Origin of the sequence: Pararobbsia alpina, from assembly GCF_902859895.1 — a bacterium.
Classification (GTDB): domain Bacteria; phylum Pseudomonadota; class Gammaproteobacteria; order Burkholderiales; family Burkholderiaceae; genus Pararobbsia; species Pararobbsia alpina.
Genome location: NZ_CADIKM010000017.1, coordinates 57,672 through 102,592 on the forward strand (window position 1 = coordinate 57,672; position 44,921 = coordinate 102,592).

44 protein-coding genes and 1 pseudogene (1 of these 45 only partly in view) are annotated in these 44,921 nt (G+C 61.9%); 34 read left to right on the forward strand and 11 right to left on the reverse strand.

What is annotated here, in order from left to right:
* The 7 genes from iolB to HV670_RS17335 form a co-directional block, all read right to left on the reverse strand.
* Positions 1 to 527, reverse strand: the 5' portion of a protein-coding gene (iolB, locus tag HV670_RS17305) for a 5-deoxy-glucuronate isomerase (RefSeq protein ID WP_175106029.1). Its footprint begins 301 nt before the window's first position; only the first 527 of its 828 coding nucleotides appear in the window; the start codon lies at positions 525 to 527; the stop codon falls past the left edge of the window.
* Between the two features lie 9 nt (positions 528 to 536).
* Positions 537 to 1,529 carry a myo-inosose-2 dehydratase gene (iolE, locus tag HV670_RS17310; RefSeq protein WP_175106030.1) on the reverse strand — a complete coding sequence of 331 codons (993 nt, stop codon included), beginning with the start codon at positions 1,527 to 1,529 and terminating at the stop codon, positions 537 to 539.
* The gene (iolD, locus tag HV670_RS17315; protein WP_175106031.1) at positions 1,529 to 3,409 is read right to left on the reverse strand and encodes a 3D-(3,5/4)-trihydroxycyclohexane-1,2-dione acylhydrolase (decyclizing); all 1,881 of its coding nucleotides are present in this window, start codon (positions 3,407 to 3,409) and stop codon (positions 1,529 to 1,531) included. Before iolD ends, iolE begins: the two co-directional genes overlap by 1 nt.
* Positions 3,406 to 5,445: a bifunctional 5-dehydro-2-deoxygluconokinase/5-dehydro-2-deoxyphosphogluconate aldolase gene (locus HV670_RS17320; protein ID WP_175106032.1), complete on the reverse strand. Its 2,040-nt coding sequence runs from the start codon at positions 5,443 to 5,445 to the stop codon at positions 3,406 to 3,408. Before HV670_RS17320 ends, iolD begins: the two co-directional genes overlap by 4 nt.
* Positions 5,446 to 5,461: 16 nt before the next feature.
* Positions 5,462 to 6,265, reverse strand: coding sequence for an ATP-binding cassette domain-containing protein (locus tag HV670_RS17325; RefSeq protein WP_175106033.1), 804 nt, complete (start codon positions 6,263 to 6,265; stop codon positions 5,462 to 5,464).
* Between the two features lie 104 nt (positions 6,266 to 6,369).
* On the reverse strand, positions 6,370 to 7,461 hold the full coding sequence (locus HV670_RS17330) for an ABC transporter permease (protein ID WP_425511436.1): 1,092 nt from the start codon (positions 7,459 to 7,461) through the stop codon (positions 6,370 to 6,372).
* Positions 7,462 to 7,687: 226 nt separating this feature from the next.
* Positions 7,688 to 8,692, reverse strand: coding sequence for a sugar ABC transporter substrate-binding protein (locus tag HV670_RS17335; RefSeq protein WP_246257610.1), 1,005 nt, complete (start codon positions 8,690 to 8,692; stop codon positions 7,688 to 7,690).
* A 405-nt stretch (positions 8,693 to 9,097) separates the two neighbouring features.
* On the opposite strand from HV670_RS17335, the gene HV670_RS17340 reads away from it, so the two are divergent.
* The 18 genes from HV670_RS17340 to HV670_RS17425 all read left to right on the forward strand — a co-directional run bounded on the left by HV670_RS17340 (position 9,098) and on the right by HV670_RS17425 (position 26,291).
* The gene (locus HV670_RS17340) at positions 9,098 to 9,934 is read left to right on the forward strand and encodes a MurR/RpiR family transcriptional regulator (RefSeq protein ID WP_175106072.1); all 837 of its coding nucleotides are present in this window, start codon (positions 9,098 to 9,100) and stop codon (positions 9,932 to 9,934) included.
* A complete protein-coding gene (iolG, locus tag HV670_RS17345) occupies positions 9,927 to 10,973 on the forward strand; it encodes an inositol 2-dehydrogenase (protein WP_175106036.1) in 1,047 nt (348 codons plus the stop codon). The genes HV670_RS17340 and iolG overlap by 8 nt, the downstream gene beginning before the upstream one ends.
* A 174-nt stretch (positions 10,974 to 11,147) precedes the next feature.
* Complete coding sequence (locus tag HV670_RS17350; protein ID WP_175106037.1) at positions 11,148 to 12,203, forward strand: Gfo/Idh/MocA family oxidoreductase; 1,056 nt, start codon at positions 11,148 to 11,150, stop codon at positions 12,201 to 12,203.
* Positions 12,204 to 12,360: 157 nt separating this feature from the next.
* Complete coding sequence (locus tag HV670_RS17355) at positions 12,361 to 13,035, forward strand: DsbA family oxidoreductase (protein ID WP_175106038.1); 675 nt, start codon at positions 12,361 to 12,363, stop codon at positions 13,033 to 13,035.
* A 171-nt stretch (positions 13,036 to 13,206) separates the two neighbouring features.
* Positions 13,207 to 13,719 (forward strand): hypothetical protein, encoded by a 513-nt coding sequence (locus HV670_RS17360; protein WP_175106073.1) that lies wholly within the window; start codon positions 13,207 to 13,209, stop codon positions 13,717 to 13,719.
* 121 nt (positions 13,720 to 13,840) lie between these two features.
* On the forward strand, positions 13,841 to 14,095 hold the full coding sequence (locus tag HV670_RS17365; RefSeq protein ID WP_175106039.1) for an AbrB/MazE/SpoVT family DNA-binding domain-containing protein: 255 nt from the start codon (positions 13,841 to 13,843) through the stop codon (positions 14,093 to 14,095).
* Positions 14,095 to 14,457, forward strand: a complete 363-nt coding sequence (locus HV670_RS17370) for a type II toxin-antitoxin system PemK/MazF family toxin (RefSeq protein WP_175106040.1) — start codon at positions 14,095 to 14,097, stop codon at positions 14,455 to 14,457. The genes HV670_RS17365 and HV670_RS17370 overlap by 1 nt, the downstream gene beginning before the upstream one ends.
* 509 nt (positions 14,458 to 14,966) lie before the next feature.
* Entirely contained in the window at positions 14,967 to 16,157 is a 1,191-nt protein-coding gene (locus HV670_RS17375; protein ID WP_175106041.1) for a transporter substrate-binding protein, read from the forward strand.
* A 13-nt stretch (positions 16,158 to 16,170) separates the two neighbouring features.
* Positions 16,171 to 17,076, forward strand: a complete 906-nt coding sequence (gene urtB, locus HV670_RS17380; protein WP_217478452.1) for an urea ABC transporter permease subunit UrtB — start codon at positions 16,171 to 16,173, stop codon at positions 17,074 to 17,076.
* Positions 17,073 to 18,107 carry an urea ABC transporter permease subunit UrtC gene (gene urtC, locus HV670_RS17385; protein ID WP_246257605.1) on the forward strand — a complete coding sequence of 345 codons (1,035 nt, stop codon included), beginning with the start codon at positions 17,073 to 17,075 and terminating at the stop codon, positions 18,105 to 18,107. Before urtB ends, urtC begins: the two co-directional genes overlap by 4 nt.
* 74 nt (positions 18,108 to 18,181) lie before the next feature.
* Positions 18,182 to 18,904 (forward strand): urea ABC transporter ATP-binding protein UrtD, encoded by a 723-nt coding sequence (gene urtD / locus HV670_RS17390; protein ID WP_217478453.1) that lies wholly within the window; start codon positions 18,182 to 18,184, stop codon positions 18,902 to 18,904.
* 16 nt (positions 18,905 to 18,920) lie between these two features.
* Positions 18,921 to 19,610 (forward strand): urea ABC transporter ATP-binding subunit UrtE, encoded by a 690-nt coding sequence (gene urtE / locus HV670_RS17395; RefSeq protein WP_175106042.1) that lies wholly within the window; start codon positions 18,921 to 18,923, stop codon positions 19,608 to 19,610.
* Positions 19,611 to 19,638: 28 nt separating this feature from the next.
* Complete coding sequence (locus tag HV670_RS17400) at positions 19,639 to 20,676, forward strand: aliphatic amidase (RefSeq protein ID WP_175106043.1); 1,038 nt, start codon at positions 19,639 to 19,641, stop codon at positions 20,674 to 20,676.
* A gap of 134 nt (positions 20,677 to 20,810) precedes the next feature.
* The gene (locus HV670_RS17405) at positions 20,811 to 21,965 is read left to right on the forward strand and encodes a transporter substrate-binding domain-containing protein (protein WP_175106044.1); all 1,155 of its coding nucleotides are present in this window, start codon (positions 20,811 to 20,813) and stop codon (positions 21,963 to 21,965) included.
* On the forward strand, positions 21,966 to 22,619 hold the full coding sequence (locus tag HV670_RS17410) for an ANTAR domain-containing response regulator (protein WP_175106045.1): 654 nt from the start codon (positions 21,966 to 21,968) through the stop codon (positions 22,617 to 22,619).
* Positions 22,620 to 22,850: 231 nt separating this feature from the next.
* Complete coding sequence (locus HV670_RS17415; protein ID WP_175106077.1) at positions 22,851 to 23,588, forward strand: 5'-methylthioadenosine/adenosylhomocysteine nucleosidase; 738 nt, start codon at positions 22,851 to 22,853, stop codon at positions 23,586 to 23,588.
* Between the two features lie 699 nt (positions 23,589 to 24,287).
* Positions 24,288 to 25,415 carry a porin gene (locus HV670_RS17420; protein ID WP_175106046.1) on the forward strand — a complete coding sequence of 376 codons (1,128 nt, stop codon included), beginning with the start codon at positions 24,288 to 24,290 and terminating at the stop codon, positions 25,413 to 25,415.
* Positions 25,416 to 25,691: 276 nt separating this feature from the next.
* The gene (locus HV670_RS17425; protein ID WP_175106047.1) at positions 25,692 to 26,291 is read left to right on the forward strand and encodes a DUF3455 domain-containing protein; all 600 of its coding nucleotides are present in this window, start codon (positions 25,692 to 25,694) and stop codon (positions 26,289 to 26,291) included.
* A gap of 77 nt (positions 26,292 to 26,368) precedes the next feature.
* Here the strand turns inward: HV670_RS17425 and HV670_RS17430 are convergent, their stop codons facing one another.
* The gene (locus HV670_RS17430) at positions 26,369 to 26,725 is read right to left on the reverse strand and encodes a BON domain-containing protein (RefSeq protein WP_175106048.1); all 357 of its coding nucleotides are present in this window, start codon (positions 26,723 to 26,725) and stop codon (positions 26,369 to 26,371) included.
* Positions 26,726 to 27,430: 705 nt separating this feature from the next.
* Here HV670_RS17430 and HV670_RS17435 point away from each other — a divergent pair.
* The 3 genes from HV670_RS17435 to HV670_RS17445 all read left to right on the forward strand — a co-directional run bounded on the left by HV670_RS17435 (position 27,431) and on the right by HV670_RS17445 (position 29,229).
* Positions 27,431 to 28,132, forward strand: coding sequence for a dienelactone hydrolase family protein (locus HV670_RS17435; RefSeq protein ID WP_175106049.1), 702 nt, complete (start codon positions 27,431 to 27,433; stop codon positions 28,130 to 28,132).
* A gap of 230 nt (positions 28,133 to 28,362) precedes the next feature.
* Positions 28,363 to 28,566, forward strand: coding sequence for a cold-shock protein (locus HV670_RS17440; protein ID WP_175106050.1), 204 nt, complete (start codon positions 28,363 to 28,365; stop codon positions 28,564 to 28,566).
* 72 nt (positions 28,567 to 28,638) lie between these two features.
* Complete coding sequence (locus HV670_RS17445; RefSeq protein WP_175106051.1) at positions 28,639 to 29,229, forward strand: alpha-ketoglutarate-dependent dioxygenase AlkB family protein; 591 nt, start codon at positions 28,639 to 28,641, stop codon at positions 29,227 to 29,229.
* Between the two features lie 86 nt (positions 29,230 to 29,315).
* Here HV670_RS17445 and HV670_RS17450 read toward each other — a convergent pair whose 3' ends face one another.
* Positions 29,316 to 29,834, reverse strand: coding sequence for a Dps family protein (locus HV670_RS17450; protein ID WP_175106052.1), 519 nt, complete (start codon positions 29,832 to 29,834; stop codon positions 29,316 to 29,318).
* Positions 29,835 to 30,346: 512 nt separating this feature from the next.
* Between HV670_RS17450 and HV670_RS17455 the strand changes: the two genes are divergently transcribed.
* From HV670_RS17455 to HV670_RS17465, 4 genes and pseudogenes are all read left to right on the forward strand, one after another.
* Positions 30,347 to 30,544, forward strand: coding sequence for a DUF3562 domain-containing protein (locus HV670_RS17455; RefSeq protein ID WP_175106053.1), 198 nt, complete (start codon positions 30,347 to 30,349; stop codon positions 30,542 to 30,544).
* Between the two features lie 110 nt (positions 30,545 to 30,654).
* Positions 30,655 to 30,822: pseudogene (locus HV670_RS32240) on the forward strand (Dabb family protein); the annotation flags it as partial.
* A 14-nt stretch (positions 30,823 to 30,836) separates the two neighbouring features.
* Complete coding sequence (locus HV670_RS32030; RefSeq protein ID WP_343054462.1) at positions 30,837 to 30,974, forward strand: antibiotic biosynthesis monooxygenase family protein; 138 nt, start codon at positions 30,837 to 30,839, stop codon at positions 30,972 to 30,974.
* 447 nt (positions 30,975 to 31,421) lie between these two features.
* Positions 31,422 to 32,219 carry a GntR family transcriptional regulator gene (locus HV670_RS17465; RefSeq protein ID WP_175106054.1) on the forward strand — a complete coding sequence of 266 codons (798 nt, stop codon included), beginning with the start codon at positions 31,422 to 31,424 and terminating at the stop codon, positions 32,217 to 32,219.
* Positions 32,220 to 32,229: 10 nt separating this feature from the next.
* Here HV670_RS17465 and HV670_RS17470 read toward each other — a convergent pair whose 3' ends face one another.
* Both HV670_RS17470 and HV670_RS17475 read right to left on the reverse strand, forming a co-directional pair.
* Positions 32,230 to 33,567 carry an aspartate aminotransferase family protein gene (locus tag HV670_RS17470; protein WP_175106055.1) on the reverse strand — a complete coding sequence of 446 codons (1,338 nt, stop codon included), beginning with the start codon at positions 33,565 to 33,567 and terminating at the stop codon, positions 32,230 to 32,232.
* A 5-nt stretch (positions 33,568 to 33,572) separates the two neighbouring features.
* A complete protein-coding gene (locus HV670_RS17475) occupies positions 33,573 to 34,664 on the reverse strand; it encodes a phosphotransferase (protein ID WP_175106056.1) in 1,092 nt (363 codons plus the stop codon).
* 330 nt (positions 34,665 to 34,994) lie between these two features.
* Here HV670_RS17475 and HV670_RS17480 point away from each other — a divergent pair, with 330 nt between their 5' ends.
* From HV670_RS17480 to HV670_RS17520, 9 genes are all read left to right on the forward strand, one after another.
* Positions 34,995 to 35,720, forward strand: coding sequence for a 5-oxoprolinase subunit PxpA (locus HV670_RS17480; protein WP_175106057.1), 726 nt, complete (start codon positions 34,995 to 34,997; stop codon positions 35,718 to 35,720).
* A 17-nt stretch (positions 35,721 to 35,737) separates the two neighbouring features.
* Positions 35,738 to 37,237, forward strand: a complete 1,500-nt coding sequence (locus HV670_RS17485) for a TCP-1/cpn60 chaperonin family protein (RefSeq protein WP_175106058.1) — start codon at positions 35,738 to 35,740, stop codon at positions 37,235 to 37,237.
* Between the two features lie 76 nt (positions 37,238 to 37,313).
* Positions 37,314 to 38,501, forward strand: coding sequence for an ABC transporter ATP-binding protein (locus tag HV670_RS17490; protein WP_175106059.1), 1,188 nt, complete (start codon positions 37,314 to 37,316; stop codon positions 38,499 to 38,501).
* A 29-nt stretch (positions 38,502 to 38,530) separates the two neighbouring features.
* On the forward strand, positions 38,531 to 39,736 hold the full coding sequence (locus tag HV670_RS17495; protein WP_175106060.1) for an ABC transporter substrate-binding protein: 1,206 nt from the start codon (positions 38,531 to 38,533) through the stop codon (positions 39,734 to 39,736).
* 46 nt (positions 39,737 to 39,782) lie between these two features.
* Positions 39,783 to 40,706: an ABC transporter permease gene (locus HV670_RS17500; protein WP_175106061.1), complete on the forward strand. Its 924-nt coding sequence runs from the start codon at positions 39,783 to 39,785 to the stop codon at positions 40,704 to 40,706.
* Entirely contained in the window at positions 40,703 to 41,557 is an 855-nt protein-coding gene (locus tag HV670_RS17505) for an ABC transporter permease (RefSeq protein WP_175106062.1), read from the forward strand. The genes HV670_RS17500 and HV670_RS17505 overlap by 4 nt, the downstream gene beginning before the upstream one ends.
* A gap of 42 nt (positions 41,558 to 41,599) precedes the next feature.
* Positions 41,600 to 42,460: a 5-oxoprolinase subunit B family protein gene (locus tag HV670_RS17510; protein WP_175106063.1), complete on the forward strand. Its 861-nt coding sequence runs from the start codon at positions 41,600 to 41,602 to the stop codon at positions 42,458 to 42,460.
* Positions 42,461 to 42,463: 3 nt separating this feature from the next.
* Positions 42,464 to 43,438 (forward strand): 5-oxoprolinase subunit C family protein, encoded by a 975-nt coding sequence (locus HV670_RS17515; protein WP_175106064.1) that lies wholly within the window; start codon positions 42,464 to 42,466, stop codon positions 43,436 to 43,438.
* A gap of 367 nt (positions 43,439 to 43,805) precedes the next feature.
* A partial coding sequence (locus HV670_RS17520; RefSeq protein WP_175106065.1) for a multicopper oxidase domain-containing protein occupies positions 43,806 to 44,921 on the forward strand: 1,116 nt, incomplete at its 3' end.

Sequence of the window (44,921 nt, forward strand, 5' to 3'; positions counted from 1 at the left end):
TAGCTCGATGAGTGTCCGGCGGGCGTACGCACTTCGACCACGAGCAGCGACTCGGCTGTTTCGCTCTGCGGCAGGATATCGCGAACATAGCGTGTGTTGAGCCCCTGGCCGCGCACGCTGGCCTTGATCTGCCCGGGTTCGATCATTCGAAGCGGATAAAGGCCACTCGCCGGCGCATCGCAGACCGCGACTTCGGCACTCGCGTGAGCATCGGCATTCGCGACATGCACGCGAGTACCCGGCGGCGCGTAGAGCGCGTAGGGACCGACATCGTCGAAGACCGAGCGGCGCTCGCCGATCGAAGCCCATCGCTGCGTGCCGGCTTCGATCGACACTCTCCCGCTGAGCACGACCACACACATTTCGCGGTCCGCGAAATGCAGGTCGAGTGCATCCCCGGCGGCGCCCGGCGATACGACAGGCTCCAGCCGGTAGGCGCCGAACCCGACGAAGCGCCAGCCGGCCGATGCCGGCGTTACCCGGACGATCTCGCGTCCGGTTTCCTGTGACTTGACGAGCAGACTCATACTGGAACCTCAGCGTTGGGATGCATGGAGCGCGGGCGAGCCGGTAGCGCGCGGCGCGTCGGACGACAGGGCAGGCGTGGCACCGGCGTGGGATGCGGCGGCATGAGAAGCGACCAGGCGGTCCAGTGTTCGGAAACCCTTGTCCGCATAGCTATAGCTTGGCGCGACCGCGGGATCCTGTTCGGCCTCAACCACGAGCCAGCCACGGTAGCCGTGCTTCGCCAGACGCCCGATGACCGCGTCGAAATCGACTGCGCCGTCGCCAGGCACCGTAAACGCGCCATTGATGACCGACTGCAGGAAGGTCCAGTCGCCGTTGCGCGCGAGCCGCAGCACGTGTGGCCGCACATCTTTGCAATGCACGTGGCAGACGCGGCCGATATGCTTGTCGAGCATCGCAAGTGGGTCGCCGCCGCCGAAGGTGATATGGCCGGTGTCGAATAGCAGGCCGACATCGCCGCTCGTCATCGCCATGAGACGGTCGATATCGTCCGGCGCCTCGACATAGGCACCCATATGGTGATGGTAGGCCACGCGCACTCCCTGCGACAGCGTGTAGGCTGCAAAGGTGTCGAGCCGCCGCGCATACAGTTCCCACTGATCGTCGCGGATGAAGCGCGGCCGCTTCGAAAGCGAGACGGGTGAGCCCTGGATCGAATCGGCGACTTCCCCGTAAACCATCACCTTCGCACCACAGCGCGCGAGCAGTTCGAGGTGCGGTCCGACCGCATCGATCTCTTCCTGTGCCGAACGCCGCGCCAAGCGCCCCGAATACCAGCCCGAGACGAGTGCGAGATCGTATTCGCCGAGCAGTGCGCCGAGTGCCTGCGATTCGCGCGGAAACTTGTTGCCGAGCTCGAAACCCTGATAGCCGATCTGCCTGCCCTCGGTCAATGCGACCGACAGCGGCGTCTCGCCGCCGAGCGAGGGCAGGTCGTCGTTCATCCAGGACAGCGGGTTCACGCCGATGAGCATGTCGAAACTGTTTTGTGCGGCGGGCATCAGTGCGGCTCCTTCTGTTGCAACTTGCCTTGCTCGTATTGGGCGCGTGCGCTGCGCACGGCTTCGCGCGCGGAGACCTCGGGCACGGCCACTTCCCACCACCAGCCGCCTTCGCCAGTGGTGCGCGCGGGATCGGTATCGATGCTGATGACATAGGTACGAGTCGCGGCCCGTGCGCGTTCGAGCGCGGACGCGAGGCTTGCGAGCGCGTCGACATGCTCGCTGTGTGCGCCGAGCGCACGCGCATGCGCGGCAAAATCGACGCGCGGCGCGGCGTCTTCGAGCAGGTTGTTGAACGAGGGCGTACCGCAGGTCTGTTGCAGGCGGTTGATGCAGCCGTAACCGCGATTGTCGAGCACGACGATGATCAGCTTCGCGCCGAGCGCGACCGAGGTCGCGATCTCGCTGTTCATCATCAGATAGCTGCCGTCCCCGACCGTCACGATGACTTCGCGTTCGGGGCGCGCGAGCTTGACGCCAAGCGCTCCCGCGATCTCGTAGCCCATGCACGAGAAGCCGTATTCGACGTGATAGGCCCCCGGGACCCCGGCGCGCCAGAGCTTGTGCAGTTCGGCGGGCAGCGTGCCGGCCGCGCAGACGACGATGTCGCGTTCAGGGGAGTCGGGAATCGAGTGCTGGATCGCACCGATCACTTCGGCTTCATAGGGCAGGCGCTCGCGTGCCCCCGCCGTCAGCGTCTCGACCGTGAGGCACCACGCCCGAGCGCCTGCGCGGGCACGCCGGCTCCAGTCTTCTGCCGGCTGCCAGTCGGACAGTGCGCCGTCGAGAGCCTCGAGTGCGCATCGTGCATCGGCGCATAGCGGCAGGCCGCGGTGCTTGATCGCATCGAGCGCATGGGTATTGATGCCGAGTACCGTTGCCTGGCGAAACAGACTATTCGATCCTGTCGTGAAGTCTGACAGCCGCGTGCCGACCGCGATGACAAGGTCGGCCTCGTGTGCGAGTTCGTTCGCGGCGGACGAGCCGGTCACGCCGATCGCGCCGACGTTGAACGGGTCGTCCCAGCGTAGCGAGCCCTTGCCGCCCTGGGTTTCCGCGACGGGGATGCCGTGGTGGTTCGCGAAGTCCGCGAGCGCATCCGTCGCACGGCCATAGAGCACGCCACCGCCCGCGACGATCAGGGGACGCCGCGCCAGTCGGATCGCCTCGAGGGCCGCGCGTAGTTCGGCCTCGTCGGGTGGTGGCGCGCGGAACTCGACGACGCGTGGCTCGAAGAAACTCACCGGATACGCATAGGCGGTGGCCTGCACGTCTTGCGGCAAGGCGAGCGTGACCGGCCCGCACTGTGCGGGATCGGTCAGGACCGAGATCGCGCGCGGCAGTGCGCTCAGCAATTGCGCGGGGTGCACGATGCGGTCGAAATAACGCGAAACCGGCCGCAGGCAGTCGTTCGCGGAAACCCCGCCGTCCTGCATGTCTTCGACTTGCTGAAGCACGGGATCGGGCGCGCGCGAGACGAAGATATCGCCAGGCAGAAGCAGCACCGGCAGCCGGTTCACGTGCGCGAGTGCGGCAGCCGTCACGAGGTTCGTTGCGCCCGGACCGATCGAGGTCGTGACGGCCATCATGCGCCGCCGGAAGTGGGCTTTCGCATAGGCGACGGCCGCATGCGCCATCGCCTGCTCGTTGTGCGCGCGCAGGGTCGGCAATGCGTCGCGATGGTGATAGAGCGCCTCGCCGAGCGCGGCAACATTGCCGTGCCCGAAGATTGCGAAGACGCCCCCAAAGAGCGGCTCGAGCGTCTTGCCGTCCTCGCTCGCGACACGCAACGCGGCCAGATAGCGGATGAGCGCCTGTGCGGCCGTGAGTTCGACGGTCCGCGTTTCAGCGAGATGAGCAGGGTGTAGGGGATCGTTCATGCAACCCGCTCCGTGGCGGTGACGACCTGGGCACGCGTGCGCGGCGACTTGCGCGCGGCGCGCCAGAGATCGATGAGGGTTTCAAAAGTTGCGCGGACCTGGGCCTTGAGCGCCGCATCGTCGATCTCGCCGGCCATCCAGGCGCGGGTGGGCTCGCCGAAGATGGTGCGGCCGACCATGAAGCCTTTGCACTGGGTCGAAGCGGCCGCATCGCGGAATCCTTCGGCCAGGGCCGCGACGGGCGCGTTCAGGCCGAGCAGCACGACACCGCGGCAATACGGGTCGCGTTCGGCGATCAGCGCATCGATGGCCTGCCAGCGATCAGCGGGCATCGGCTCGAGCTTCCACCACTCGGGATAGATGCCCAGGTTGTAGATGCGCTTGAGCGAGCGCAACACGACGTCGGGCGCCTGCGACAGATGCTTGGGCGGAATCACCTCGAGCAGCAGTTCGTGGCCGCTGGCCTGCGCGGCGTCGTAGAGCGCGCGAAGCTGGGCCTCCTGTTCGAGACGCGTCTCGAAGGGCTCGTCCGGATGGTAGTGCACGAGACATTTGATCGTGTGTTCGCGCGGCCAGTCGATCAGGGTCGTGCCGATCGATCGCCCGCCCTCGAACAGCAAGGGCGACGAGCCTGGCAGTTCGACCGGCCGGCCGATCCACCAGCCGCGCCCGGTCGCTGCGGCGAGCGCGTGTGTCCCGTAGCGGCCGTCTATCAGCACGCCGACCTGGCCCTGTCTCACCTGTGCTTCCCGGTCGCCGCGATCGTGTGCCGGAGCCTGTCCGGATTGGCGCGTTTCGGCGGTCTGGGCGACGGCATCGACGAAAAGCCGTTTGAGCGTTTCGATGCGGTGCTCGTCGCAGCCGGTCTCGCGCGCGAGTTCGAACATCTGGCTGCGGTGGTCGAAGGCGAACACGAACAGTTCGTCCCATTGTGTACGTGGGACGGTTACACGGTGCAGGCGCGCAAGCGTCGCATCGCGATCGGGGTGACGCATCGAGGCCGCATCGGCTTGAGCGTGCGCGAGGAAATAGTCGAGCTCGGCGGGTGTCGGCATGGCGGGTGCGCATGCATGCCGCGAAACGACCAACGCGCCGCAGGCGTTCGCGAGACGCGCGCAAGTCTCGAACGGTTCGTCGCGCAGCCAGCCCGAGAGAAAACCGGCCGCGAAGGCATCGCCCGCGCCGAGCACGTTGAAGACTTCGACCGGCACGCCTTCGAAGGTGGGTGCATCGTCGATGGAAGCGGGCACCGCGCCTTCGATCACCGAGCAGCCGAGCGCGCCGCGCTTGACGACGAGCGTCGCGGGCGTCACCGCGCGCACGCCGCGCAGCGCTTCGATGAGGCCATTGCCGCCGCCCGCGATCCAAAACTCTTCCTCGGTGCCGATGACAAGATCGAACAGCGGCAGCACGCGTTGCAGATGCGCGGTGACGTCGTCGTTCGCGATAAACCGCGTTTCGCCATCCGCCTTGCCGGTCAGGCCCCAGAGCACAGGGCGGTAATCGATATCGAGCACCGTGCGCACATCGTGGCGGCGCGCGATCTCGAAGGCCTGGCGGCTGGCCGCGAGGACCTTCTCCGTGGACAGATGGGTGCCCGTCACGAGCAGCGCCTTGCTCGATGCGATGAATGCTTCGTCGACGTCAGCGACATCGAAGGCCATGTCGGCGCAGTTCTCGCGATAGAACACGAGTGGAAAGGTATCGCGGTCCTTGAGGCCAAGCATCGCGAGCGCGGTCAGGCGCTGACGGTCGGTCACGATATGAGCGGTGTCGCAGCCTTCGCGTGCAAGCGTCTCCAGCAGGAAGCGGCCCATATGGTCGTCGCCGACGCGCGTGAGCATCGCGGACTTGAGGCCGAGCCGCGCAGAACCGAAGGCGATGTTCGCCGACGAGCCGCCGAGATACTTCGCAAAGCTCGCGACGTCCTCGAGCCGCGCGCCGACCTGCTGAGCATAGAGATCGACCGCGAGCCGGCCGATGCAGATCACATCGAGCGAGCGGCCCGCGGCAAAGCGACTGTGTGCGTGTTGCATGGTGACTCCCTTCGTCTTACGCCGTCGTGTCTTCGAGTTCGCCGATCAGCTGCTGCATTTCGGCGCCTCCGGCCATCATGTCGAGGACTTCGTTCTTGCTGATGTCCTGCTTGAGGAAGCTGCCCATCGACTTGCCGCGGTTCAGCAGCGTGAAGGTGTCGCCGATCGGATAGGCATGGTGGACGTTATGCGTGATGAAGATCACCGAGATGCCCTTGGCGCGCGCGTGGTGGATCAGCTTGAGCACATTGAAGCTCTGCTTGACGCCAAGCGCGGCCGTCGGCTCGTCGAGAATCAGCACGCGCGCACCGAAGTGGATGGCGCGCGCGATCGCGAGGCACTGGCGTTCGCCGCCGCTCATCGTGCCGATCGCCTGGTGCGCGTCGCGCACATTGATGCCCATTTCGCCGAGCTTTTCACGCGCGGTCGACGCGCAGGTCTCGAGGTCCATCACGTTGATCATGCCGAACAGCTTGCGCTGCGGCTCACGGCCCATGAAGAAATTGCGCGCGACCGAAAGCAGCGGCACGAGCGCGAGATCCTGGTAGACCGTCGCAATGCCGAGGTCGAGCGCATCGCGCGGCGACTTGAAATGCACCGGCGTGCCGTCGACCAGGTAATGCCCTTCGTTCGGCGTCCAGACGCCCGCCAGGGTCTTGATCAGGGTCGACTTGCCCGCCCCGTTGTCGCCGAGCAGGCAATGCACCTCGCCGCGCCGCAGACGCAACGACACGTCCTTGAGTGCGATGACTTTGCCGAAATACTTGCTTACCTGGTCGAGCTCGAGAATGTAGTCCGGCTTCGATTGAACGTCGCTCATGGCAGTCCCTTGTTGACCTGAGTCATGTCGTCCTGCACGCGTGGCCGAGGTGGCCCGCGTGGGCCCCATCGGTCAGGTGGCGCGTGAGGATGGCGCCGGCTGGCTTACTTCGCCTCGGACACGCGGCGCCGGATGTAGTTGTTGAAGATCACGGCGATCAGCAGCATCACGCCGAGAAACACCCCGAACCAGTCGGAGTCGACATCCGTATAGCTGATGCCGATCTGCACGACGCCGAAAATCAGCGCACCGAAGCAGGCGCCGATCACCGAGCCGTAGCCGCCCGTGAGCAGGGCGCCACCGATTACGGCCGCGATGATCGCCTCGAATTCCTTGAGCAGACCGCGGTCGGCCGCGGCCGAACCGATATCGCAGACCTGCAGGACCGCGAACAGGCAGGCGCAGAACGCGGTCAGCACGAACAACGAGATCTTCACGCGCTTGACCGGCACACCGACGTTCTTGGCCGCGACCGGATCGCCGCCCGAGGCGAAGATCCAGTTGCCGAAGCGGGTGCGTGCCAGCATGAATGCGCCGAAAGCCGCGAGCACGACCCACCAGAGCAGGACCTTTGGAATGCCCGGCACGAGCGGCTCGCCCGAATCGAGCAGCCTGAGGAGCCCGAGTTGGCCGAGCCACTGGAAAAAGGAGTGGAACGCGACACCCTTGAACAGGAAGTTCGCGATCGGATCGGCCGCCGCGATATCGCCGACGCCCGAGATGATCGTGCGATCCGAGAACAGCACCGATAGCGCGAGCGTGAGGCCGCGCAGAATGAACAGGAAAGCCAGCGTGACGATGAACGAAGGTAGCCGCGTGCGTATCACGAGATAACCGTTCAGCGCGCCGAGTGCCATCGACCCGACGAAGGCGAACAGGATCGCCAGTGAGATCGGCCAGTGCCAGTAGACGGATGGAATCGCGACCATCATCCCGGCGAAACCGATCATCGAGCCGATCGACAGATCGAACTCGCCGGCGATCATGAGCAGACAGGCGCCCACCGCGAGCAGGCCGAGATAGGCGGCGACCTGCGACCAGTTCATCACGCCGTCGAGATTGAACATGCCCGAATTGCCGGCGGCCAGTCCGAAGACGATGAACACCATGACGGCGCCCGAGATCGCCGCGAATTCCGGCCGGCCGAGCAGCTTGCTGAACCATGTTTCCGAGCGCACGCGCTCGTCCTGTTTCACGGAGCGTGCGCCCTGGGCCGAACCGGGGGCCGACGGGTCTGCCTTGGCCGAAGGATCGGACGCGGCGGACGCAGTGGTCGAATCGGGCTGATGATGTGCGCGGTGCTGAAAGACGCCCATGACTTCTCCTCTACTTGATGCGGATGCGGTGCCGGCCTGACCGGGATCGGTGGCCCTCGAACCTCGAGGGCACCGTGTTCTCAAACCCGGCCGAGGCCAGCGAAACTCAGCGGTATTGCCCCGCGAACTTCACGACCTTGTCGATGTTGTCCTTCGTGATGAACCCCGGACCCGAGCTGATGTTCTTCGCACCATAGACGGGCTGCAGGCCGTAGGTCGCGAGCCGTGCCTTGAACTTCGGGTTGTTCTGGAGCTCCGTGCGGATCTTCGCGACGTCCGTCGTCTTGTCCTTCTTCATGATCGCGAGCACGGCCACCGGGATATAACCCTGGAGGTAGGGCTGCTGGTCAATCGCGAACTTGATCGTGCCGTCCTGGATCGCCTTGGCGATATCGTCGGAGAAGTCGAAGGTCGCGAACCAGAGCTTGCCGGCCTGGCCGGTCGCCAGGAGCACCTTGATGGTCGGCGCGGCGGAGGTCGGCCCGAGCGCGAGTACGCCCTTGGTGTCCGGATGATTGCGCAAGTAGGCGCTGACCTTGGTCTGGATGCCGGTCGGGTCGGCGCCCGCGTCGAGCGTCGAAGCCTTGAAGTCGGCACCGATCGCTTCGGCAAAACCGCGGCAGCGTTCGAAGGAAGCCGGATTGGTCGCGTAGTGGTTAACGCAAAGGAAGGACGTGACCCCGGCCTTCTTCGCTTCCATCCCGGCCGCCTTGCCGGCCTCATACTCGGGCTGGCCGACGTGCATCACGGCGCCGAGCTGGGCACTTTGTTCCTCGGTGCCGGAATTGATCGTGATGAGCGGGATGTGTTTTGCGGTGACCTTGCCGATCGAGCTCTTGAGCACGTCGAAGTCGGCGATCGTGACGATCACACCATCGTAGTTGCGTGCCGCGGCCTGTTCGATCAGGCGCGACATATCGGCGATGTCGCCATTGGGCGGATTCCGATAGTCGGTTTCGACGTTGAAATCCTCGTCGGCCTGCTTGATGGCGTTCTTGATCGTGTTCCACCACGAATCAGAATCGGGCGCATGGCTGATCAGCACGAAATGCGCATCGGCGGCCTGCGCCGTCTGCGCCGCGAGACCGCCCGCGAGGACCGCGAAACTCATGCACGCGGCGCCGATGCCCGAGCCCAGGACCGTGCGCCAGCGCTTACCGCCTGTCGAATGTCTCATGTCTCCACCTTTTGTTGTGATCGTCTGTGTGCGTCACCGAAGAGAAATGCACGCGCACGGCAGCAAGCGTCGTGAAGCCGCCAGCGAACCGGGCGAACCGAGCGAACCTTTCAGAGTGCCAAAGCAGCGTAGCTCACGCTTTTGGAAAATGCAAAAAAAATTGCATTGCACTGCAAAATGGAAAATCGTTTCCATTTTGGGTGACATTTCGATCCGGGCCTGCATATACTCGTCACACGAACAACACCACACCGGGAGAGCAGGATGGAGCAGCACACGGCGCAGGCGGTCGGCCAGCCGAACGAACAGGAGCGCACCTCGGCCGCCGTCGAGGCGCTGATGCGCCGGATCGCTGATGAGTTCGACACGCTGCCGCGCCAGCTCAAGAACATCGCGAAGTACGTCGAGCAGAATCGCGCCAGCGTGATGGTCGATCGCACGAGCGATATCGCGGGCGAGTGCGGCGTGCATCCTTCGGCGGTCGTGCGGTTTGCGCAGCGCTTCGGGTTTACCGGGTTCTCGGATTTCCAGTCGATGTTCCGTCAGGCCTATGCCGAACAATCGGCACCGGCGCAGAGCTACCAGCAGCGCATCCGCAAGCTCATCGACGGCAAGCCGGGCAAGGTGTCGGGGGGGATGCTCGCGCGCGAGTTCATCGCGGCGAGCCGTTCGGGTCTCGACGAGCTCGAGCAGGGTTTCGACGACGCGCAGTTCGAGGCCGCGGTCAACCTGCTCGTGAAGGCCGAGAATATCTACGTGATCGGCGTGCGGCGTTCGTTCAGCGTCGCCAGCTACATTTCGTATGCACTGCAACATACGGCCAAGCGCGTGCACCTGGTGTCCGGCTTCGGCGGCATGATTCACGAACAGATCCGCAGCGTGAAGAAGAACGATATCGTGATCGCGATCAGCTTCACGCCGTATGGCAAGGAAACGCAGGCCTGCCTGCGTGTCGCCCATCTGCATCAGGCCAAGGCGATCGTGATTACCGACAGCCAGCTCTCGCCACTCGCGCGTTATGCGAATGCGTTGCTGACCGTCAAGGAAGGCAGCGCGTTTGCATTCCGCTCGCTGACCAGCACCGTGTGCCTGTGCCAGGCTTTGTTTGTGGCGCTTGCATACCGGCTTGAACTCGCACCCGAAGAAATCAAGGACACTGGAGGCTACGATGATTGAAGTCGCGCTGTTCGGCGCAGGCCGGATCGGCAGGATTCACGCGGGAAACCTGGTGCGGCAGAAGGGTGCCTCGCTCAAGTACGTGGTTGACGTCAATGCGGCATTCGCGCAGGAGCTCGCTTCGCAACATGGCGCGCGGGTGGCCGATGCGCAGACTGTGTTCGACGATCCGGCGATCGGCGCCGTGATCATCGGTTCGAGCACCGACACGCATGCCGAGCTGATCATGCGTGCCGCGGCCGCAGGCAAGTCCATCTTCTGTGAGAAACCAGTCGACCTCACGATCGAACGTGCGCAGGCCTGCGCAAAGGCGGTCGAGCGCGCGGGCGTGGCCTGCCTGATCGGTTTCCAGCGTCGCTACGATCCGACCTTTGCGGCGCTCAAGTCACGCATCGATGCGGGTGAGATCGGCGAGCCCGAGGTCCTGGTCGTCACGAGCCGCGATCCGGGCGCGCCGCCGCTCGATTACATCAGGCATTCGGGCGGCATCTTCAAGGACATGCTGATCCATGACTTCGACATCTTTCGCTGGATCCTCGACGATGAAGCGCGCACGGTCTATGCGAGCGGCAGTTGCCTGAGCGATCAGGCGATCGCCGAGGCTGGCGATATCGACACGACGGTCGTGACGATCACCACGCGGCGCGGCCGCCTCTGCCAGATCAACGCCTCGCGCCGCGCAGCCTATGGCTATGACCAGCGCTTCGAGATTCTCGGCAGCGCGGGCATGCTGCAGGCCGGCAATGCCCGGCCGACCGAGGTGACGGCTTATGGCCGCCGCGCGGTCAGCCAGGACTTGCCGGAAGCGTTCTTTCTCGAGCGCTACCGCGCGGCCTATGCGGCCGAGATGGCGCATTTCTTCGAGGTGCTGCAAAAGGGGACCGCGCCGCGCACCAGCGTCAAGGACGGCCTTGAGGCGCTCCTGCTTGCCGAGGCCGCGGCGAAGTCGTTCCGCGAGGGCCGGCCGGTCGAGATCGGTGATGCCCGCGATGGCAGGCTCGCCGATGTCCTCGCGGCGGTCGCCGCGGCGGCGCAGTAAGTCCGGGCATTTAACGGCCGCCTTCGAGCTTTCGAGCAGAGTCGGCCAGTGGGTCTGTCGAGCGGGCACCGGGCGGGCAGCAAGTGAGCGCTATTGGGCGAAGTATCGAGTGGGCGATCAAGCGAACGGTCAAGCGGACGATCGAGCAGGGCCATCCAACGGGAGCGTCAGAGCATGAACAGCTTTTCGGCAGGAGACAGTGTGCGCATCGGTATCGTCGGCCTCGGCCGGCTCGGGCGCCGGCATGCGGACAATCTGGCGACACGCATTTCGGGTGCCTCGCTGGTGGCGGCCTGCTCGCCGGTTGCCGACGAGCTGCGCTCGGCGCGCGACGCGCTCGGTGTCGAGCGGCTCTATGACAGTTATGCGGCGCTCCTCGCTGACCCGCAAGTCGACGCGGTGTTCCTCGTGACGCCGACCTCTCTGCACCCGGCCCAGATCATCGACGCATTGCGCGCGGGCAAGCACGTGTTCTGCGAAAAACCGCTGTCGCTCGATCTCGACGCATGTGCGACGGTCATCGAGGAGGCCAGGCGTCATCCGCAACTGAAGACGCTGATCGGTTTTGTACGCCGCTTCGACGCGAGCTATCGCGATGCATTCGACAAGGTTCGCAGCGGACGCATCGGCCGGCCCTTCATGGTGCGCTCGCAGACCTGCGACAAGAACGATCCGGATGGTTTTTTCGTGCGCTTCGCCCCGACCTCGGGTGGCATCTTTCTCGATTGCAGCGTGCACGACATCGACCTCGCACGCTGGCTGCTCGGCAACCCGAAGCCGCACCGTGTATTCGCGACGGGTACGATTGCATTGCACCCGGGGCTTGCGGAATCGCAGGACGTCGACAACGGCGTCGCGGTCTGCGAGTTCGAGGGCGGCAAGCTTGCCGTCTTCTATGCGTCGCGAACCATGGCGCATGGACACGACACGACAACCGAGGTGATCGGCACGAGCGGCGCGCTGCATATCGGGCGCAACCCGCGTGCGAATCGCGTCGAGATCGCCGACGCGCATGGCATGTCGAATGAGTGCACGCTCACCTTCTATGAAAGGTTTGCCGACGCGTTCGTCAGTGAAGCGCAGGCCTTCGTCGATGCTGTGCGGGGCGACGAGGCCCTGCCGTTGAGCTTGCACGATGCCCTCGAAGCGACACGGATCGGCATCGCCATGCGCGAATCGCTGATCTCGGGACAGCCGGTCATGTTCGATGCGGTGCGCGAAACGGCCTGAACAAAGAGGGAACTGAGCCACAGAGACGGGAGCAGAGCCGGGGACAAGCCGGGGCGGTTGTCGAAGCGGTTCCTGCGAGGCCTGGCACTCGCGATACCATACGGACATTCTGTTCCGGCGCTCTTCATTGGCGCCGCTTTTACGTGAGTCCGTCGCCATGCCTGCTACCCCGTCGCTGTTTATCGATGTCTGGAGCGACTACGTCTGCCCATTCTGCTATCTCGAAGTACCCGTGCTCGACCAGTTTCGCGCCGCCTATGGCGATGCGGTCGAATTTCGCTGGCATGCATTTGAGCTGCGGCCCGACCCCGCGCCCTTGCTCGATCCGCAAGACGAGAGGCTGCATGAGAGCTGGACCCGGTCCGTCCACCCGATGGCCGAGGCACGCGGCCTGACCATGCGCCAACCGCCGGTCCAGCCGCGCAGCCGCAAGGCTTTCGAGACCATGCTGTTCGCGCGCGACGCGGGTCGGTTCGACGTCGTGCATCGCGCCATTTTCAAGGCGTATTTCGAAGACGGGCTCGACATTGGCGATGTCGATGTATTGCTCGATATCGCGGCGATCTGCGGGCTCGATCCCGAGACGCTCGAGGAAGCGCTGAACGAAGACCGCTACACCGCCGAAGTGGTCGAGGACGAGCGTCTCGCGACGCAGGTCGGCATCACCGGCGTGCCATTTGTCGTGGTATCCCGGTCACCGCTGCCCGGCGATGAGGAGGTTGGCGGCGGCGCGCCGTCGAAGGCGATTGCCTTGCGCGGTGCCGCGCCTGTCCAGCACTTCGAGGCGGCAGTCGAACGCCTGTTCCCGGACGGCTTTCCGCCGATGCAATAAGCATCGCGTCGAATGGATGCAGGCCCGCCGGCCTGCGATTGCCCGGTCGATCGATCGATCGACCGTGGCCGCGAACAATTCGACGGCGACCGGCGTAGCGTCACATCTGTCATGCAATCTTGCTAGTCCCACCCAAAAATAATATGAGGATTGACTGTGTCTGGTTTGATGATGACGTCCCGCTGCCTGCGGACGGGGGTACTCAAGGCTGGCCTCCTGCTGTCGCCGCTCGTCGCGGCCGGAAGCGCTCAAGCGGCTGATTGGTGTGGTGGCGGGCTCTGGCTCGACGGGATGGTGGCCTCGGCGCACATCAATCCGAAGAAGGACTTCAACGAATTCAACCCCGGCCTCGGCTTGGAGTGCTGGCCGAACCAGAATTGGGCCGTGACCGCCGGCGGCTTTCGCAATTCGCTTGACCGGCCTTCGTGGTATGCGGGCGGGCTCTGGTCGCCGGATCTCGTGACGTGGAGCCATGTACGGCTTGCCGTCATGGCCGGCGTCATCTCGGGCTACAACTATGGGGTCTGGGGTATCGGCGGCAACCATGCCGTGGGTCCCGTCATTGCACCGATCGTCATGACCAACATCGGCAAGTTCGGGCTCAACTTGATCCTGATCCCGCCGATTCCGTCCGACGAATTGCCGGCGACGATCGGGTTCATGCTTCGGTATCGGTTCGATTAAGTATAGACGGTCCTCAATGAGCGCGCCGTCGACGACCACGGCTCACGGTCACGTTTAAACACGTTGAAACCTTTTCGGCGATCGTCTACACTTGTTTAGACGTTACTAGGAGATGCAAATCATGGCGAAAACTGCGACGCTCACGATCCAGCAGTGGGGGAACAGCCTGGCTGTTCGGATTCCCGCCGCTGTCGCGCGTTCGGCTCATTTCGAGGTCGGCCAGGAGGTTGAGGTTACGACCGCCGAGATTGGCGTGACGGTGAAGCCGGTTGGCCCGCGCAAGCTCACGCTCGCGGAGAAACTGGCGAAGTTTGATCCCGAAAAGCACGGCGGAGAGGTGATGGCAACGGGTCGCGTTGGCGCGGAGGTGTTCTGATGGCGGGAGCTTTGTGGGTGCCGGATCGTCGCGACATTATCTGGATTGACTGCAACCCGCAGGTCGGTCGCGAGATGAAGGATTTGCACCCGATGCTGGTCCTGTCGCCCAAGCCGTTCAATGAGCGAACCGGCATCGTGATCGGGCTTCCGATGACGACAGCCGAATTCAACGACACGAACCCGTTCGCGATCAAGTTTCAGGGACCGAAGAAAGTCACAAGTTACGTCCTTGGGCATCAACCCAAATCATTTGACTGGCGGGCTCGGGGGGCAAAGGCCCATCGCTGGAAGCGCGTGCCGGATGACGTGTTCGCCGCCGCGTGCGAACAGTTGAACCAGATTATCGCGATTGGCGACTAGGAAAAGCAACGTGTCCCGAGACAGTTTTCGCGTTATATCGAACTACTGAATGTTGAAAATGCACGTTAAAACGACGATAGAGTCTCGTGCTGGTAATCACGGATCGTGAGATCGCGCCGTTTCCCGCTTCACGGCGTTGTCATGTTGCCGGGTTGTCATGCACGGTGGGGGCGATGAAGAATGCCTGCACGGAGTGCGAACGGCGAGGACTCACTACGTTTTCGAGACATTCGATTTTCTACGTATAAACGTTATGTTGACATCGGATATTTACAAATACTAAGCTAAAGACACAGCAATCCAGTTTTCGTGCCCGCCGCCAACATTGCCGGCCAGGCACAAGGCAAAAATGCCCTGCGAGACGTTAAATCGTCTTCGCAGGGCTTTTTTTTGTCGTTTCAAAACGTATCGATTTTCTTGTGCGTGTAGTTGCCGCGCGGATAGCGCTCGACCTGCTAACTCCCTCAGTCTTGAAAAGACCACCCTTAATTCGAAAAGCGAGAAAGTCCATGACCAAGATCCATCGCCGGCGATTCCTTCAACTGGGTGGCACAGCGATCGCCGCATCGGCACTGCCATCCGCGATGTCGTGGTCCGGCAATGCGATGGCAGCTGAGCCGGTAAAGCTGGGGCTCCTGCATTCGCTTACCGGAACCATTGCACTCGCTGAGGCCTCGCTTGTCGATGCGGAAAAACTGGCGATCGAGGAGATCAACGCAGCAGGTGGGGTGCTTGGACGTCCGATTCAACCCATCGTGGAGGACGGTGCGAGCGACTGGCCGACATTCGCGGAAAAGACCCGCAAGCTTCTGCAGCGAGACAAGGTCGCGGCAATCGTCGGCTGCTACACCTCCGCGTCGCGCAAAGCCGTGCTTCCGATCCTGAATCAGCAGCGTGGTCTGTTGTACTACCCGACCTACTACGAAGGCCAGGAACAGGACTCACAAGTCATCTACACCTCACAGGAAGCCACACAGTCGGTGATTGCGGCGATCCAATGGATGGCTACGCAGCAGGGCAAGACGTTTTTCCTGGTCGGGTCGGACTACATCTATCCCCGGACCTGCAACAAGATTGCGCGCCCGACGATCGCAAAGGCAGGCGGAACCGTGGTCGGCGAAGAGTACGCACCGCTCGGCAATACCGAATTTTCTTCGATTATCAACAAGATCAAGGCTGCAAACCCGGACTGGATCTATTCGACTGTGGTCGGTGGCAGCAATGTTGCGTTCTACAAGCAGCTCAAGGCAGCCGGTCTGGACGGACAGAAGCAAAAGCTGCTGTCCACCGTGGTTTCCGAAAACGAGATTGACGGTATCGGCAAGGAGAACGCCGCCGGATATTACGCCTGCATGGGTTATTTCCAGAGCCTGAAGAATCCACGCAACGACGCCTTTGTCAAAGCGCTGAAAGCGAAGTATGGCCAGAATCGTGTCGTCGGCGACCCCATGGAATGTGCATACAACTCGGTGTACTTCTGGAAGCTCGCGGCAGAGAAGGCGCAGTCGTTTGAGGTCGCCAAGGCAATTTCTGCGTCTGCTGGACTTCGCCTTGATGCGCCCGAGGGCGATATCCACATTAGTCAAACCAATCAGCACACTGCCAAACGCGTGCGAGTGGGCCGCGCTCGAGACGACGGCCAGTTCGATATTGTCTACGAGTCCGCTTTGATCGAGCCCAATCCGTTTCCGAAACTGTAAGCGCGAACTCGTGATGAACTTCGACATTTTCATCATGCAGCTCTTCAACGGGCTCAGCAGCTTCACCATTCTCCTGTTGATGGCGCTGGGTCTGGCAATCGTGTTCGGGCTGATGGGCGTCATCAACATGGCGCACGGGGAGCTCATGGCGCTTGGGGCCTACATGACGTACCTCACGGCACGGTTCTTCGAACTCTATCTGCCCGGCTTGATGGGCATCTATCTCTTCGTCGCCATTGCGGTTGCCTTTGCTTCGACCTTTGCGTTCGGCTATTTGCTGGAGCGCGTATTTATCCGGCACTTCTACGAACGCCCGCTCGACACCTTGCTGGCGACGTGGGGACTCAGTCTCATTTTGCAGCAGACCTACCGGTCGATCTTCGGAGCGCAGGAGGTCTCCAGTCCACTGACGTCGTGGTTGACTGGAGCGTGGGAACCCGTTGCGGGCATTCAACTTCCATTGAATCGGATTTTCATCATGGGCCTGACCGCCGTGGTAGCGCTGGCGGTCTGGATGATTCTGTATCGAACCCGTTGGGGGCTTCGAGCTCGCGCGGTGACCCAGAACCGCAAGATGAGTTCGGCTGTCGGCATCGACACGCATCGTGTCGACGCGCTGACCTTCGCGCTGGGTTCAGGCCTGGCAGGGATTGCGGGCGCGGTCTTCACCATGATCGGGTCCACCAATCCCGGCACGGGACAGCTGTATATCGTGGACTCGTTCATCGTCGTCGTATTCGGCGGAATCAGTAGTCTCCTCGGGACGGCCGCATCGGGTTTCCTGATTGCACAGTCCCAAACGACACTCGAATATCTGATGAGCGGCTCGATGGCGAAGGTGTTGATCATGGTGGCGTTGGTCGTGGTGCTCTATTTCCGACCGAACGGTTTGTTCGTGTCAAAGGTGCGGACATCGTGAACGTCTCTTCCCGGACCCTGACGTGGAGTGCGTACCTTGCGACGTCAATCGTGCTGCTCGCGTTCCCCCTGTTGCTCGAACCGTTCTGGATTGGCGAATTCGGCAAGTATCTGGCCTTCGGCCTGGTGGCGATCGGCATCGTGTTGTGCTGGGGCTACTGTGGAATCCTGAGCCTGGGTCAGGGCATTTTCTTTGGTCTCGGTGGGTACGCGCTGGCGATGTTTCTGAAGCTCGAGGCGTCTGCCCCGGCGCTTCCCGACTTCATGGTCTGGAGCAGTGTCGAGAAGCTGCCGTGGTGGTGGCACCCCTTCAGCAACTTTCCACTGACGGTGCTTGCAATCGTCGTGGTCCCAATCGTGATCGCGTTCCCCCTGTCGTACGCACTCTTCATGAAGCGGGTCAGCGGGGTGTACTTCGCGATTGTGACCTTGGTGCTCGCGTTGACTATGACCATTCTGATCGTCGGGCAGCAAGGGGACACTGGTGGTGCAAACGGCATCACGGACTTCAAGACGCTGTTGGGGATGGACATCACGAGTGATGCGTCGAAAGCCCGCATTTATCTGGTTGAAGCGGTGCTCGCCATGATTGCGATGGCGCTCGGCATCTGGATGATCAACACACGCTTCGGCAAGATTTTGATCGCGGTGCGCGACCGGGAAGACCGCGTACGTTTCTCCGGCTATGACACCGCGATGATCAAGGCATTTGTCTTCACGGTGTCGGCGGTTCTATCCTCGATTGGCGGCGCGCTCTTCACGCTTCAAGTGGGTTTGGTCAGTCCCGGCTCCGTCGGCGCAGTCGCCTCCGTCGAGATGGTCATCTACGCCGCGGTCGGCGGCCGACTGTCGATTCCGGGGGCCATTGCCGGTGCGCTCCTGGTCGGCTTCATGAAGTCGTACCTGTCCGAACAGTTTCCCGAAGGTTGGCTTTTCTTCCTCGGCGCGATGTTCATCATCGTGGTGGCATTTATGCCCCAAGGCGTCGCCGGCGTGGCGGACCGGCTCTTGAAAAGAGGGGGAGAGGCATGAGCCACTCATCCCAATCGTCTGTAGCGGGTGATGACTTTGCTGACACGGAAGCGCCGTCGCGTGTCGCGGAGAGCATGCTCAGCATTGACGACGTGACCGTTTCATTCGGTGGCTTCAAGGCGGTCAATGGACTGTCTCTCAAGATCGAGGAACGAGAGCTTCGTGTCGTAATCGGGCCCAACGGTGCGGGGAAGACAACCCTGCTTGATCTGATCTGCGGAAAAACCCGTCCGACTTCCGGTAGCGTGAAATTTCGAGGAATCGAACTGACGGAACTGCCGGAATTCAAGATTGTGCGCGCTGGCGTGGGACGAAAGTTCCAGAACCCGTCGATCTACGAGGATCTGAGCGTACGGGAAAACCTCGAAGTCTCGATTCCACAAGCACACAGCATTCGCCGCTCACTGTTCTTTCGCCGTACGCCCGAAATCCGTCAGCGAATCGACTCGGTAGCCGAGCAGATCAGGCTCTCGTCCCAACTGAAAGGGAAGGCGGGGCTGCTTTCGCACGGTCAAAAGCAATGGCTCGAAATCGGGATGCTGCTGGTGCAGGATCCGGAGCTTCTTTTGCTGGACGAGCCGGTCGCCGGCATGTCGCCGAAAGAGCGTGAGCAGACCGGCGAATTGCTGCGAACGATCGCGCTCGGTAAGTCGCTTGTGGTGATTGAACACGACATGGACTTCGTTCGGTCAATCGCTCAGCGTGTCACGGTCCTTCATCAGGGACGAGTCCTCGCGGAAGGAACGGTGGACCAAATTCAGAACGACCCGCGCGTGATTGAAGTGTATCTGGGCTAGTGAACCGGGAGCGGCGATGTTGACCATATCCAATATGAACGTGTTTTATGGCCAGAGCCACGTGATTCACGACGTGTCGCTTGAAGTCAGGAAAGGTGGCGCCGTCGCGCTCGTCGGACGTAACGGCATGGGCAAGAGCACATTGTTGAAGTCGATCATCGGCATGGTCGAGTCTCGCAACGGTTCTGTTGCGCTCGACGGCATCGAGTTGGGTCGTCAGCCCAGCTACAAGCGTGTCCGAGCCGGACTGGCTTTCGTTCCACAAGGGCGGATGATTTTTCCGCAATTGACTGTCGAAGAAAACCTGCTCACTGGCCTCGAAACCGGACGCTACGGCCGAATCCCCGACTTCATCTACGACTTTTTCCCGGGGCTTGCGGAGATGGGGCGACGCAAAGGCGGCAATCTGTCCGGTGGCCAGCAGCAACAGCTTGCGATTGCTCGCGCATTGGTTTCGAAGCCGAGTGTGCTGATCCTGGATGAGCCTACCGAGGGCATTCAGCCCTCGATCATCAAGGAACTTGCGAAGTCATTGGTGGCGTTGAGAAAGGAGTTGGGCATTGCGCTGCTGGTATCGGAACAGGTTTTAAGCTTCGCGCTCGATCTGGCGGACCGTCTGCTGGTAATAGACGGCGGTCGGTTGGTACGCGAAGCGGATCGTGAGGATGTGGATCTGGACGAGGTCCGCTCCTTCCTGACTGTTTAATGCCGAAATCCAACGTGGGAGAAAAAACATGCGACACGGTGATATTTCAAGCAGCAACGATTGCGTTGGCATTGCAGTGGTCAACTACAAGATGCCGCGCCTTCACACCAAGGCCGAGGTATTGGATAACGCTCGAAAGATCGGCGAAATGCTGGTCGGCATGAAGCGCGGCCTGCCGGGGATGGATCTCGTGGTTTTTCCGGAGTATTCGACACACGGCATCATGTACGACGCGAAGGAAATGTATGACACGGCGTCGACCATTCCCGGTGACGAGACGGAAATCTTCGCGGCCGCCTGCCGCAAGGCGAATGTGTGGGGTGTCTTCTCGCTGACCGGCGAGCGTCACGAAGAGCACCCCAACAAGGCTCCCTATAACACGCTCATCCTGATGAACAACAAGGGTGAGATCGTGCAGAAATATCGCAAGATCATGCCGTGGGTGCCGGTTGAGGGATGGTATCCGGGTGACTGTACCTATGTGTCTGAAGGCCCGAAGGGGCTCAAACTGAGCCTGATTGTTTGCGACGACGGCAACTATCCGGAAATCTGGCGCGATTGCGTCATGGGGGGCGCCGAACTCGTGGTGCGGTGCCAGGGGTACATGTATCCGTCCAAGGACCAGCAGGTCCTGGTCTCAAAGGCCATGGCCTGGATGAACAATTGCTATGTGGCGGTGGCCAATGCCGCAGGCTTCGACGGTGTCTATTCCTACTTCGGACACTCGGCCATCATCGGGTTTGATGGCCGGACCCTCGGCGAGTGCGGGGAAGAGGACATGGGGATCCAGTATGCCGAGTTGTCGGTGAGCCTGATCCGCGATGCGCGCAAGAACATGCAGTCGCAAAACCACTTGTACAAGCTGCTGCATCGCGGGTACACGGGGACAATCAATTCCGGTGAGAGCGTCAACGGTGCCGCAGTCTGCCCCTTCCGGTTCTACAGCAACTGGATCCACGACCCGGAAGGCACACGCAAGGCGGTCGAGGCATTGACGCGCTCGGCGCCAGGTACGCCTGAGTGCGCCATTGAAGGCATCCCGACGGAAGTCCCGGAACATAGGTGAGCGATGTTCCGCCAAGTGTCTTGGCGAAGGCGTTGCGTGAACGCGGTCGGCAACGTGTTCGCAATCTGGTTTGAGTTACGATAGATTCAAGGGGCGGTCGACGGCCGCCTTCAACCGCGTCCAGGATCTCGACCGTGGCAGACACCGACCCCATCGAAGTTGGCGTGTTGTTTTCCGAGACAGGTGTGACTTCATCGATCGAGTCGTCACAGCGTTTTGGAACGCTGTTCGCGATAGACCAGATCAACGAAGCCGGCGGGGTAAACGGCCGTGAAATCGTTCCAGTGTTCTACGACCCGCGTTCTGAACCGGCCCGTTATGCTGCGCTGGCAGAACGTCTTATAACAGCCGACAACGTAAAAGTGATCTTCGGCTGCTACATGTCGAGTACGCGCAAGGCCGTGATCCCAGTCGTGGAAAGGTGGAACCGGCTCCTGTTTTACTCGACCCTGTACGAGGGATTCGAGTTTTCCGACCACCTGATCTACACGGGCGCGGCGCCGAACCAGAACAGCGTGCAGCTTGCCGAATTCATGACGTCCATGTTTGGCCCTCGTGTGTACCTGGTCGGCTCGGACTACATTTATCCGTACGAGTCGAACCGCATCATGTCGGACCTCGTCAGTCAGTGTCCGGGGGGAGCCAAGGTCGGCGAGCGTTACGTGCCGCTGGATGCCAAGGCGAGGGATTTCGATGAAGTCCTTGCCGATATTCGTAATGTCGAACCCGACTTTATTTTTTCGACGGTGGTCGGCAATGCGACGCAGAACTTCTATCGGGCCTATGCGGACGCAGGGTTCGATGCAGCGAAAATACCCATTGGCAGTTTGACGACTTCGGAAGTTGAAGTTTCCCAGATGGGGGCGGCGGTCGGAGCCGGACACTACACTTCGGCCCCGTATTTCCAGTCCATCACAAGCGAAGCCAATCGTGCCTGCCTTGCCAAGTTTCGCCAGCGGTTCGGCGACAGCACGGCGCCAAACGCATGTTGGGAAGCCGCGTATTTCCAGGTGCACCTGTTCGCGAAGGCAATGGCCGCCAGTGGTAGTGACGATATCGACGCGTTGATGCCGTATTTGCTCGGGTCGACATTCGACGCCCCACAGGGGCAGGTTCGGATTGAGGCGTCCAATCACCACGCCTATCTGTATCCGCGTATCGGGCGCGTCAATGCGGACGGGCAATTCACGATAGTGCGCGAGACGCGGGACGCCGTGTATCCCGATCCCTACCTTGTGACGCATGCACTCAGCGATTCTGCGACACAAATGAGCCCGGTGGAGAATTGAATGCGCGGCGACAATGGATCTGCCCGCAATGGTGGACGGGCTGAGTCTGCCCCCACCGGAGCAAAATCGCGTGTTCTGCGTGATCTGCGTTCCATGCATGTTTGCGTGTTTCATCCGCTGAATCGGGATGGCGAACTGCTCACGCAGCAATTGCAACGGATCGGCTGTCAGACCCACTGCTTCTGGCCGCCCCTCGCCGCACCGGTAGCGGGTAGCGACCTCGTGTTCATCGGGCTGTATCCAGACACCATTGACTACGAATTCGCCTGGTGCAATGCCGACGACGCGCCTCCGGTGGTGGCGGTGGTCAACTACGAGAATCCGACCATTATTGACGCAGTGCTGCGGGTGGGGGCGAAGGCCGTCGTGGCCTGTCCCGTTCGATCATTCGGGGTATTGAGCGCGATCGTCCTTGCCCAACAGATTTCGGGTGAAATAAAAAGGCTGCACAAACGGGTCGCCCGGCTCGAGGAGAAGGTTGAAGGCGTCCGGAAAATCGCCGAAGCGCAGCAGATTCTCGTGCGCCAGCAGGGTATTGGCAAGCTCGAGGCATATCGCGCTATTCGTGCGCAAGCGATGACCAAGCGGGTGCCGATCGAGGAAATCGCCTCGGCAATCATTGCAGCGGACGAGTACTTGTCACTGCGGGGCTGAACCTGATCGGTTCTCGATCGCCGAGCTCGCCAAGGTATTCGTGATGCTTCCCCACCCTGGGCAGGACGGTGGGCGATGGACGGGGCTCGCCGGTCGCAGCGATGGGTGTCATGCCGGGGGCAACGGTAGCGTGCAGGACGATGCCAGCGCATTCGCGCCGCACTGTCTTTACAATGCGGCCAACACTGCTTATTCGGTCCACCGCTCCAACCCTGTCTATCCATGTCTTCTATGTTTCCCGAACTTCCCGCCGGCCCGATCGGCATCGTTGCCGCCATGCCCGGCGAAATTGACGCTCTGCTTGGCGCAATGCGCAGCCAACGCGCAGTCGAATCGCACATCATCGGACAGCGTGAGTTCTACTCGGGCGAGCTATTCGGACGACGCTGCGTCGTCGTACTCGCCGGAATCGGCAAGGTCGCCGCGGCGATCACCGCGACCACGATGCTGCTCACATTCAATCCGTCCGCGCTCGTATTCGTTGGCGTAGCCGGCGGGATCGCGCACGACATCGCCGTGGGCGATGTCGTCGTGGCCGATACCGTGCTCCAGCACGACCTCGATGCGAGCCCGCTCTTTCCGCGCTTCGAGGTGCCGATGCTCGGCGTGAGCCGCTTCGCATCCTCGCCCGTGCTATCCGATGCGCTGGCCGCCGCAGCCAAACGTTTTCTCGGTGGTATCGGCAACGGCCGCTTGCATCGAGGCCTCGTGATCAGCGGCGACCAGTTCGTCGCCAGCGCAGGCCATGTGCGCACGCTGCGCGACGACCTGCCTGACGCGATCGCCGTCGAGATGGAAGGCGCCGCGATCGGGCAGGTCTGCGACGCATTCGATCGGCCCTTCGCGGTCTTGCGAATCATCTCGGATGCGGCCGATGGCGAGGCCGGCAATGATTTCCCACGCTTTCTCGAGGATTATGCGAGCGGCTATTCGCTTGGGATCGTGAGGGAGTTTTTGAGCGGGAATTGAGAGAAGCGGTGCCTGGCTTCCCGAGGGCAAGCTCTGGCACTGCCTGGCTTAGTGCCTGGTTGCCTTACAAGCCGCGGAATGCGTCAGCGCAGGTTCTCGACGCCGCCCCGGTATCCGCACTGCCCAGAAGCCCCTTGCTCCAAAAAACGCATGGGGCCGGGTATTCAACTAGTGAAAGCAAGGCACGGGACGTCGCCTTGCGTTCCCCGTTCCGCCTTCCCTCCACTCCCGCATTGTTTCATCAGTGTTAACCACTAAATAAGCGGGGTAAGGAGCCGTGACTAGGTGCTTGTCCTCGTCGCGTCCATACAACGCCGATTACCCCTTTAAAAAAAGATAACGGGTATATGACTGTCGCGGCAATTATGCGTTTAAGGAAATCGTAAACTACGATCACGTGCTTATTATTACGCAGCTTATGTTAAGCGTGCTCTAAGTCGTTGTTTTTTAACGATGAGATGAGAATCTGGTCACAAGAATATGACCATTAGCGCGCTTACATTAAGCGTGCGCTCTTCGCAAGCGGGTCCCGCCATCTCGTTTTCCCTAGGCCGAAATGGCCGGTCGGACACAAAAATGGCAATCCTATAATTGCGCCGAAATGTGAAAGAGACATTTCGCATTCGATGGATTGACGAAGGTCAGAAGTGGCCATCGTTCGCGGCGCTACCCGCGTTTTATTCTCACCGAGGAGACGTAATGAAAAAGATCGTTTTGACCCTGTCGCTGCTGGCGATCGCGGCCGCCGCTCAAGCGCAAAGCAGTGTGACGCTGTATGGCCGTATCGATAACGGCATTCAGTACGAAAGCGGCCTGCCGCAAGGCCACAAGATCAGCGCCGAAAGCGGCGACTGGGGCTGCTCGTGGTTCGGCATGCAAGGTGCGGAAGATATCGGTGGCGGCTCGCAGATCATCTTCCAATTGGAAGGTCAGTTGAATACGCAGAACGGCCAATCGGCCGGCTCACTGTTCGGTCGTCATGCGACGGTCGGCGTGACGAATGCCAATTACGGTACGTTCAAGCTCGGTAACCTCGGCGCCGGTGAAATTTCGCAGGACAGCTGGGCCATCGACCCGCAGCTCTTGCAGCGTTATGCCGTCGCGACGCTGGTCCACGGCCGCAACTGGGTGACCATCGCGAATGGCTTCGAGTACACGACGCCGACCATCGCCGGCCTCGTCATCAAGGGTCAATACGACCTGAGCAACAACACGAACTGGAACACCTCGGCCACCCCGACCGGCCAGGGCCGTGGCGACGCCATCGAAGCTGTCTACGACATCGGCGGCCTCGAACTGCGCGGGATCTATGACGAACTGCGCAGCAGCACCGGCAAGTTCGACGATGTCTACGCACACTCGCGTTCGGCAATCGCCGGCGGCACCTACACGCTGGGTCCGGTCAAATTGTATGCAGGCTACCAACACCTGAACGCACCGGATGCGACCAACGAAACTGTCGGCGTCACCAACGGGCTGCCGGGCGGCGTGACGGCTCCGACTTCGGTCAATCACGAATGGTTGGGCGCCGCATGGCAAGCGAATGCCGCTACCCTCCTCACGGGTGCGGTGTACCACGCGAACGCCAACAACGGCAACGGCAATGCGACGATGTACACGCTGGCCGGGACGTACAACCTGTCCAAGCGGACGTTCCTGTACTCCGAGTTCGCTTACCTCCACAACAGCTCGACGTCGAACATTGATCTTGGCAACGATTCCTACGGTCCGAACACGAACACCTCGTCGTCGCAAGCCGGTCTCTCCAACCCGGACTACGGTCACAGCATGACCGGCGTGTTCGCGGGGATCATGACGTCGTTCTAAGCTTCTAGGCAAGGTTTCTCCGCTGTACCCTCGTAGTACGACAAGTAGTTAAAGACGTCATCGCATTTGCCGCTCCAACGGCAAGTCGAAGCCGTTGCAACGCCACCCCAGCGGCGCTGCAACGGTTTTTTTTGCGTACCGCCTCCCTGTCGTTTGAGATACGCGGTAAGACGTCAGCGGTACCGCGTTCGCCAAGCGCCAGGGCATCATCACGGCTGCCCTGCGTTCGGCTTAGAATGCGTCCACCGTTGGTTCTTATATAACGTGGAGTCTTGAATGTTTATTCCCATGCTGTCGCTCGTGAGGGCATGCGCTCTGTCAATCCCGGTAGCGTTGTCGTTCGCGAGTCTGTCCACAGCGGCCACAGCGTCCACAGATTCGGCTCCGGCGGCCGTACTCCCGACACCGACCTTACCGGCCGACGTACCCCACGTGCTTGAGGCGCCTCATCGTCAGCAACTTGTCCTCAAGGCGCTGGGTGTCGGCGTGCAGATCTATACATGCGGGCCTTCGAAAGGAGACCCGCAGCAGTACATCTGGAATTTCACTGCGCCTGAGGCCTCGCTCTTCGATGCGGGCGGGCACCGTCTGGGCAAACACTATGCGGGCCCGACGTGGGAAGCGAATGATGGCAGCAAGATAGTCGGCGTCGTGAAAGCACACGTCGACAGCCCGGCGCAGTCCGCGATTCCGTGGCTGCTGCTGACGACGAAATCGAGCACGTCCATCGGTACGTTCGCGAAGGTGCGCAGTGTGCAACGCCTCCATACGGTCGCCGGAATTGCGCCGTCGATGCCATGCAATGCCGGCCTTGCCGGCCGCACGGCGCGTGTGCCGTACACGGCGGACTACTATTTCTATGAAGGGGTGCGCTGAACGCGTCCCGAAGGCCGTTCAGGCGCACCCGCTCCCATGCATCGCGATCGATCGCGATGCATGGGCCGAACACGCACTCAGTGTCCGGGCTGACGGACGGTCAGCTTGTTGTCGACCGAGCTCACGCCGCTCACGCCTTGTGTCACATCGGTCGCGATCTGGATCTGCGCGTTTTCCGGCACATAGCCGGTCAGGCGGATCGCACCGTCACGTGCGCGCACATAGATATTGGTCGCGTCGATTTCCTTGTTCTTCGTGAGCGCACGCTTGACTTCCTTGCCGAGCTGACGATTCTCTGCCTTGGTCGCGTGTGCGCTCGGCGCGGCTGCCGGCGAAGCCATTGCGTCGGCTCCGCTCGCCTGTGCGAATGCGCTGAGCGACGCCAGCATCACGAGCACGCCGCTCGCGGCACTTACCAGTTTGGTCATGTTCATGTCGACTCCTTGTTGGACAACGGTTGGCAATTCGACTACCCGAAGTTCGGCAGCGGCGCGGAACCGGTCGGACCGGCTCGCTTTGCAAGTCGAGACAGGTTGTGGTGAATCCAAGCGTTCAAGCGTTCGTGCGGCATCATTCTAGTCTTGTATCCGTGAACCTTCATTGCGAGGACATTTTGCGGACTGCCTTTATCTGCGGCGTTTTTCTTCCGTCTCCTTTTCCGCCTTTTCTTGCGCTTGTTCTCGACCCCGCAAACTTGATAGTGGCGATCGGTGTCGCAACAAAACATATCGTCCCAGGTAAAACGTGCATGCATCCACGGCGTGTGCCGACCCGAGTCGATATTTTTTGCCATTCACGGCCCAAGATGATCGCCGGCTGTCATTCCCCATCTACTTTTCATAGTCTGTAACAAGCGCCAAAGCAAATCCGCACGCTTTTGGTGCGAGGAACCTTGTCCGCTGAACGCGGTTGATGGCATCATCGTCGCAGACCGGCACTTTGGCCGAATGCCGAATACCGGCCGGCGGCGACGCACACAACGGGCTTTGACATTCCCGTGCGTAAGGCATCTCCGGATGCGCTTCCCGAATCGCCCTTGCGCCCGCGCCTGTTGCGCCGCGCCGGACGCGCGATGCTTCCCGCGGTTTGCTACCGCCTCGCGTTCTTACGCTTTCCTTTTCCGAACCAAGAGAACCCCCGTGAATACACAATCGAAGTGGATCGACATCCAAGTCAACGACGGCACATTCGGCGCTTACCTTGCGATGCCGAGTCACAAGACTGGCCCCGGTATCGTGCTGATCCAGGAGATTTTTGGCGTCAACGACCATATTCGTGAAGTGGCCGACCAGTACGCGGCCGATGGGTATGTCGTGCTCGCTCCTGATCTCTTCTGGCGCAGCGAACCGCGCGTGAGCCTCAAGTACGAAGGCGACGATATGAAGCGCGCCATCGAACTGATGCAGCAGACCGATCCTTCGCTCGCCGTCAGCGATATCGGTGCAACCGTGCAGGCACTGCGCGGCCTGATCAAGCCCGCCGACGAGGTCGCCGCAATCGGGTATTGCATGGGCGGCCGACTTGCATACAAGGCAGCCGCGGCAGGGCTGGTCAATAAGGCCGTTGCCTATTATGGCGGCGGCATTCATACCGAACTCGATCTGGCCGATAAGGTTCAAGTACCGATCCAGTTTCATTTTGGCGAAGCCGATTCGCATATTCCTTCGTCGGCGGTCGACGCGATCAAGGCCCGTTTTGCGAGCCACAAGAACGCGGAGTTTCATATTTACCCGAATGCGGAACATGGTTTCAACTGCTCGCATCGCGGTGCCTACAGCCGCCATGCATCGGCACTCTCGCACGGCCATACGCTGGTCTTCCTCGAAGGCAATGACGCTTGAGAGCGAAAAGGCCAGCTGCACGGGTCGGGAATTAGCCGCTGTCGGCACTCATGCCACGGGAATATACTGATTTGACCCGATCAATGTGGTTTGCTATAAGTACGAAAGGTAGATCACTTTGAGTAGAAAGCTGTCTGTATCGCAGTGTTTGCGGGGCAGCGACTTTCTTTCATCAAAGAGTCACGTCCGTGACGCAGATTGCACCTGTCACCTTGCTATGGAAACAAAAGATGGAAACCGGTACTGTTAAGTGGTTCAACGATGCGAAGGGTTTCGGCTTCATTACGCCTGACGCAGGCGGTGAAGATCTGTTCGCTCACTTCTCTGAAATCCGTGTGGACGGCTTCAAGTCGCTGCAGGAAAACCAGAAAGTCAGCTTCGAAACGAAGATGGGCCCGAAGGGTAAGCAAGCGGCGAATATCAAGCCGGTCTAATCCATCGGTTGGTTTGACCAGATTGTGCAGAAGCCCGGCATTCGTGCCGGGCTTTTGTTCTTGGTGTTTCTCATGTTCGATTTGTTCGACGATATTGCACGACCGGACATCGACTGGTATCCCGCCTGGCTGTCGCCCGATGACGCCACGGCGTTGTTCGAGCGTCTGCTTGCCGAAGTGAACTGGAAGCAGGACTCGATGCGCACGCCAGCCGGCATGGTGCCCTTTCCACGACTGACCGCGTGGCAAGGAGAACCCGAGGCCATCTACACCTACTCCGGCGTGCGCAACATACCGGACCCGTGGACACCCGCGGTGGCCCAACTTAGACGCGCGGCCGAGGCGAGCAGTGCCGCGTCATTCAACAGCGTATTGATCAATCGATACCGCACCGGCGCGGACAGTTTGGGCTGGCATGCCGACAAGGAAGCGGTGCTCGGACGCGAGCCTGTGATCGCTTCAATCAGCCTGGGCGCGACACGCGCGTTCCAGTTCAAGCACGTGAAGTCTGGCGTGCTGCATACGCTCAATCTATCGCACGGCAGCCTGCTCGTGATGCGCGGGCGCACCCAGATCGACTGGGTTCACCGTGTTCCGAAGGCGCCGAAGGTGGTGGCGGAGCGCATCAACCTGACATTCCGTAGCGTGTCGCCGGCCGCCTGAGCCGGGGCATTCTCGGGAGTGTCCATCGCGGCGCGCATCCTCCCGGCGGCGCATCCTCCTGGCCGGTCGAACCAGCCATGCGGTGCTTAGCCTGCGCGTCCCGTTTCGAACAGGAACCACGCGCGGCGTTCAGCTTCGTCGACCCAGTTTTCGAGCAGGCTCGCCGTCGCGATGTCGCCATGCTCGTCGCACAGGCCATGCGTTTCACGTAGGCGGATCACGAGCTGGAGATTGTCGTCGGCGAGTTCGGCCAGCATGTCCGCGGGCGTGACGTATTCGGCATCGTTGTCGAGCACGCGCTGGAGCTTCGAGATCTGGCCGATCGAACGCAGGGTGGTGCCGCCGATCTTGCGCACGCGTTCGGCGAGCGGGTCGGTCGTCGCGAAGATCTGATCACCCTGTTCATCGAGCAGCAGGTGGTAGTCGCGGAAATGTGGGCCGGACATATGCCAATGGAAGTTCTTCGTCTTGAGATAGAGCGCGAAGTAGTCGGCAAGCAGCAGGTTCAGCGCACCTGTGATGTCTTTCGTCGCGGCTGCCTTGAGGTCGGTCGGCGTGTGCAGCGGCGCGGCGCGGTGGGCGGTGGCAGCGGTCGGCTTTTTCATCAGTGTCTCCGGGAAACCTCGGCTTTCAGGCCGGGGAGGTGAGGAGACGGTTGGGTGTGGCTTCCGTGCTCCGGTTGATGGTTTCAAAACTATCCATGGCATTCAAGCCTGGGGAGAGATAAGCCATACGATTGTAGGAAACCTGTGGCCATTCGTCAGCCCGCTTTGTTCGCCTGCCGAGGTGGCGCAGAGCAGCTATGCCCGAAGTCGTGTTCCGAAGCGCGTCGATGCGTCGTCAGTGGGGCGGTTGCTTCGAAACCCGCGCGAGTAGTGGCCTAGTCAATAGCGAAACCAGAAGGCGTCATGGTGCGACGCGAGAGCGGCTGCATGAGGAAGCGCCGCCAAGTCGACGTGCCCGAATAGCCGGCACTATCGCAATGCGGAAGCGGTTACGCGTGGTTACAGTCTGCATCATCGAGTTACAAAGATGGCGGGGCCGCACTAGCGCTTTACGTTGACGCGGAAAAATTTCGGGCAAAAGATAGCCGTTCATTCCTTCTGCGAGCGTAGCCATGAAAGCCGAAACGAAATCGCAATCGGAAATCATCGCGCGCATCGCCGATGAAACCAAGATGCCGCTCGATATCGTCACGCACGACTACCTCGAAACATTGAATGACCTCAGCGATGGCGCGCGCGTGCGTGACTATCTGACGCTGTTCGTGGCAAGACGCGTCAAGGCGAAACTGCGAGACCGCATGAAGTCGTGATCGCCCGCATGAAGCGGTGACCCTTGGGGCCACGAAACATTGCGCAGCGCATCGGCTTTTGCCAGCAGGTAGACTCGAGCCTCGTCCACTTTGCGAGCGATCTCGATACCATGCCAATCCGCCATATTGTGCTGTGCAAATTCCGCCCCGAAATCCCTGCCTCGGCGTGCGAAGAGTTGATCGACAAGCTGACTGCCCTGGGTCGAGTCGAGGGCATTCGCTTCAGCAACTTCGAGGCAGGCGAGAACGTGTCTCCCGAAGGCCTCGCGCGAGGTCTGCATTGGGCTTTTCGATGGACTTTGCCAATGCCTCGGACCGTGACGCCTATCTCGTGCATCCCGAACACCAGAAGGTCGGCGCCGCCCTTGTCGCGAGCCTCGACGGCGGCACGAACGGCCTGTGCGCATTCGATATGACGATTGACGGTTGATCCGCGATTGAGTTGAAGGTCATCCTGGCGCGTGCGCAAAGCCATCCCGGCCTTGCGCGCGTGCTTCATGCGTTAAATCCCTTATCCAGCAGAAAACCCATGCCGACGTCGAGACGTCGCCGCCGACGCTCGCGCCTTGGCTTCGCTGGCATGTAAAGCCTATATGTCGCTGTGCGCTGAACCCTGCCGTTCTAAACTGCAACTAACAGCCAAACAATTCCAGCCGCCCACCAGCAACACCCCATGAAACCCCCCAGCCTCGCACATACGGCGGCGGCTCTGCAGCAGCCTCTCTGTTTCCCGTCAGCGCTCATTTTTTTGATGCGCGAACGGGCCCGCGGCCCTCTGGCGTCTCGGGTTCGTGGTATATCATATCTTGCGAAGATGCGTAAAACACGGGATGTGAAACACACATCCCATGCGGTGCTGAATGGTAAAGGACATGATATGCAGCAGGACAAGCTCGAACATCTGAAACTCAACGATCGCACCTATGCGGCCCTGAAAGGCGGTTTGATTTCTGGCGCGTTCCAGCCGGGCCAGGTGCTTGTCATTCGCGCTGTCGCGCAACGCTATGGCATCTCGCCGACGCCGGTGCGCGAAGCGCTGCAGCGGCTCGTCGCGGAGCGGCTACTGACGATACAGCCGAACCGGTCGATCGTGGTGCCCGCGTTGTCGGTTGAAAAATTCTCGGAGTTGTACCGGATCCGCTGCGCGCTCGAAGGCCTTGCGGGCGAACTCGCGACGGACAAGCTGCGCGCTGCCGATCTGACGAAGCTAGGCAAGACAGTCGATGCGATGGAAAAAACGGTGACACGCCGCGACAGCGCGACGTATCGCGACCTCAACGAGAAATTTCATTTCTTGATCTACGCGAAGGCGGATTCGCCGCGCCTGCTCGAGATGATCGAAAACCTCTGGTGTCAGGCCGGCCCGTTTCTGTATGGCTTGTTCGAGGATCCGGACTATGGTCCGCATGCGAACGACCATCACCGCCAGATCCTCGATGCACTTGAACGACGCGACGCACAAGCGGTGCACGACCGGCTGGCGGAAGACATCACAGCCGCGGCGCAATCGCTGACTCCGCGTCTGAAGTCGCTCGTGGTTCACGGCCGCGAAGCCGTTGCCGCCGGTGAGACCGTTGAGGAGGAGGCGGCCGAGGCAGCGTCGGTGGCGCCCCGGCAGGACACCGTCCGTGCCGAAAAACCGGCTGCGGCCTCGCGTCCTCGCCGCAGCCGGTAGGGCCTTCTGCTCAGCGCTGTTCTGCGAGCACTTCGTCGAGCACGCCGAGGAATTGGTCGGCATTCTCGCGTGAGAACGGCAGCGGCGGCCTGATCTTCAATACATGACCTGATGGGCCCGATGCGCTGATCAGGACCTGCTTCCGGCGCAGCCCGTTGACGATGCGCGAGGCAAGCGCGGGATCGGGTTTCATCGTGCCACGGTCTTCGACGAGATCCGCTCCGATGAACAATCCCGCACCCCGTACTTCGCCGAGGTTCTCGTGCTGCCGCGCGAGCGCGCGCAAGCCCTCTCTCAGGTACTGGCCGACATCCTCCGCATTGGCCATCAACTGCTCGCGCTCAATGACCTCGAGCACCGCGAGCGCTGCCGCACATGAGACGGGGTTGCCGCCAAACGTGTTGAAGTAGCGCGCACGCCTGGCGAAGTCTTCAAGCACTTCGGGTTTCGCAACGAGCCCTGCGATCGGGATGCCATTGCCCATCGGCTTGCCGAGGATCGCCATGTCCGGCACGATGCCATGCCGCTCGAAACCCCACATATGACTACCGAGGCGTCCGAAGCCGGGCTGCACCTCGTCCGCGACGAACAAGCCGCCCGCCCGCCGCACCGCGGCGACGGCGGGCGCGAGAAAGCCGGCCGGATCGGAATAGACGCCATCACTCGAAAATATCGTATCCGTGATCAATGCGGCGACCTGGATGCCATGTCGTTGCAGGTCCTGGATCGCCAACTCGACATCTCTCGCGAACGTTGCACCGATATCGTCGACCTCGCTGCCGTCGGCTCGATAGCGCGCCGGCGCCGGCACCGTGCGCACGTTCACGCCGAGCGGCACGTGTACACCCAGTGACGGCGAGATTTCCGATACCGCGCTCGTGATGCCGTGATAGGCCGTCTCGGTGACGATAAAACCGGACCCCCCGGTGAAGTTGCGCGCGACGCGCATCGCCAGGTCCGACGTTTCGCTGCCCGTGCAGGTGAACATCACATTCGACAGGGCGGCCGGGAAGGTCGCCACCAGCTTTTCCGCATACGTGAGTATGAGGTCGTTCAGATAGCGTGTATGGGTGTTCAGCGTCGCGGCCTGTCGGGCAATCGCGGCGACCACGTGCGGATGACAGTGGCCGACCGACGGCACATTGTTGTAAACGTCGAGATAGGGCGTGCCGTCCGGATCATAGAGCCAGACCCCTTCGCCTCTGACGAAATGGACGGGATGTTCGTAAAAGAGCTTGTACGAAGGGCCGAGCACGCGCTGCCGGCGCGCGATCATCTCCCGCGTGGGTGCGTCGAGTTCGTCCAGGCTGTCGGGACTGAAGGCATTGAGCATCAACGGTTTTGACATGCGAATCACTCCATGTTGCAGGCCCGGCGCAGCTTGGCCTGCGCCTGCTCGCGCGGTAGCGCATAGAGGCTTTCGAGGCCCGACCAGGCAGCCGGATTGTTCTTGAGGATATAGGCGCTGTTGTGTGGATAGCGGGCGGCCCGCCAGCCTGTGATCGCCACGGTGGTCACGAATCGCGCCGTGATCAGGTCGAACAGCAGGTCGACTTCAAGCGGCTCGAGCGGCGTCACGGCATGATACGCGGCGATGAATTCTGCGGCCGTGTCGAGCGCGTGTTCTCCGGTCGTTACGTGGTACGAGGCGCCGACCGCGACATCGTTGATCAGCGAGGTGTAGACCATATCGCCGAAATCGAGGATGCCGGCGATGTCGTCATGATGCGCGGCGTCGACGAGCACGTTATAGGCGTTCAGGTCGTTGTGGACCACCTGAGCGCGCAGCCCCGGCAACAGCGGGCTCGCGTTGGCTTCGAAATTGTCGAGGAAATGGCCGGCGAGCTCGCGCCGCGCGCGGTCGGGAATATGGGGAAGCAGTTCGCGCAGGCGGCCGACGTTCTTGATATCCCAGGCGAGGTCATGACCTGCCGCGGGGTGGAAGAAACCGCGCAGGGCGAGCCCCAGCCGTGCGAGCAGCGCGCCTAGCGCACGGCGTTGCGTCGATGTGCGCGCCACGGTATGAAGTGGCGTGCCGGGCAGGAACGACAGGAGCCGCGCGCCGCGCGTGAACGCACCGGTACTCGCATCGTTGAACGGCAGATTCAGGTGGGACTGTACGTCGAGCGACGCAATCACGCGAGGCACCGGGAGCGTCGCGTCGACACGCGCGATATGCAGCAGCGCTTCAACCTGAAACTCCGCGATCAGCGGATCTTCAGCCGCGTTGCTGATCTTGAACACGTACTCCTTTCCATCCGAGGCGGCGATCCTGAAGTTGTGATCGCGTTCGCTCGTCAGCGGCGAAGCGGTTCCCCGGATGCCATAGTGATCGGCGACGATCTGTTCGGCCTCCGCAGGCGGGATGTCGTGCGCGGCCGAGCTCAGGCTCTGGTTCAACGCTTCATGGCCGGAAGCGCTGAGATCGATCTCCAAACTGCTCATGCTGGACTCCAAGGGATGTTCCGGATCGTATTTCTTGAGATATGATATATCATGGGCGAAGCTTAGCACGGCGCTTTTTCACTGAACAGGCTTTCAGCGGGAAAGCAGAAAACCGCATACGAGCTGCCGCGAGAAGACGGTGAATCGAGGCGCCCCGGGCATCGACGAGGTGTCGACAGGCGTCGAATTCGAGCGATGCGTATTTTTTTTCGTCTCTATTGTGATATATCATATTTCAAGCACAACGAGATGCGGTTGAGCCGCCGCGGGTAGCGGCCGACGGCGAGATGTAACGGTGATGAACGCGTGGGACTACGTCTGGAGACGTGTATGAACCGCTTGACGATCAACTGTGACATGGGCGAAGCCTTTGGCATTTACAGCCTTGGCCGTGATGAAGACGTGATGCCTTTCGTCACGCATGCCAATATCGCCTGCGGCTTTCATGCCTCGGATCCCGTCGTGATGTGGCGGACGGTTCGTGCCGCGAAAGAGCATGGCATCGCCGTCGGTTCGCATCCGGGTCTACCCGACCGTGAAGGCTTCGGCCGTCGCGCGATGCGGATGTCGCGCCAGGAGATCGCCGCCCTCGTGCTGTATCAGACCGGCGCGTTGCGGGCCTTTCTCGACACCGAGGGCATGAAGCTCTCGCATATCAAACCGCATGGCGCGTTGATGGGCATGGCGATGCAGGAAGCCGCCGTCGCGGAGGGCATCGCCGATGCGGCGCTCGCGATCGGCGTGCCGGTGATTGCCTGCACCGATAGCGAAATGACACGCGTGTTCGACAGCCGCGGCGTCTCCTATTCGTGTGAGTTCTATGCCGACCTCGACTACGATGACGAAGGGCGCCAGCTCATCACCATGCACCATGCTGCCGTCGAACCGGACGATGCGGCCGCACGCGTACTGCGCGCGGTGACGCAAGGGCAGGCACGGTCGATCAACGGTCGTGATGTGAAGGTCGCGGCGGATTCGATCTGCGTGCACAGCGACACACCGGGCGCGGTCGCGATCGCACGCGCCGTCCATCAGGTCGTGGCTGACCGCCTCTGACACCCGGAGCCGACCCGATGACCCCGACACGCGTCATCAGCGGCCAGGCGGCAAGAGCCGTACTGGCTCGCTCGTTCGCGCAAAGTGTGCAGGCGATAGGCTTGTCGCTCGGGCCGGCGCGGCGCGGGATCGTCTATGACCTCCCCTCGGGCCGGCCCGGCATGGCGCAGGGCGGCTTCTCCATCGCCCGGCAGACATCCGCGGAAAGCGGGCCGTGGTCGGTCGCACCCCGCATCCTCAAGGAAACGTTGTGGGAAGCGCAGCGCGATCTCGGCGATGGCACGACACGGCTTGCCTGCATGGCCGAGGCGATCTATTCGGCGGCCGTGCTCAGCGTGGCGCAAGGCGTGGCGCCGGGTGCCCTCGCGGCCGCGATCCTGCAACTCGCGGGCAGGCTCAGCGATCTGCTCGGAGACCAGCGTTGCGAGGCGCCCGCTCGCGAGGCGATTGCGCTGGCCGCCTGTGGCGACGCGGAACTCGCGCGCGCACTCGCGACGCTGGCGAACGAGGTCGTGGAAGACGGTGCAATCGATGTCTGCGAGAGCCCGCAACCGGGCCTTGAACTCGAGCAGCAGCCGGGTTTCAGTCTTGATGTGCAACCGTTGCTGGCGGGTCTGGCGAGCAACGAACAGGGCCTGCGCCAGGAACTCGACACCGTCCATGTGCTCGTGGCCAATGAAATCATCTCGGACTTCGGGCCGCTCGCAAGAATTCTCGAAGGTTTTACGGCACGCCATAAATCGCTCGTCGTGGTGGCGCGCGGGATCGAAGGCATCGCACTCGATACGCTCGCGGCCAATCGCAAGGGGCTCGGCCTGCATGTGCTCGGTTTGATTCCCGCGGATGTCGGCGTGCGGGCCGCTGGCGTGCTCGAGGACCTGGCGATCGCGACCGGTGCCACCCTGATCGCCGAAGAGACCGGGCAATCGCTCGCCGGCATGCGGCCGTCGATGCTCGGCCGTGCCGGGCGTTTGATCGTTGCCGGCAAGCGGGCGGTATTCACAAGCCCGGCGGGCGATCCGCAGACCGTGGCGCAGCAGCGCCGCCGCCTCTTGATCGAGGCGGATGCGCAACGCCATCTCGAGTATGACCGCAGTCACCTCGAGCGCCGTGCTTCGCGCCTCGGCGGGAACTGGGGAGAGCTTCGAATCGGTGGCCGCACGGATTGGGAGACCAGCTTGCGTGTCGAGGGCGGCCGCGCCGCCTTTGCGGCACTGCGTGCCGCCGCGGCCAGCGGCGTGGTGCGCGGTGGGGGCGCGGCGTTATGCGAGGTCGCGGCCGAACTCGAGAAGCATGTGCCGGAACTGACGCCGCAGCTTCAGCGCGCCGCGGTCCAGGCTGTCGCATCGGGTTGCCGCGCGGTCAGCCGCCGGCTCGCGCGCAATGCCGGCGTCGAACCGGGGGCGCTGATCGTGCCCGCCCATATCGTTGATCCCCTGTCGACCACGCAGACCATCGTGCGCCGTGCGTTGTCGGTGGCGGCGACCATGCTGACGATCGAGGTACTAGTATGTTGATGAGGTTCATTCGCGGCTGCCGTTGCTGCTTGCGCGACCGCACATCCGGTTTTTCAGTAAAGGGCGGTACTGCGTCATGACAACGATGAAACGTATGCTCTGGTCCTCGGCACGGCCGCAGGCATCCGACCTGGCGATCCCTGCTGGTGCGATGTCGGACGCGCTCATGCAGGCTCGCAGCCCGGCTGATCTGATTCTCGAGGCCACCGATGTGGTCCATGCCTACGGACACGTGACGGCGCTCGATCACGTGTCGCTGCATGCAAGGCGTGGCGAGTTCCTGACCATTCTCGGCGAGAGTGGCTCAGGAAAGACCACCATGCTGCGCGTGATCTCCGGCCTCGAGCAGCCCGTCTCCGCGAAACGTCTTGCGATCGACGGCGTCGATGTCACGGGGATGCCTGCCGCCCAGCGCAATTGCACGACCGTATTCCAGAGCTATGCGTTGTTCCCGCATATGTCGGTCGAGGAAAACGTCGCCTATGGCCTCAAGCTGCGCAAGGTGGCGCACGACGAATGCCGCGAGCGTACACGTCAGGCGCTTGCCCTGGTCAGGCTCGGCGAGAAGGGGGGGCGCCGCATCGGGCAACTGTCGGGCGGCGAGCGTCAGCGTGTCGCGCTGGCGCGCGCATTGGTCACGCGGCCGGCGATCCTGCTGCTCGACGAACCGCTCGGGGCGCTCGACGAACGCCTGCGCTTCGACATGCAGGCCGAGCTGGTCGAGATCCATCGCACGCTTGGCATGACCTTCATCTACATCACGCACAGCCAGGAAGAAGCGCTGACGATGAGCGACCGGATCGTGCTGATGCGTCGTGGGCGCATCGAGCAGAGCGGCGGCCCCGAGCAGCTGTTCGATCGTCCGGTCAGCCGGTTCGCCGCGGAATTCATGGGTTTCGAGAATGTGCTGCCTTGCACGGTGATCGCGCGTGTGACGGCCGAGACGATCGAGGTCGAGGCGGCGGGCACCCATCTGCGCGGACACTGCCCGGCCGATGCCGCGCTCAAGCCTGGCGACAGTGCACTGATCGCGGTACGTGCGGAACGTCTCGCGCCGATCGTGCAGGGCAACGGGCAGGGGGCCGGGCTCAATGTGCTGCCGTGCCGCCCGCTCGGCCAGCTCTATCGCGGCAAATACACCGACCAGAGCGCAGAGATCGCCGGGGGTGTGCTGAAGATCCGTACCTGGGACCAGAATGCCATGCGAGAGACATTCGATGCGGTCGCATGCAGACCGCAGGACTGCGTCGTACTTCCGAACTAATTGTTTTCCTATCCAAGAGGCCGCTTATCATGAAAGACCGGTTTTCGACGACTACCCAGTTCGACCTGTCCCGCAGGGATCTTCTCAAGGGCGCCGGCGCGACCGGCGCACTTGCGCTGCTCGGTTCCCTCGGCCTCACGCGTATGGCATCGGCCGCCGCATCCCAGACGGTACGCGCCTATGGCGTGACCACGGCCCAACTCAAGGATTGGTCGCTGTTCACGAAGTCGACCGGCCTCAAGATGGAGTACACCGGGTCCAACAACGACGTCGGCGTGTTCATGCGCGACGTGCTGGCCTCGCAGATGGGCAACAAGGCAGACGTCTTCATCTTCGAGGGTGGCACGCAGAACCTGCTCGGGCCGCAGGGCGCCTATCTCGTGATCGACGAAAAGCAGCCGGAGCTCAAGCTCTGGTCGCGCACGTCCGACGTCTGGAAACGGTCGGCCACGGTAAAGGGATCCGACGGCAAGCAATATGGCGTGCCGGTGATCGGCAACGCGGACAGCTTCGGCTATGCGCCGGGCAAGCTCGGCGTGAAGGCCGATGGCAGCGAGGACATCTCCTGGAAGGCGTTGTTCGAGGACGAGCACACCCGCGGCCGGGCCGCCTATGACAAGACCTGGAATTATTCGATCGGCGTGGCGGCGCTTTACCTCAATGCATCGGGCCGGACGAAGGTTCAGAATCCCGCCGATCCGACGGCCGCCGAAGCGAAGCAGATCGTCGACTTCCTCGTCGCGCGCAAAAAGGCGGGTCAATTCCGCACGCTCGTGTCCTCGTTCGAGGAGCAGATCCAGTTGCTGAGCAATCGCGACGTGGACATCCTGAACTGCTGGGAGCCGGCGGTTCGCGAGGCGAACCTGAAGCTCGGCGAAGGGACCGTGCGGTATGCCTATACCGTCGAGGGCTACTACAAGTGGGGCCACGGCGCGTACATCGCCAGTCAGGCTAAAGACCGGGGCAATCTCGACAATATCTACAAGCTGCTCAACTATTTCCTCGACGGCGAATACCGCGCGTACCAGGCGAAGGACCGTGGCTATGCGGGCCCGAACATGGACCTTGCGGTCGAGTATGCGAACAAGCACGGCTGGTCCGCCGCGGATATCGAAGGCCTCAAGGCGACTCAGGCCAAGGTCGACCGCAAGTTTGCCAAGCCGTTTGTGAGCACCACGACGCCGGCCAACTCGGATGCGATCGAAGAGGAATGGCAGCGCTTCCTGAACGCGTGATGCGGGCTGGAAGGCTGTATTGAGACCCAGGGCGAAGGAGTCCCCGATGAACGCCACGACGACTGGCATGCAAGGCACGAAAGCGGGGAAGACCCTGCGCACGCCGCTCGGCCGCAGCCCCTGGCTGCTGCCGGGGTTTCTCGCGGTATGGGGGTTTGCGGTGATCGTGCCGCTACTGGTGCTGCTCGCGTACAGCTTCTTCGAAAGCCGCAATTTCTCGATGATCTATCGTCCGTCGCTGAAGACGTGGATGGACCTGTTTTCGTCGGGACGTTTCGAGGTCACGGTTCGCACGCTGCGCATCGCGCTGACCGTGACCTTGATCGAGCTTGCGGTGGGTTTTCCGTTTGCGCTATGGCTTGCCAAGGGCAACTGCAGCAAGACCACGCGCGCGGTGGTTTTGGCGATGCTGACCATTCCCTTCTTCCTCGACCTGTCGTCGCGGATCATCGTCTGGCGCGGCATCCTCGATGCGAACGGCCTCATCAACTATCTGCTGCTGCACGCGCATCTGATCGAGTCGCGCTGGACCTGGATGCTCTATACCGAATGGTCGGTTCACTTCGGCATGGTGGTGACCTACTTCCCGATGATGGTGCTGCCGATCTACATGGCCATCAACGTGATCGACGATACCTTGATCGCGGCCGCGTCCGACCTCGGGGCCAGCCGAGCCCGCGTGCTGGTCGACGTGATCGTGCCGCTCTCGATGCCGGGTGTGCTCGCGGGCGTGGTATTCACGCTCGGGCCGGCGCTTGCCTCTTGGGTTGAGCCGAACATGCTCGGCGGGGGCTTCGTCAACATGCTGAGCAATTCGGTCGATAGCGCCTACGGGTCGCTTCGCTATCCCGTGGTCGCCGCGTTGTCGAGTTTCGTCGTCTTGATGGTCGGTTTCATCCTGGTGGTGCTGATGCTCGTGACACGCCGTATCGCCGACATCGGCACCGCATTCCGGAGTCTGCAAAATTGAATGCTTCCTCCCTGCGCATCGCGCACATGCAGCGTCCCGACGCCCCGCCGGCCGGCTCGTGGAGCTATTGGCGCGGCTGGCCCGCCATGGCCAAGTGGGGCGGCTTCATCCTGCTCGGACTGATCTATTTCCCGCTGCTGTGGCTCGCGGTCATGTCGGTCAGCGAACAGCCGCTGTCGGGGTTGCCGTTTCCACTCACCGGCGCGCACTACGCGGCCTTGTTCGATCAACCTGACTGGCTCGGACCGTTCGGTATCAGCATCCTGATTGCACTCGGTGTCGGTGCGGTCACCGCATGCAGCGCGACACTCGTCGGCCGTGCGCTGCCGCACTCGCGCCGCGCCGGTTCGCTGGTGCTGCTGACGATGTTGCCGCTGTTCATCCCCGGCATGTCGATGGGCGCGGCCGAGTTCATCTTTCTGCGGCCGATGCTCGGTTTGACCCTCGGCTTCTGGTCGATCTTCATCGGCCATGTGATCTGGGCGTTTCCGTTCTCACTGCTGATCGTGCTGGTGCTCACCACACGCTTCGACCAGCGCCTCATCGAAGCGGCGGCGGATCTCGGCGCCTCGGGCTGGCGGGTCTTCTGGGACATCGAGATGCCCATCCTGCGGCCGGGCATCGTCGGCGCAGGCATCTTCGGTTTCCTGCTGTCGTTCAACGAGGTGCAGCGTTCCGTGTTCCTGCGCGGGACATCGACCACGATGCCGATCTGGAATTGGACCATGGCGTCGTCGCAGCAATCGCAGGTGCCGATCATCTTCTCGCTCGAAACCATCGTACTCGCCGTCGTGCTGCCGTTGCTGGCCGGTTTGTTCTGGCTGCTGTTCGTGCGGATGGATAAAAACTGATCGCGTCGCCTGGACCGATCGAATGTCCCGGAGCTTGTCCGAATGATTTACTCAACACCTTGTTTCATGTCGGGGGGCGACCGCTTTGTCGAGGTCGAACTCGGCGATGAGATGAGCTTCGATCTCAACGTCCGCGTCCACGAGCTGGCGGCCGCCATTCGCGAGGCGCGTCTCGAAGGCGTGGTGGAGCTCGTGCCCGAGCTCGCTTCACTGCTGGTGTCGTACGATCCCGATCGTATCGCCTATGTCGATGTCATCAAGGAAATCGGCAGCCTGTATGTGCAGATGGTGTCGGGTCATGACCGCGATATGGACAGCCGGCTGTTTCATGTGCCGGTGATGTATTTCGATCCATGGACGCAGGAGTGTATCGACGACTACCGCAAGACCGCGCCCGACAAGGTGCCTGATCCCGAACTGCTCTGCGAAGCCAACGGCCTCTCGGGACGCGCGGAATTGCAGCGCGTGCATTCGGGCACGGAGTATTGGGTTGCCGCGCTGGGGTTCTGGCCGGGCCTATGTTCGCTGATGCCGCTCGACCCGCGCGCGACCCTGACGGCGCCGAAATACAACCCGCCCCGGAGCTGGACGCCGAAAGGCGCGATTGGCCTTGGCGGCGGGCTCACATGCGTGTATCCGGATCGGACACCCGGCGGCTACCAGTTGTTCGGGCGCACGCCGATGCCGATCTGGGATCGTGATCAGCGCTTGCGCGCGTTCAAGGACAGCCTGGCCTTGTTTCGACCCGGCGACCGCGTGCGGTTCGTGCCGATCGAGCGCGAAGAGTGGGACTACGTTGAAGCGAAGGTCGCCGACGGCAGCTACGCGCATCCGATGGTCGAATACCAGACATTCTCTGTATCGAAGTATCGCGCGTGGATTGCCGACATCGCGCAGGAGTGAGTCATGATCGAAGTGTTGAAACACGGCCTCGAGACGTCGGTGCAGGAGATGCCGGGGCGGATCGGCTACTGGGAGCAGGGCTTTCCGCCGTCGGGTCCGGCGGATGACTGGTCCTTCAGGCTGGCCAACCTGCTGGTGGGGAACGCACCGGAAACGGCGGCACTCGAATCGCAGTTCCTCGGGCCGACATTGCGCTTTGGGCGTGATGCCTGCGTGGCCGTGACGGGAGCCGACATCGCGCTCAGTCTCGATGGCGTGGCCGTGCCGCTGTGGCACACGCTGACCGTGCGAGCGGGGCAGGTGCTCGCATGCGGCGCCGCACGGACCGGCGCGAGATCGTACATTGCCGTTTCCGGTGGCATCGATACGGAGGCGGTGCTGGGTTCGCGTGCGACGTTTCATATGGCAGGTATCGGCGGCCTGGGCAGTGGTGCGGTGAAGTCAGGGCAGTCGTTGCCGCTCGGGCCGGCCGGCGATGCGGTGCAGTTGCGCTGCGTGCGCGACGACGCCCGGCCGCCGATCGGCGATGCGAGCCTCGAGGTTGCCGCCATGCTCGGGCCGAATGATTCATGGCTCGACGCGAAAGCGATCGAGACATTCTTCAGCAGCGAATGGGTGGTGCAGGCACGCAGCAACCGCACGGGGATTCGCCTGACCGGCCCGGAATTCAGCTTCGCCGCGCGGGCTTATGACAAGCGGCCTGAACATGGCAGCGATCCGTCGAACATTCTCGATCATGGCTACCCGATTGGCGCGATCAGCGTCGCGGGGCAGACGCCCATCGTGCTGCTGAACGATTCACCGAGCACCGGCGGATTCATCAATCCGTTCACGGTGCCCAGCGGCGCGCTTTGGCGGCTGGGTCAGGCACGTCCTGGCGAGAAGCTCCGCTTCAGACAGGTGAGCATGGATGAGGCGCATATCTTGCGCGCCTATGTCGAGGGGCTTTGCACGGCGGCGTCGCTGGCGGATTTGTAGTCCGGGTAAATATTGTCATCTCCCCGCCCCCTAAAGAACGGGAATTCCTACGGTGCTCAGGCCGCCGTGGCCTGAGTTACTTCGGCGGGTTCCTGCTTCGTCGAGTGGCCCGACTGCGCCTGCTCTCCACAGGCTAGGGCTGTCCGCGCTCTGCGTGCCCGCCGACACCTGCCGCATCTTCTCGACGGTGCGCCACTACGCGACCGTCAACTTCCTACCCCAAATGTAGGAGGTTGACCCATCCCATCCTCCGTCGCTCCTCTGCAGAATCCAGAAACGGGTCAATCTCAAACGCCCCGATCTTTACCGAAGATAGAGCATGACCTCCAGCGCGGTTCGCGCTGGCTGCCCCCTGGACGGAGGTCATATGTTCAGTATTCACCGGTGTCGTAACGGCGTCGCAGCGCTGTTGTTCCTGCTGTGCGCGTTGCCCGCGTTCGGGCAGTCTTTCCGGGTGCAATGCCCACCCACCACGACGCTTCATCCGCAAGCGTTGCCGCGCGGTGCGGGCGAACCTGCCTATACAGGTCCGTCCGTCACCGGACAGAACTCGCAGCCCACCGGCGTCGTCAACGGCGCGATCAAGTGTCAGCAGATCTCGGGTGGGGACGGCTATGCCACGATGGGCGACGGCACGCAGACCTACCTGTTTGCCTTCGGGCCCTTGTCCGGACTGGCTGATATCCAGAAGGGGCTGCCGGGTACGCAGTTCGCGTCGGTGTTCAATACCGTCGGCAATGCAAGTACCGATCCGACCTACAACGGTGCGGTCGGACTTGTGCCCGATCCGGAATCGACGCCGCCCGGGCAACTGACCGGGCACGTCGATCCGCGGCAGATCATGGACATCGGTGTGATGAACGGCAACATGCCAGCACCGACGATGGCGCTCGACGAGGACGACGAGTTCTTCCTGACGCTCACCAACGTCGGGATGATCATGCGTCCCGACCTGTTCGAGCAGCACACGGTCCACTTTCACGGCTATCCGAACGCATCGGCCTTCTTCGACGGTGTGCCGGATGCGTCGGTCGCGATCAATATCGGTGCGAGCTTCACTTACTACTACCTCGCGCCGGACGCCGGCACCTACTTCTGGCACTGCCACGTCACGCCGCCCGAGCATCTGCAAATGGGCATGGTCGGGCAGATCTACGTGCGACCGAGGCAGAACCGTGTGACGACGGCGACGCTCTACGACTCGCTGGTCACACAACAACAGGATCCGCGTACGAAGTGCGGTACCGATATTCTGTGCTCGACGCCACTGCCACCGCGGAACAGCGTCATGCATGCGAAGAACAAGAGCGGCACCCCGACGCTCTATGCGTACAACGATGGCGATGGTTCGACGGCCTACGACGTCGAGTATCCGTTGCAGATAGACGGCTTCGATCCGAACTTCCACTTCGTCGGGATGACCTTCAATCCGGAGCCATTCACCGACAACAAGGACAAGCATTTCCTGCTGAACGGGCGCAGC

Coding starts and splice junctions, on each gene's coding strand:
- iolE (WP_175106030.1), bottom strand. CDS start 1,529: ATGCCCGCCGCACAAAACAGTTTCGACATGCTCATCGGCGTGAACCCG.
- iolD (WP_175106031.1), bottom strand. CDS start 3,409: ATGAACGATCCCCTACACCCTGCTCATCTCGCTGAAACGCGGACCGTC.
- HV670_RS17320 (WP_175106032.1), bottom strand. CDS start 5,445: ATGCAACACGCACACAGTCGCTTTGCCGCGGGCCGCTCGCTCGATGTG.
- HV670_RS17325 (WP_175106033.1), bottom strand. CDS start 6,265: ATGAGCGACGTTCAATCGAAGCCGGACTACATTCTCGAGCTCGACCAG.
- HV670_RS17335 (WP_246257610.1), bottom strand. CDS start 8,692: ATGAGTTTCGCGGTCCTCGCGGGCGGTCTCGCGGCGCAGACGGCGCAG.
- HV670_RS17340 (WP_175106072.1), top strand. CDS start 9,098: ATGCGCCGGATCGCTGATGAGTTCGACACGCTGCCGCGCCAGCTCAAG.
- iolG (WP_175106036.1), top strand. CDS start 9,927: ATGATTGAAGTCGCGCTGTTCGGCGCAGGCCGGATCGGCAGGATTCAC.
- HV670_RS17350 (WP_175106037.1), top strand. CDS start 11,148: ATGAACAGCTTTTCGGCAGGAGACAGTGTGCGCATCGGTATCGTCGGC.
- HV670_RS17355 (WP_175106038.1), top strand. CDS start 12,361: ATGCCTGCTACCCCGTCGCTGTTTATCGATGTCTGGAGCGACTACGTC.
- HV670_RS17360 (WP_175106073.1), top strand. CDS start 13,207: ATGACGTCCCGCTGCCTGCGGACGGGGGTACTCAAGGCTGGCCTCCTG.
- HV670_RS17365 (WP_175106039.1), top strand. CDS start 13,841: ATGGCGAAAACTGCGACGCTCACGATCCAGCAGTGGGGGAACAGCCTG.
- HV670_RS17370 (WP_175106040.1), top strand. CDS start 14,095: ATGGCGGGAGCTTTGTGGGTGCCGGATCGTCGCGACATTATCTGGATT.
- HV670_RS17375 (WP_175106041.1), top strand. CDS start 14,967: ATGACCAAGATCCATCGCCGGCGATTCCTTCAACTGGGTGGCACAGCG.
- urtB (WP_217478452.1), top strand. CDS start 16,171: ATGAACTTCGACATTTTCATCATGCAGCTCTTCAACGGGCTCAGCAGC.
- urtD (WP_217478453.1), top strand. CDS start 18,182: ATGCTCAGCATTGACGACGTGACCGTTTCATTCGGTGGCTTCAAGGCG.
- urtE (WP_175106042.1), top strand. CDS start 18,921: ATGTTGACCATATCCAATATGAACGTGTTTTATGGCCAGAGCCACGTG.
- HV670_RS17400 (WP_175106043.1), top strand. CDS start 19,639: ATGCGACACGGTGATATTTCAAGCAGCAACGATTGCGTTGGCATTGCA.
- HV670_RS17410 (WP_175106045.1), top strand. CDS start 21,966: ATGCGCGGCGACAATGGATCTGCCCGCAATGGTGGACGGGCTGAGTCT.
- HV670_RS17415 (WP_175106077.1), top strand. CDS start 22,851: ATGTTTCCCGAACTTCCCGCCGGCCCGATCGGCATCGTTGCCGCCATG.
- HV670_RS17420 (WP_175106046.1), top strand. CDS start 24,288: ATGAAAAAGATCGTTTTGACCCTGTCGCTGCTGGCGATCGCGGCCGCC.
- HV670_RS17425 (WP_175106047.1), top strand. CDS start 25,692: ATGTTTATTCCCATGCTGTCGCTCGTGAGGGCATGCGCTCTGTCAATC.
- HV670_RS17430 (WP_175106048.1), bottom strand. CDS start 26,725: ATGAACATGACCAAACTGGTAAGTGCCGCGAGCGGCGTGCTCGTGATG.
- HV670_RS17440 (WP_175106050.1), top strand. CDS start 28,363: ATGGAAACCGGTACTGTTAAGTGGTTCAACGATGCGAAGGGTTTCGGC.
- HV670_RS17445 (WP_175106051.1), top strand. CDS start 28,639: ATGTTCGATTTGTTCGACGATATTGCACGACCGGACATCGACTGGTAT.
- HV670_RS17450 (WP_175106052.1), bottom strand. CDS start 29,834: ATGAAAAAGCCGACCGCTGCCACCGCCCACCGCGCCGCGCCGCTGCAC.
- HV670_RS17455 (WP_175106053.1), top strand. CDS start 30,347: ATGAAAGCCGAAACGAAATCGCAATCGGAAATCATCGCGCGCATCGCC.
- HV670_RS32030 (WP_343054462.1), top strand. CDS start 30,837: ATGGACTTTGCCAATGCCTCGGACCGTGACGCCTATCTCGTGCATCCC.
- HV670_RS17465 (WP_175106054.1), top strand. CDS start 31,422: ATGCAGCAGGACAAGCTCGAACATCTGAAACTCAACGATCGCACCTAT.
- HV670_RS17470 (WP_175106055.1), bottom strand. CDS start 33,567: ATGTCAAAACCGTTGATGCTCAATGCCTTCAGTCCCGACAGCCTGGAC.
- HV670_RS17475 (WP_175106056.1), bottom strand. CDS start 34,664: ATGAGCAGTTTGGAGATCGATCTCAGCGCTTCCGGCCATGAAGCGTTG.
- HV670_RS17480 (WP_175106057.1), top strand. CDS start 34,995: ATGAACCGCTTGACGATCAACTGTGACATGGGCGAAGCCTTTGGCATT.
- HV670_RS17485 (WP_175106058.1), top strand. CDS start 35,738: ATGACCCCGACACGCGTCATCAGCGGCCAGGCGGCAAGAGCCGTACTG.
- HV670_RS17490 (WP_175106059.1), top strand. CDS start 37,314: ATGACAACGATGAAACGTATGCTCTGGTCCTCGGCACGGCCGCAGGCA.
- HV670_RS17495 (WP_175106060.1), top strand. CDS start 38,531: ATGAAAGACCGGTTTTCGACGACTACCCAGTTCGACCTGTCCCGCAGG.
- HV670_RS17500 (WP_175106061.1), top strand. CDS start 39,783: ATGAACGCCACGACGACTGGCATGCAAGGCACGAAAGCGGGGAAGACC.
- HV670_RS17510 (WP_175106063.1), top strand. CDS start 41,600: ATGATTTACTCAACACCTTGTTTCATGTCGGGGGGCGACCGCTTTGTC.
- HV670_RS17515 (WP_175106064.1), top strand. CDS start 42,464: ATGATCGAAGTGTTGAAACACGGCCTCGAGACGTCGGTGCAGGAGATG.